Below are 57,671 nucleotides of genomic sequence, written 5' to 3'. Positions count from 1 at the left end.
AAGGCAACGTCAACGAACTCTCCGCGCCTGAAGTCGTTCCATCAGATGCCGAGACCGATGAACCGGCATGAAACCAGCTGCAAGAAATGCACGGGAGCGGGAGACCGCTTCTGGACTTCGACAATCTGACCCCCTCAGGCGATAGGCTTGCACCATGACTGAATCTGGATTCCGCCCAACAGGTACGCCGGACCTTGCCGGCGCGAAGAATACGGCCGACTTTGCGATGATGGAACCTCGTGAGCAACTGGCCTCTTTGCTCAAAGAGCATGTGGTGGGACGCCCGTTCTCCGAACTCGCCTCGGTGACGTTTGATCATCATGCCGCCCCGATTATGGGCCATGTGCTGATCGATGCGCTGGAGGATGCCGGTTATTCGGTCGATGATTTTGACGCCGTAGGGGCGTTGACCGCTGCCGCCGTGCCGATGGTCTCCGCAATGATTCAGGCGGCCGCCTCGCGCGGCGAGGATCTGGACGGCTTCGTGATGGACTTCGTGTATCCCTCCATCAAAGGACCATCCATCGAAGGCCGCCGAGTGGTGCTGTTGGATGCGTGGCTGTCCGAAAAATCGTATGTGCAGACCAGTTCGCTGGTCACCTTGCGCAACGGTAATGAGCTCAGCCTTGACTTCGGCATCGTGGAGCAGTTAGGCGCCCAGGTGGTGGCCATCGCATCCCTCGTGGGCGGCGGGGCGAAGGATATCAACGTGGTCAACCCGGCAACGGGAGATAGCCAGGTTCTGCCATTCGTCCAGGTCTTCGACGAATCCGAGCTCCGCTAACGTTGTATTCGCTGTCCTCGTTCTGGGCGGGGACAGTTGATGTAGGCCATATTACGCAGGTCGTTTGCGAGACCCAATGGAGTCTGTCCGCGCGACGATGATGTTTGCAGAGGAGCAATTGTGCACGCACCTAACCAGGTTTCTTTAGCCGCCAAAGCTTCAGGTGAGCCAGAATTCCGTGAAATCGGTGTGGGGCCGTGGGAAGAAACCCATCCCGGAGAACCGCGACCGGATAATCCCGCCGCTGCGGACTACGATGCGCGTTTCGACACCGAATTGCTGAATGATGGTGATCGTCGCAATGTGCTTGATCGCTACCGCTACTGGTCGGTGCAGGCCATCAAAGACGATTTGGATGCGCGCGGGCGCCATGATTTCGAAGTCGCAGTGGAAAACTGGACGCATGATTTCAACATCGGTTCCATGGTGCGCACGGCAAACGCATTCCAAGCCAAGCGTGTGCACATCGTCGGGCCACATAAGTGGAACCGTAAAGGTGCCTTGATGACCGAGCTCTACCAGCATGTGGAGCATCATCCATCCATTGCCGAGCTGGTGGAATGCTGGCGCAACCGCATTGCCGGAGAAATCGCTGCCGAGCGTGCCCGCGCCGCCGCAGCCGCAATACATATACACGAATATGGTGCGAATGCTTCAGCGACTGGCGGGCAGCCGTTGATTCCCAACCCGTTCGGCACGAGCGGTACCGATGGCATTTCCCCCGTACAAAGCGCAATGGCGGAGCTCGCCGATGCGGATAATCGTATCAAAGAACTGCAGTCCGCACGCATCATCGCGCTGGACATCATCCCAGGGGCAGTGCCGATGGAAACCTACCGGTTCCCCAAGCGCTGCCTGCTGCTGTTCGGTGCAGAAGGACCGGGACTTAGCCGGAAAGCCCTCGACCTTGCCGATGACGTGGTCTATATCTCCCAGTTCGGCTCCGTACGCTCCATCAACGCCGGTGCTGCGGCGGCCGTAGCCATGCACGCCTGGATTGCCCAACATGCCACCATCGTCTAAAACCCAAGCTTGCAGGATAACCAGAGATGAACGGGGAAGTAACATTCCCCGGTAACATCCGGCATCATCAGCCTTACAGCTGGCGGTGCGTTGAAACGTCGCGTAGAGTTGAATCATGATTGAGGTTGAGGGGCTCAGCAAACGATTCAAGTCCAAACAAGCGCTGAACAATGTGACTTTTACGGCCGAGGACGGCAAGGTCACAGGTTTTCTGGGACCCAACGGGGCAGGTAAATCCACCACCATGCGTGCGATGCTCGGTCTCATCGCCCCGGACAGCGGCCAAGCGCTGATCGATGGCAAGCCCTTCACCGCCCTCCGTGCTCCCATGCGCGCAGTAGGCGCGGTACTCGATGCGAAATCCGCACATCGATCGCGGTCGGCTCGCGACCATCTGCTGGCTCTGGCCTATGCCAATAACATTCCCAAACGCCGGGTGGACGAGGTCATTGACATGACCGGCTTGACCAGTGCGGCCAAAGGCAAAACAGGGCGCTTCTCACTCGGTATGAGCCAGCGCCTGTCTATCGCCGCGGCCCTGCTGGGAGACCCCCATAATCTGGTGTTGGACGAGCCCATCAACGGGCTCGATCCGGAAGGCGTCAAATGGGTGCGCGAATTATGCCGCTACTACGCCTCGCAAGGACGCGCTGTTTTGCTGAGCTCGCATCTCATGAGCGAGGTGGCGCTCACTGCCGACGATCTCGTAATCATAGGCCAAGGCCACATTCTGGAAACCACCACGGTCGGCAGGTTCGTGGCCGAACACTCCACGCGCTCCATCCGCGTGGTCACGCCCGAACCAGACAAGCTCAAGGCGATTTTCGCCTCCGCGCAAGAGGTGCGGGTCGTATCGAATCAACGCACGCCGGCGGACCCGCCCGTCGGCGAGGTATTCCGCATCACCGGAGCCAACTTGATGGCCGCAGCACATGTATTCGCCCAAGCCGGACTCATCACCTATGAGCTCATCGAGGAACACGGATCGTTGGAAGAGGCATACATGGCATTGACCCATAGCCAAGTCGAATACCAGGCCAAGGCGGTTACGGAGGCGACGAGATGAGCGCAAATGCCGCAAATGCGAATGCCATGAATGGCCAGACTGCACAAGCCACTAAGCGGCACCCTGCCAGTCGTCGCGCCAGCCGATGGAGTCGCCGTATCCGATTGTCCTTCCCCGGCTCGCTCAAGGCCGAGCTGCTCAAGCTCAAATCATTGAGATCCACTTGGATTCTCCTGGGCCTGGCCGCCGCGCTTATGGTGGGCATGGCCGCGCTGAGCGCCTGGACCACCACGTTCATGGCCGCCATCGACATCACCACCGGCAAAACGCTCGCCCAGCCCAAACCGCTGGCCGCCGTTGACCTTTGGGCGGTACTGGCTTCATCCGGCAGTACCGCCGCACTCGTAATCGGTATCTTCGGTGTTATGGCCATCACCAGCGAATACACCACGTCCGCCATCCAATCCAGCCTGACCGCCAATCCCAGACGAGCCATGTTCTACATCAGCAAGTCAGTCGCCGTGGCGCTCTATGCGCTCGCCTCAGGCGTCGTAGGCATTCTGCTGGCTTCCGGCGTACTCTGGCTGTTCGTCCAAGGGCATGATGTCACTGCGCTCAGCGATGACCAATGGCGCATCATTCCCATCACTGTGATCGGATTCCCGGTGATTATCATGCTTATCGCGTTGATGGCGGTAGGACTGGGCGGTCTGACCCGTTCCACGGTGGGCGGGGTCAGTGCGGTGGTCGTGCTGCTTATGGTGCTCTCATCCATATTGGCCATCGTTTCCATGGCGGTTAGTCAGGTCTCCTGGCTGGGCACATTGGCCTATCTCACGCCTGATATGGCGATGAACAACTTCCTTGGCGCCAGCATCAGCAGCGATGCCGTCTCCTCGGTCACCACGCAGCAGCATTACTGGATTCCCGAATGGTGGCAGTCCGGGCTGATGCTGCTTGCCTGGGTCGCCGCGGCTTGGATCGGCGGTCTTGCCGTTACAGCAAAAGCTGATATCAAATAATAGGTGCGCATGTTACATGCGCGGTGGCGTAGTACCTGTATTAGCTTGCATCTGCTGTCGGCACCATCATTGATTTGGCATTTGGTATGCCCGCTGCTCTGAGTTTATTGATTACGGGATGTCGAGCCAACGCATCTTCATAAGTAAAACGAACTATCGTGTCGATTTTGGCTCGATATAGTCCGGTTTCCCGCTCTTTCTCCGAGTGAACCGCACCGCGAATGCCTCTCCGATTATTCATATCCGGATTTACATATTTTCCGTAACCATCGAATTCGCCTACGACAATGCGGCCTGCAGGTAGCCGCCAAAGATAATCCACCCGGTATACGGCTCCGGTCTGCGGATCGATGATTTCCTGTTGCAGTTCAGGGACCATTAATCCACCTTCGATGATGGTTCCGAGTCCCAATGATTCGCCACCGTTTTCGCACGCTGGGTTGGCATAATGCAACAAACGGAATATCGGTGTGCAATCGCGGTGCATAGAGGCGCAGATGTTGAGGATCTCTGAGACGGTGACCCCAACGCGTAATGCCGAATTGATAATCGGCAGCGCAAAACGAAACTCAGTAGATAATCCGCAATCCACTACTGTTCTGGCTTTGCCGGTGACAGGAAGACCTTTGACATATTCCGGTGCGCAATCCGGCGCGAATATACGTTTCACCTGTGAACTGCTGGCATTGGAACTTTGCGTTGTTGTAGCGATGGCGATGGAGCCGTCATGAAGATGCCACTGATGTTCAAGCTCATGAATGGCGGCTGCGGTGACGCCAGCGAATATCCAATGCGGATGTTTGAGATGGAGGGTTCGGGCCAAATGCCTCGTGCGTTCGTCGGGCGGCAGCGATTTCCAATATTCTGGCGTGACATACATATTGGGGAATACGCGTTTGAGTTCAAGCGCTTGCGCTCGTCGTGCGAGTGCTGAGCGGTGCGCTTTGGTCAATCCAAATACGCACCGCCGCTCCATTTCGGCTTGCGCGATCATGGCATCCACTTCTTTGTGATGTTTCATGATTCGACGGTAAGCCAGTGGCGGTTTTGAGGTCCAGCTGTTCGGCACAATGTGGTTCCAGCCGCGGTGGCCCATAGGATTTATGGCTGATTATGTTGAATTCCGAACGATTGCGGCCGGTTATGCAGATGAGGGGAATTATGCCGCCTATATCCGAAAATGTGGATAACTGACGAAAGACGTGTGATACTTGTCGTTCATACGTTCGATTGACTGCCGGTGACCGAACGGGGTGCTCTGAGCGAGGTGTTCCTATGACTTGGTCGAGATAGTTCTTCGCTGAGTCGTTGTAAGTGGGGCGTTTTGTTGAGTAGGCCGAGATTTCGCCTGGATGGTGCGCTTTATCGGTAATTCCGCGGATTTGTCTCGATAACAGCGGCTCATCGGGACCTTCTTTTGTGTGATTCGAGGATTTGCCTCGCTGAGAGGATATTAGTGAGGTGAATTATTGAGCGCCTCATGGTTTTGTCACGTTGAACGGTGTTTGGCAGAGTATTCCGTCGGCCGTCTCAATGGTTTGCCTCGCTGGGGAATAGGCGTGTGGAATAGATATTTGGTTTGGTGAGACTTTTGCCCTGTTGGAGGATGGGCGTGTGGGATGAATACTTGGCTGAGTCGAGGTGTTACCATGCTAGGCGGCGGTGAGTGGGGTCGGTACTCGGCTCAGTCGAGAAATTGCCCCGCCAAGAGTGGGTGGAATGAGCCGTTGCGATAACCGCGTGTCACAAACCGCTCGTATAGTAAGGCGCATGCCAACATTTTCACGCGAAGAAATCGTGCATTTGGGCGATCTTGCCCGAATCGCGCTCACCGATGAGGAAATCACCCGTCTGCAGGGCGAACTGAACGTCATCGCAGACTCCATCAACAAGGTCCAGGAAGTCGCGTCCGACGATGTCGAACCCACTGCCAACCCGGTTCCGCTCGAAGCCTACCTGCGCCCGGATGTCGCCGAAACCCCGCTCACGCAGGAAGAGGCGCTCGCCGGCGGTCCGAAGACCGAGGCGGGTATGTTCGTGGCACCGCGAATCCTGGGAAGCGAGGAGTGAACCCGATGAGCAACGAAACCGCAACTCTCGTTAAGCTGTCCGCAGCCGAGCAGGCCGCAGCCATCAAGAAGGGCGACGTCACCTCCCGCGAGCTGGTCGAAGCTCACCTGAAGGTCATCGAAGCCGCCGAGCCGTCCATCAAGGCCTTCCTGAAGGTCTCCGGCGATGTGGCTCTTGAGCAGGCCGACGCCTTCGACAAGAAGTCCGCCGAAGACAAGGCGGCCCTGCCCGAGCTCGCCGGTGTGCCGATCGCCATCAAGGACATGATTGTCACCAAGGGCATCGAAACCACTGCTGCATCCAAGATTCTCGAAGGCTGGGTGCCGCCGTACGATGCCACCGTCATCGAAAAGCTCAAGGCCGCCGGCATGCCGCTGCTCGGCAAGACCAACCTGGATGAGTTCGCGCAGGGCTCCTCCACCGAGCATTCCGCCTACCAGACCACCCATAACCCGTGGGATACCGAGCGTGTGCCCGGTGGCTCCGGCGGTGGTTCCGCTTCCGCCGTCGCCGCATTCGAGGCTCCGCTGGCCCTCGGTACCGATACCGGTGGCTCCATCCGTCAGCCGGGTGCCCTGACCGGCACCGTCGGCGTCAAGCCCACCTACGGTGGCGTCTCCCGTTTCGGCGCTATCGCCATGGCCTCCTCTCTGGACCAGATCGGCCCGGTCTCCCGCACCGTGCTCGACTCCGCCCTGCTGCAGGAAGTCATCGGTGGCCATGATCGCCGTGATTCCACCTCCATTCCTGAAGGTCCGCGACCGATGGTCGCCGCCGCACGCGAAGGCGCCAAGCGCGATCTGAAGGGTCTCAAGGTCGGCCTGATCAAGGAACTCGGCGGCGACGGTTTCCAGCCCGGCGTCGAGGCCCGCTTCAACGAGGCCGTCGACAAGCTCAAGGACATGGGTGCCGAAGTCGTTGAGGTCTCCGTGCCTCATATCGGCTACTCCCTGGGCGCCTACTACATCATCATGCCGTCCGAGGTGAGCTCCAACCTGGCCCGTTACGATGGCATGCGTTACGGCTTGCGCGTCATGCCGCCGGCCGGCGTGCCGCAGACCGCCGCCAACATGATGGCCTACACCCGTGAGGCCGGCTTCGGCGACGAGGTCAAGCGTCGTATCATCCTCGGCACCTACGCACTGTCCGCAGGCTACTACGATGCTTGGTACGGCTCGGCTCAGAAGGTCCGTACCCTGATCATCCAGGACTTCAAGAAGGCCTTCGAACAGGCCGACGTGCTGGTCTCCCCGACCTCTCCGTCCACCGCCTTCAAGTTCGGCGAGAAGATGGATGACCCGCTGGCCATGTACATGAACGACATCGCCACCATTCCGGCCAACCTCGCCGGCGTGCCGGCCATGTCCATCCCGGCCGGCCTGTCCGACGACGGCCTGCCTGTCGGCTTCCAGTTCATCGCCCCGCAGCAGCGCGACGAAGTCATGTACAAGCCGGCAGCCGCACTCGAGGCGGCGCTTGAGGAAAGCTGGGGCGGCCCGATTTGGAACAGCCTCAAGACCCCGTGGCTTGACGGCCTCGCCAAGTAAGCAGCATCGGAAGGAAAGATAGCAACATCATGGCTGAAAAACTGATGAAGTACGCCGATGCCACCAAGAAATACGATGTGGTCTTCGGTCTGGAAACCCACGTTGAGCTGAGCACGAACACCAAGCTGTTCTGCCCGGCCCATATCGAGTTCGGCGGCGAACCGAACACCCAGCTGACCCCGGTCTCCCTGGGCCTGCCCGGCAGCCTGCCGGTGGTCAACAAGGCCGCCGTCGATTACGCCATCAAGCTGGGTCTCGCCCTGCACTGCGAAATCAACGAGTGGAGCCAGTTCGCCCGTAAGAACTACTTCTACCCGGATATGCCGCGCGACTACCAGATCTCCCAGTATGACAAGCCGACCAACGGCAATGGTTACCTGGATGTGGAACTGGAAGACGGCACTGTGTTTCGCGTGCCGATCGAGCGTGCGCACATCGAGGATGACGCCGGCAAGAACACCCACGTTGGCGGTGCCGACGGCCGTATCGAAGGCGCCGACCACTCCCTCGTGGACTACAACCGTGCCGGTGTGCCGCTGATCGAGATCGTGACCAAGCCGATCGAAGGCGCGGGCGACCGCGCGCCGGAAATCGCAGGCGCTTACATGCGTGCCATCCGCGACATTGTCCGTGCGCTGAACATCAGCCACGCCCGTATGGAACAGGGCAACATGCGCGCCGACGTGAACGTCTCCCTGCGCCCGTCCGCCGACGCCCCGTACGGCACCCGTTCCGAAACCAAGAACGTGAACTCCTTCCGTGGCATCGAAAAGACCATCCAGTATGAGATTCGTCGTCAGGCCGCCCGCCTGGACGAAGGCAAGGAGATCCTGCAGGAGACCCGCCACTGGGATGAGGCCACGCAGACCACCGCAGGCGGCCGCGTGAAGTCCGATGCCGACGATTACCGTTACTTCCCGGATCCGGATTTGGTGATGCTGCACATCACCAAGGAGCACATCGAGGAGATCAAGGCCCAGATGCCGGAGATGCCGCGCGAGCGCCGCAACCGTCTCAAGGCCGAATGGGGCTTGAGCGATCTGCAGATGCGCGACATTCTCAACGCCGACGCCCTCGACCTGATCGAGGACACCGTCAAGGCCGGTGCCAAGGCCGCCGGTGCCCGCAAGTGGTGGCTGGGTGAGCTGTCCCGCGCCGCCAACGCCCAGGGCATCTCCCTTGAGGAGCTGCCGATCACCCCGGCCGATGTGGCCGAGGTCGAGAAGCTCATCGCCGACGGCAAGCTCAACGACAAGCTCGCCAAGCAGACCGTCGAAGGTGTGCTGAAGAGCGAGGGCACCCCGGATGAGGTTGTCAAGAAGCACGGCTACAAGATCGTCGAGGACAACGGCGCTATCGAAGCCGCCGTCGACGCGGCATTCGAGGCCAACCCCGACGTGGTCGAGAAGCTCAAGAGCGGCAACATGAAGCCGATGGGCGTGATCATCGGTGCTGTGATGAAGGCCACCCGCGGCCAGGCCGACGCCAAGGCCGTCACCAAGGTGGTCATGAGCAAGATCAAGGGCTGACACTACAGACAGCCCGGTGGGCTGTCTGTAGTGTCAGCCTGAGCGAGGCGGTAGCCGAGCGAAGGTCGGATTGGGTCTTGCCGGAAGCGAGTCCGAAATTGCTGGGCCGGAGGCGACCGTTAGGCAGCCAGCCCGAATGATAGGCCGTAACTGCGCGAAGCTATTGTTCCTTCGCGCAGTTACGGCCTGTTTTGTTACGTGAAGAGACTTTTTCTGCGCGAGGGCGTGGTTGATACGCGCAGTTACTGCCTATTCAAGGCATTAAAAAGGCAGTAACTGCGCTGATACCGCTGATACTTGTGTGTGTGGCTACGCGGGCGCCTGAAGAAGAGAGGACACTCGCGTTACGCCTACGCCAAGCCTTGCGAAGTGAGCGGGATGGTTCGCTCCATAGCCGCTTTCCAGCGTTCACCCAGCAGAGTAAGATATGTTCGGCACTGATCGTGAGCGAATCATGAGCCATGAGCCATTGTGAGCCAAAATAGGGGACGAACATCAAATGACCGAGACCAACGAGACGTTGAGCATGCCAGCGGACGCGCAGGTCAAGCGTGACTTGCCGCAGAGCATCGTCATTCCGCCGATTCAAGGCGAAATGGTGCATCTGCGCCCCGCTACCGTGGAGGATCTTCCTTGCCTGGACAAGCTCGACGCCTTCTATGGCGCATCGAAAATCACCGGCAAGGACGCAGCCACCGAACGCTCGATGATTCACACGTGGGTACGTCGCTCCCAAGCTTGGGAGGCCGGATTGGCGCCGGGCGAGTCCGGTGTGGGCGATCCGGAATCCCGTCGCACGATCGCATGGGCAGTGGTTACCGACGCCGACCACGACGATGACGGCAAAGCCGATGCCGCTTCCACCGGCAACGTGATCGGCATGATCTTCCTCATCGATATCGATGGATGGTCGCGCTCGGCCCGTATCCAGATTGTGCTTGGCCGGGACTACCGGGGCCGTGGCTATTCGCGTGACGCGATGCCACGCGTGATGACGTATGGTTTCGCGTCCGAACCGGCTGGCCTTGGCATGCATCGCATCTGGGTGGCGGTTCCCGAGAAGAACACGCGCTCGATTTCCGTGTACCAGTCGCTCGGTTTTGTGCCGTCCGGTACCTCCCGCGATGCCCTGTGGGACGCGGAAAACAGCAAGTATCAGGATTTGATTGTGATGGATACGTTGGTGGACGAATACGATCCGATTCGTTCGCTTGACGCGTTCGGCATGCACTTGATCGAAAACAATCCGGGCGTGCAGGAGGCTTTGGCGGCACGCGAGCACTCGGTGGCTTTGCGTCAGAAGACCACAGACGGCGATACGGATGCAGCGCAGGGATCCAAGTGGTCGGCCGCGGCCGAAACGGCTTCCGATGCCAAGCCGATGGTCGATGCACGTACTGCGCATTTGGAGGCATCGCAATCGGCCGAGAATCAGACCAAACACGAAAAGTCCCGCCTGAGCGCGGACGAAGAAAGCAACTGGCCATACGGGCAGAGCGAACGTAAGACCTCCAAGGAAGCTTGGTGGCGCACGCTGGGCCGTGGCCGCAAGCGTGATACGGAAAGCGAGAAGTGAACTAAGCATGAGCGCCGAGGACCTCGACAATTACGAAACCGATGCCGAGCTCGCCCTGTACAAGGAATATCGTGACGTTATCAAGCTGTTCACCTACGTTGTGGAAACCGAACGACGTTTCTACTTGGCGAACAAGGTTGATTTCAACGTTCGTTCTGCGGGACAGGACGTATATTTCGATGTGCAGTTGACTGACGCATGGGTATGGGATGTGTACCGTTCCAGCCGATTCGTCAAGTCCGTGCGCATCGTGACCTTCAAGGATGTCAACGTTGAGGAAGTGCAGAAAACCGACATCGACATCCCCGATGACATTCATTAAGCGCTTTAGGCACTCTGGAGTGCGGGCGATTGCCGAAGAGAAATCGTGATGAAATGCACAATCAAAGCGTGCGTTTCCAAGGCTTAGGGTAAGCTATCGCTGATTTTGTTGTAAGGAGATGCAAGTGAGCGAAAAGCAATCTGTGGTGATTATCGGCGGTGGCCCCGCTGGTTTGACTGCCGCATGGGAGCTCGTCAAGGATGGCGGCTCTGATAAGTACGACGTGACCGTGCTCGAGGAAACCCGCGAATTCGGCGGTATCTCGCGCACTGTAAGGCACAACGGCAACCGCATGGACATCGGCGGCCACCGTTTCTTCTCCAAGGACGACCGCATCATGGAATGGTGGAAGACCGTTCTGCCGTTGCAGGGCGCTCCTTCCTACGACGACAAGAAGCTCGGCCGTGAACACGATATGGAGCCGGGCGGCCCGGACCCCGAGGTCGAAGACAAGGTCATGCTCAAGCGTCACCGCGTCTCCCGCATCTACTGGAACCGTCGCTTCTTCGATTACCCGATTTCGCTGAGTCCCAACACCTTCAAGGCCATGGGCTTCAAGCTCACCCTGGTGGCCGGCTTCAGCTACCTGAAGTCCATGTTCCACAAGCTGCCGGAAGACAACTTGGAGAACTTCTACATCAACCGTTTCGGCCGCAAGCTGTACTCGATGTTCTTCGAGGGCTACACCGAGAAGCTGTGGGGCCGTCATCCCTCCCAGATCTCCGCCGATTGGGGCGCCCAGCGCGTCAAGGGTCTGAGCATCATGGGCGTGCTGAAGAACGCCTTCCAGAAGCTGCTGCCGAAGAAGCGCTCCAACGCCGAAGTCGAGACCTCCCTGATCGAGGAGTTCTGGTACCCGAAGTATGGTCCGGGCCAGCTGTGGGAGACCATGGAATCCAATTGCGAGGCCGCCGGCGTCAAGGTTCTGACTGACGCCAAGGTGGTCGAGGTGCGCCAGACCAACGGTGCCATCTCCTCCGTGGTCTATGAGGATTCCGAAGGCAACCGTACCGAGCTTGCCGGCGACCAGTTCATCTCCTCCATGCCGGTCAAGGACCTGGTCAACGCCATCGACGCTGCCGGTGCCGATCCTGAGGCCACCGGTTCCAAGGCCGCCCCGGATGATATGACCGCCGTGGCCAATGGCCTGCCATACCGCGACTTCGTGACCGTGGGCCTCCTGGTCAAGCACCTGAAGCTCAAGAACACCACCGACATCCCGACCCTCGGCAATCCGCCGATTGTGCCGGACTGCTGGATTTACGTACAGGATCCGGGCTACAAGGTCGGCCGCCTCCAGATCTTCAACAACTGGAGCCCGTACCTGGTCAAGGACGTCGACAACACCGTTTGGATTGGTCTCGAATACTTCTGCGAGGAAGGCGACTCCTTCTGGAACATGTCCGAAGAGGACGTGACCAAGTTCGCCATCTCCGAGCTCACTCGTATGCGCGTGATCAACGGTCCGGAAGAGGTTCTCGACTCCCATCGTGAGCGCGTCAAGAAGGCCTACCCCGCCTACTTCGACACCTACGAGCACATGGACGAGCTCATCGAATACCTCGATGGTTTCGGCAACCTTTACTGCGTTGGCCGCAACGGCCAGCACCGTTACAACAACATGGACCACTCCATGGCCACCGCCATGGAAGCCGTCAGCAACATCAAGACCGGCAAGACCTCCAAGAAGAACGTGTGGTCTGTCAATACCGAAAAGTCCTACCACGAAGCAAAGTAAATAATGGGGTGTCAGCGGCTTTGCTTCAGCTTGCTTCAGCATTCGCCGTCGTGCCTGCCTCTTTTCCGGCTTCCTCTGATGAAGGAACCGGCAGCGGCAGCTGACTGAGGGAGGGAAGCGCAGCTTGCTGCGTAGCAAAGATGTTGGCTGAAGCCGACTTCGCATTACCTGCAAACGGCCTATCGCATTGTGCGGTAGGCCGTTTTGCGTTGGTCGGTGATGCGTTGTAGAGTATTCGAAGTTCGCAAGGGCGCTTAAGACGCAGCGAGCATTCATGAGCGGGTGAACCCGCAAATCACTCTTAACTCCGTAAGTAGGCATGCGCCTGTTCGGTATGGAAAGGGCAACCAGTGGCAAATAGCCAGAATCTAGAAGATATGAAGCTTCCTGAGCTCAAGGAACTCGCCAAGCAGATGGGATTGCGTGGCACTTCGACCATGCGTAAGCCTGAGCTCCTTGCCACTTTGCAGGCCGCACGCAACGGTGGCGAAGCCCCCGCAGGCGTCACCGTGCGTGTGCCCAAGACCGCTAAAGTTGCCAACACCGTGACCGATACGGCACCTGCCGCCTCCGATGAACAAAAGCCGGCGGAACAGCCTGCGAATGATGCGCAGCCTGTTGCTGCGGAGCAGACCGCTTCCGAGCCAAAGATTGATTTCCCCGAGCCGGTTGCCGGCGAATCCGAACATGCCGGCGGTCGTCATTCTCGCCGCAAGAAGATTGATAACGAGATTGATGCCGAACCTCGCGCCCGCCGCAAGCCGCGCAAGCATGCGGAAGCGGCAGCTGCGCCTGCAGCCGATGACCTGCTGGCCAGCCTTGACCTCGACGGTGCGGCTCCGGCGCAAAATGAACGACGTCGCCGTCACGATGATGAGGAAGCACCGCTGATTCGCCGTGTGCGCGACGATGAAGACAATCAGCCGCGTCGCCGTCGTCGTGCCGAGCAGGATGAGGAGAACGTGCGCGATCTCGATGACATTCTCGCCACGTTGCCTACGCAGAAGCATGACGAGCCGCTCGACGAAGACGAGCAGGACGAGGATCGCGGTGAATTCACCCGCCGCAATCGAAGCCGTGGAGATCGCTCCGAACGCGGTGAACGTGGCAATGAGCGCGCGGATCGCGGCGAACGGCAGGATCGCAACGATCGCCGTAGCCGCCGCATGCGCGGCCGCGATCGCGACACTGTGACCGATGACGACAGCCGCCGCGAAGAGCCGCAGGAAGACCTGGTCCCGGTGGCCGGCATCATCGACGTGCTCGATTCCTATGCGTTCGTACGCACCTCCGGCTATCTGCCTGGCCCGAACGACGTCTACGTCTCCATGGGCCAGGTCAAGAAGTACGGCCTGAGGAAGGGCGACGCCGTGCATGGTTCCATCCGTGCCCCGCGCGAGGGCGACCGCCGCAACCAGCGCCAGAAGTTCGTACCGCTGCAGTCCATCGATTCCATCAACGGCCAGAGCGTCGAGGAATCGCTGAACCGCCCGCAGTTCTCCAAGCTGACCCCGCTGTACCCGCAGGAGCGTCTGAAGCAGGAGACCACGCCGAACAAGCTCACCGGCCGCATCATGGATATCGTGGCCCCGATCGGCAAGGGCCAGCGTGGTCTGATCGTCTCCCCGCCGAAGGCCGGCAAGACCATCACGCTGCAGAACATCGCCAACGCCATCACCACCAATAATCCTGAGGTGCATCTGATGGTGGTGCTCGTGGATGAGCGACCGGAAGAGGTCACCGACATGGAGCGCACGGTGCAGGGCGAGGTCATCTCCTCCACCTTCGACCGCCCGGCTTCCGACCACACCACGGTTGCCGAGCTCGCCATCGAACGCGCCAAGCGCCTCGTGGAGCTCGGTCAGGACGTGGTCGTGCTGCTCGATTCCATGACCCGACTGGCCCGCGCCTACAACATCGCGGCTCCGGCTTCCGGCCGAATCCTCTCCGGTGGTGTGGATGCCCAGGCGCTCTACCCGCCGAAGAAGTTCTTCGGTGCCGCCCGCAACATCGAAAACGGTGGCTCCCTGACCATCATCTCCTCGGCTCTGGTGGGAACCGGCTCCAAGATGGACGAGGTGATCTTCGAAGAGTTCAAGGGCACCGGCAACATGGAACTGCGCCTGTCCCGCGAGCTTGCGGACAAGCGCCTGTTCCCGGCCATCGACATCAACGCCTCCGGCACCCGCCGTGAGGAGCTCATCACCGAGCCCAAGGAACTGCCGATCATCTACCGTCTGCGTCGTCTGCTGGGCGGCATGGAGCCTGAGCAGGCCTACCAGACGCTGGTGCCCCGCTTGAAGAAGACCGCAACCAACCGCGACTTCCTTGCCGCCATCGTGCAGCAGGCCAACAACGGCAATGCCGTAAACGGCAATGCCGTAAACGGCAACTGATCGAGCTGCATTGCCGCAGATTTGATGTTGAGGGGTGAATACCGGCTTCGGTATTCACCCCTTTGCGTAACGTGGAATGAAGCGGTTCTGGTGGAAATACAGGCACAGAAAAGAGGTTCCACGATGGGCTCAATCGTATTGGGAATGGTCAATGGTGCATTGATGTTCGGGAATGAGGATGTCAGCAATGTGCCGGATAGTGACCTCATTGCACTGGTTGATCCCGAGTCCGCCAACATTAACGCCTTCGATTTGAGCGTATTGCGCGGTGACGGCATTTTCGAAGCCACAACAGTGTGGAAGGGCTTCCCCGTCTCTTTGGAGAACCATCTGCGCAGGTTGGCGCATTCCGCGGCACTGATGGATTTGCCAAAGCCGAACATCACGGCGCTCACGCGCGCCGTCAAACAGCTGATAGCCGCCTATGATGATCCGGAACCTGGTCCGTTGCTGCGTATTATCGTGTCGCGCGGACTTGACCAGGAAACGGGCATAGGCAGAGCTGCCGCCGCCGCGGGCGATAACCAGCCGACGGTGTTCATGTTTATTGACGCCAAAGGCGCATTGCATGAGACAGACCCTATTTCGATGGCATCGATGACCCGCGGATATCCTTCTGATATCACCGCTCGTGCACCGTGGCTGCTCAATGGGGCGAAAACATTGAGCTATGCGTTCAACTGCGCCGTGCATCGCGAATGCGCCCGCCGTGGCGTCGGCGATGCGGTGCTGTATACGGAAGACGGATACACATTGGAATGCCCGAATTCCTCGATTGTGGCACGCTATGGAGATAGGCTGATCACTCCTGATCCGCGTATCGGCATCCTTCACGGCACTTCGCAGCGCGAGCTGTTCGCATGGGCCTTGCAGGAAGGGCAGCATGCGCACTATAAGAAGTTGCCAATTGCCGAACTGCGTGAAGCTGACCGGCTTTACATGGTGCACGGTGGCTGGGTGATTCCGGTGAATGCGCTGGATGGTAAGGCTTACGACTATGATTCGGCGGAAATACAGACAATCAATGCCGCGATTCATGATGGCCGTACGCACGATGACGCTCTCGCCATCGGCCCTCGCGGGGATTATGAGTGATTGCTGAGGAGAAGTGCGATTCGTTTGGACATGAAATCTGTGGTATCTGCTTTGTAAGGGGTACATTTGCACGTTTGCAGAAGCCTATCTGCTTTGCAAGGGGGTACCTATCCGAGTATCAAGGGCCATACATTGGCGAAATGCTGGTACGCGTGGGCGGTTAAATCTCACAGGGTGCCCCTTGCAAAGCAGATAGATGTTTTCACTGTGTTCAATGTACCCCTTGCAAAGCAGATAGTTTCGATTTGACATTGGCGGACCATGGAGAATGGCGCTTCGGGGGAGTATCCTCGGGACTATGAGCGAAACGAGCAGTGACTGGCAGCGAACGACCATCGATTCCGCCCAGGCGGCGGCCCATCCGGAAACCGCGCAGGCGGTGGCGCGTATCAAGGCGCTTCGTCAATCCATTGACAATATCGATTCCGCGGTGATCTCCCTGCTTGCCGAGCGGTTCAAGACCACCTCACAGGTGGGCGTGCTCAAAGCCAATGCCGGGTTCGCTCCCGAGGATATGAAGCGCGAGGATTACCAGATCGAGCGTCTTCACCGCATTGCCATCGATGCCGGCTTGGATCCGGAAATCGCCGAAAAATATCGTGAATTCGTGGTGACCGAGGCCAAGAAGCGTCATCAGCGCATCGCCGATGCCGGTGGCGATCCGGGCGTTCTGGATGTGTTCGCTTAGACAGGCGTCGGCTCGCTGATTGCCGGTCGCATTGCGAAATTCCGTTGCGGCAACTTCCATGCGGAAGGGTTTGGCCGCAGGCTCCTATTATTTACTGGTTATTCGCAAACGGATTGCCTATATGGTGATGCGATGATGTCGGCTAGATTGGTATGCGGCCTGATTAATGGCGCATGATGGTTCACGCGAAAGAATTGGAATACGGATATGAAGCTCACCGCTGCAGTGCTCAGCTGCGCCTTGTGCGTGGCGGGTTCCGCAGGCGGTGCGTGGCTTTCCCGGCCTGAAGAGCCCGATTATGCTGCCGTGCTGAATGCGGCTGCCGATGTGTATGCGGTGGCCGATTCCAAGGGCGAGCCCACACGGCTGTATGTGTCAACGGCTTCCACGCAGGGTTCATCCGCCGCCGTGCAGCGCGTTCCCGCGTCTGCCGCGCAATTGCCGTGGAATATCAGCGTCAGTTATTCGTTGGATGGTCCTAACGTTTCCGCCGCTAAGATCGCCAACGCATCCGGACTCGTGGGCGTGCACGTCACGGTTCGGCCGGCGCATGGAGATGCTGGAAAAAGCGCGAACCGCACCGTGCCTGTTGCGGCGTTCACCATTCCGGCCCAAGTCGCCGGCGATGTTTCCGCAGACAGCAACGTATCCGTCAGCGCGCAAGGCTCCAATACGCTGGTTGCGGCGATTGGTGGTCAGCCCGGTTCATCCCTGGAATTCAGCTGTTACATGAATGCCAAGCATTTCACGATGAGTTCCATCGCGCTGGCGGCATTACCGGCTGATGCCGATGGCGATGTCACTCGGTTGACATCCACCGCATCCACTTTGGTCGATTCGCTGACCGACGCTGGTTCCGGCGAGCACCAGCAGTTGGTCGACCAGCTCAAGGCCTTGCGCGCCAACGAGCAACAACTGGCGCAAACGGTGACCTCTGAACGTGCAGCCGCGCACAAGCAAACGTTCCAGAACTACATGGCCGCGTATGTGGGCTCGTACACCACGCATCTCTCCGGTTCCATCGGCACCTCCACGCAGCTGCCCGCGCTGGTGGGCACTGCTGGTGAGCTGTCCGGCGATACGCCGCTTGCCCAGGCGGTGCTCGATCTGGCCGACGCGGTGAACAATGTCAGCGCCGCGCATATGCATGACGGTGCCGTGGACGCGTTGGATGAGGTGATTCGTCGCATCCAACAGCAGGGCACCACGGGTCTGGTCGATGACCTGACCAAGGAGGCCGCCGAGGAGGCCACCAAGGGTTCCAAACAGTATTCGGTGGGCCAGAGCCAGCTTTCCGCCGCGATGATTCCCTATTCGATGAAGTACACGGATGTGTACACGGCCAGGCTCAGTGCGCTGACCGGCGGGTCCTCCGCGAATGCCGTGGCTTATGCGCGGCAGGCCATCGACGAGACCAACAGCAGCGATGAGCTTAAGGATTCGCAGACCAAAGTGGATGCCGCAATGGCTGCGCTCGCCACCGCATGTGAGCACACGGGCAAGGCTCAGGCACTGAAGCAGATTCTGCTGCGATTCTCTGATCAGTTCGAGGGCGGAAGCACGCCTGCGGAGACAACACAGGATACTGCGTCCGATTCCGCTGTGCGCTTGCTTTCCCAAGGTTTGGCGGACATGCAATCCCAATCGTTCTATGGGAAAACCAAGGCGGCTCAAGCCAGGCGCAAGGCCGCCACCGCACGTAGGCAAGCACAAGCCGCTAGGCAGCAGCAATCCCAGGATTCCAATGCTTCATTGGTGGATGACACGATGTCGATGTCCGCCAGCGATGTGATGAGCTATGCCAGTGGTTTGACTTCCGCGCTCGGTGGCGGCAAAACGAACAGCTCTGCCGGCGCAGGCGCTGAAAGTTCTGAAAACTCCACCGACGCGAATGCAGAGGATGGTTCCGCGGCAACGCAGGCTAAGGAGAAGGATACGGCGGACGCGGCTCCGATTCTCTTCGGTTTCAGCCAAAACGGTACCGGCGGCACATTGCTGACCCATGATATGAGCACGCTGATTGCCGAGACGGTGGAGATCGGTGACGCGGGGCAGCTCATCGCCCAGGCGGTACTTCAGCTAGGCCCAGCTGCGGCTCTGCAGCAGTCGCCATCGACCCAGGCCCCCGCCTATCTTCTGGTCATCCCCACCGTGTGAATACGATTATTTCGTATGCGCCCAATCGTCGGAGCGCCGGTTCAGATATGGCTGCAGCCCGTTGATTGCCCACAATGGCAGGTTCGCTAGCCGTGACTGCCTCAATTACCCCCGCCAAAATGTGTGTGGCTCCCACATATTAGGGTCCAAAAATGTATGCGGGTATTTGTGAGGGAGTGTGGGAAAGCATCCGTTGCTGGGGCCTGTATCTCGTTCTCTGCGACGAAGTGAGCACATTACGTATCATATATTGGACTCAATAGCACCCCTTGATCTTGACAACGGGGGTATCTGTAGTAATTAACGGGGCGTTGTCCTAAACTGCCAAGCAGAGTGCCGATAGGGTTGCAAGGGTTGTGAGCGGCTCTGTCAGCGTACTGTTTGAGAGATTGAGGAGGACGCTATGCGAAAGAGTGGAAAACTCGTGGGGGGGGGTAGCCTCCAAGCTGTTTTCTAGGGTTGCCGGAGCCTTGGTGGCTGTTGCGACGATGGTGTCGTGTGCGGCTGTGGCATACGGAGAATCCAATGATGCCAATGGTGGCGCGACGGTCAAGTCTACGGATTCCGAATCATGTTTTGCGGATGGCTGCTCATGGGACCAGACGGGTTTGACGGATTCCAATGTGGCCACGTATGTGGGTGGCGATTTATGGGTGGGCGTGCCAGCTCCGAATACATATAATCACTCTGATTTCAAGTTGAATGGTACGGGCATGCCCACAAACTCTTACTCTAAATCCGGATATCCTGGTCGTCCGGGCATGACGGTCGAGCTTGAAGGGCGTACCGTCGTTCAGGGTAATGTCATGGGCAACTTGGGCCGTTGGATGAGCCTGGGTGGTAAGGCATGGGGCGCTGGCTTTCCCGCGAAAGGCACCGTTTTGGCTGTGGGTGGTGATGTAGGTGCCTTTAACGCAGATGAGTATAAATATGACTATAACCAGCGTTTCTTCCTGAATTCCACCGATGAAAACGACAACGCGAAAATTGGTGGAAGTAATCAGTCGCTATATGGCGAGTTGGACGAAAAGAATCCCCATAGCGAACTCAAAAAATTCCTACGGTCGCTTGCCCTCAATAACGGTTACGGCGTCAATGACAATCTGGGTAAGAGCGTTGCCTTGAGCAAGGTCACGGATCAAAATGGTGCGCTCGTGGACTACAGTAACTATACGTCCACGTTGAAAGGCATGTCGGATTCGTTTGATTCGACGACCCCTCATGAGGGTGTGGTGTACGCCAATGTGAACTTCGGCGATACGTCCATTGCTCCGTACAAACAGGCGTATCAGTTCTGGCTCAAAGGTAACGATTCTGCGTTGGATGGCGCCATTGAGGTGAAAGACGTTACCGGCAATGGGACGGAGAATGCTCAGGCGACCGCTCAAAATGGCAACCAGACGGCGCAATTGAACGAATCCGGCAACGGCAAATACTGGGACTCGTTGTTTAATGGTCAGCCGGCCACCTGGTTGCGGTATACGAAAATTTCCGTGCGTGCGGCGAGCGACGACCCCAATGTCAAGGGTGGCGAGGGATTGGTCACGTTCACCGGAGACGGCGACGCGGACCATACGCTGCAGGTGTTCACTCTGAATTACGCCGATGTCGAAAAGGCGTATCAGGAGCATGGGTGGACCGGTGTCAGCTTTGACTTCGAGAAGATCCCGAAGGGGGCTTCCGTGCTGGTCAATGTGGTGAACAAGGACGCATCCGGCAACGACATCCAAGGCGACATCAACTTCCGTACGGGTTGGCGGTTCAAGTGGAACGGCCAGGAGATAGCGCATGAGTATCGCGGTACGGAAGAACAGCAAAAGCTGTTGACGACGGCGGCGAGCTCCGTCATGTGGAACTTCTCCAGTGTGGGCGCGAACAACACGCTGAAGATCGCGAACTTCGATGGATGGACAAACCAGACGGCAGCTGTGAAGCCAACTGGTGACACTTTGAAGCATTCCCAAACTCCCGAAAATGAAAAAGCGGGTGTGACAGGTGCTGATGCGGAGGCCGGTGTGATTGGAAGCATCATGGCGGCGAACGCCGGTCGCACGGAGGTGTGGACCTCCACGAACGGCAAGCTTCTCGTAGGTGGTGACTTGTGGCTGTCTCAGGCATATACAGGGATGGCATCGACAGTTAGTGCGGCGTTCGCCAAGGCATACGGCACTGGCTTCTCCATAGAACGTCACAACTTCCCCTGGCGCGGCAACGCACAAACCTCGTACCCGACCAGCGGCGGTGTGGAGTGGTCGAAGGTCGACTCCGCCGATTCCACGAAGCTGCCTGGTTCCGAGTGGACCATCAAGAAGAGCGATGGGGCCGTTGTGGGCGTCGTGGCGGATAACGGCGATGCTGACGATTCCGCCAACCCGAAGAAATTGAAGGACATGAACAGTGTGCCTGGCGCTCTGCAGGTGACCGGTTTGGATGTCGGTGCGACATACACACTTGAAGAGACGAAGGCTCCGAACGGCTACCAGTCGTCGACTGCGACGTACACGTTCACGGTACCCAAGACGGGTGGAATCGTCACGTTGTCCGGTAACGGTGTTGGCGCAGGCGGTACGGTGTCGAATACGGCGTATGCGGGTTCGGTGAAGTGGCGGAAGATCGATGCCGAGAATACTTCAGGCGACCCGTTGTCCGGTTCGGAGTGGCAGCTCACCTGTGCATATGGCGATTGTCTTAAGGCGGATGGTGGAAGTCCGTTCAAACGCAAGATCGTCGATAAGGTCTCGAAGGATGATTTGCGCAACGAGGCCCAGTACGACGCGAATAGTGATCCGGGTGTGATTCAGGTGAACAACTTGCCGTCCGGTCATTACGATCTTGTGGAGACGAAGGCCCCGGATGGGTACGAGATCACAAAGTACGAGAACGGCAACCCGGTCACATACAAGTTCACAATCGACGATACGACCACGGTGGACAACCCCGCCAAGGTGTTGGTGGACGGTACGTCGAAGGATTCTATCGGCAACAAGCCGATAGGCATTGATATCACGTGGACGAAGGTCGACGCGAACGACAAGTCCAAGAAGCTGCCCGGTTCTGAGTGGGATATCATCAAGGGTTCGGACGGCAAGGGCAATACGCTCAAGACCGTAAAGGACCGGTATACAACGGATGACAACCAGCTGGTCCAAGGCGAGAACGATGAGGATGACGCTCCGGGTGCCTTCAAGACGTCGTTCACACTCAACGAGCTCAAGGATGCTGGTCTGACACAGCCCTCGAACTGTATGACCCATCTGGGCCAGCAGGCAGGTGTAACCCAGTTCAGTCTCAAGGAGACGAAGGCCCCGGACCATTACGCAGGTAGTGCGGTGGTGAACTTCTCGATTACGTGGTCGTGCTCGAACGAGTTGAAGGTGGTTTGGAACAATCTGAACTTTGACGGCACGGTGACGAACTTGCCGGAGCCGGGCTTGCTGAAATGGTCGAAGGTCGATGCGAACACATCGAAGCCGATTGGCGGCTCCCAGTGGACTCTCAAGCCGAAGGCTGGTGAAGTCTCACAGCAGGTGTCCGGCACGGTGTCCGATTGCTCCAAAGAATCTGGGTGCACGGTGTCCGATCGCTACACGCCTGATGGCAGCACGACGGAGATTGCCGGCAAGAATGACTCGGATAAAGATGCCGGCAAGTTTAAGGTGGAGAATCTCGCTCCAGGCACGTATGAGTTGACCGAGACGAATCCACCGGCCGGTTACGTCCTACCCTCCGACGTAAGCCGGCGCACGTTCACCGTCACCATCACCCCTGGCGGCGAGGCGACCGTGAATGGCGGCAAGCCCGTGACGAACGCGAAATCCATATCCACATTGCCTCTGACAGGTGGTATCGGAACCGCGCGTGGATTGCTTGCCATTGGCGGCGGACTGGCGTTGCTCATCGTTGCTGCCGGTGCCATCTGGCACGAGTGGCGCAAGCGCAAGGGTTTCATAACCGAATAGCAATTTAGGACTTCCCGCTGCAAGAGGTGTGCTTTGCGGCGGGGCGCATGAGGACCGGGCGTCGGCGTGGTTCACGCCAATGATTCGACGCCGTCGCCCGGGGTGATTGCAGTTGGTATTAACCACAATCAGCCTCCAGTCTACCGGTGTAGGAAGCCGGCCAAGGGGGCGGAGAAAGGAATGATCTCTGATGAAGGGTTCATTGTTGAAGAAGGGGTTCGCCGCCCTTGCCGCCTTCGCGGTCGGCATCAGCGGCCTGGCCCTGGGCGTCACCACCGCCAATGCGGCGGCGGTAATGCCGACGACCAAGACCATCACGTTGAACGCCGAGGACGCGGCCCAGTTCACGGGTCATACGTTCAAGGCCGTGAAGATTGCAGCTTACAGCGTTGACAACGGTGTCGCCGGCGTGAAGACCGTGGATGCGTACAAGAGCGAAGTGACCGCCGCTTTGAAGGACGCTGGCGCGACCGTGCCGGACGGCAAGGATCCGCTGCAGTGGGCTTTGGAGACGCCCGGCACCCTGGACCAGTCCGGTAACAGCGCCTCGAAGTACACGGGCAAGACCCGTCTATTCGCGGATTACCTGGCCAAGGACCCCACGGTTGTCGCTGGCTTGGAGGCCGTGACTCTTCAGGACGTGCAGGGCAACGACAAGCAGAAGACCATCACCCTGCCTGACGTGGGCCTGTATCTGATCGTGGATGACGCTGCCGTGGATTCCACCACGACGGTCAAGGGCTCCACCCGTTCACTGGCCATCGTCGTGGGCACCCCGTGGACCACCACCGAGGATACAACCCAGACGGTCCTGTCCGATGGTGTAGTTGACATGAAGAACACGTTGCCCACCATCGGCAAGGTGATCGTGAAAGACGGTCAGGAGACCGATACCGACAAGGTTTCTGTGGGCGATAAGGTCCCCTATCGACTCAAGGGCAACGTGCCGAACTACACGGGCTACACCACCTACACGTACAAGATGATTGATACCTTGTCCAAGGGTTTGACCTTCATTAATGAGACTGATGACAAGCCCGTCGTGAAGATCGGTACGAAGATCCTCACGGAGAACAAGGACTACACCGTAACTGTGAAGGACCGTGACGCCGCTACAGGCAAGCAGGTCGTTGAGATTGACTTCACTGACTTCGTCAACACCAAGCCGACCATCGGCGATTCCATCACCGTCGAATACCACGCGCTGCTTAACGACGACGCCGTGATCCGCAACAACGGCAACCCGAACGACGTGAAGCTCGAGTACTCCAATAACCCGTACGACGACAGCAAGCACGACACTACCCCGCCGTATGATCCGGTCGTCTACACCTACGACTTCAACTTCAAGAAGGTCGACAAGGAAGGCAACGGCATCAACAACGCCAGCTTCAAGGTGTACGAGGGCGCCAACGCTGATCCGAACAAGGCCACCGCGCTGAAGTTCACCGGCTCCAACGGTGTATGGACGAAGGCCACTGCCTCCGCCGCGAACATCAAGGAAGAGCTGGCCTCCGACGCTTCGGGCTACTTCACCCTGAAGGGCTTCGGCCCCGGTAAGTACACCGTGTACGAGTATGGCATCCCGACCGGCTACGCCCAGGTGCGTGCGAAGTTCACCGTCACCATCGATGAGAACGGTGATGCCTCCTTCGCCGATAACAGCGGTCTCGGCCTGGTCAAGGCGAACGACACCGTCAAGGACAACGGCGTAACGTACCAGAAGGTTCTCAACGTGAAGAACCTGACCGAGCTGCCGTTGACCGGTGCCGCGGGCACTGCGCTGTTCACTGTGATTGCTGTGCTCCTCGCGGGTGCAGCCGCCACGGTGTTCGCCAAGAGCCGCCGCACCAGCAAGGCCCTCCAGGCCTGAGCTGACCGCTGAAAGCGAGTTGGGTTCCAGTTCGCTTCCAACTAGCTAATCAGGAGGCTCGTGGCAAACACCGCGAGCCTCCTTTTCATATCTAATTACTACCTTCTTTCGGCCAGGCTTCCAGCTGACAGTTCCTCTCACAAAGGGGAGCCAGAGGTTTTCTAGGAGTAAGTTGTATGACTCACGGGAAAGTATTGTTTGATGAGGGACAGGTGCGGTATCTGAATACGTTGCCGGCAGTGAGGCACGCAACGCATAACCGCATCACCTATGAGCAGGAGTTCAAAGTGGAATGCCTGCGTCGCGACCGTGTTGGGGAATCTCCCACGGAAATGTTCAAACAGGCTGGCTTGCCGCCCGCATTAGTGGGTTCCAAGCGCATAGAGCGCAGCTTCTCGCGTTGGCGCAGCGATCCGAACTTGAACAAAATCGTGGACGCCACCATGGGCGAGCATCGCGATTTCACGCCCGTTGCGGCCGACGCCGACCCACGGGACGCGCTCATCCGGGAGCAAGCATTACGCATCATGAATCTTGAGCAGGAGCTGCGTCATCTGCGCATTCGCACTGGTCAGTCTGCAGAGTAGAGCGGCCGATTAGGTGGGAACGGTTCCGTCGAACGGTATGATTTCGAAAAAATAAGCCGCTGAACTGACATCACATCAGTTCAGCGGCTTGGAACCTCTCAGTCAGCTAGTGCTGATGGCTCCCCTACAGAGAGTTGAGATGAATCACTTCTTCTTAACAGGCCGAGCCGTGTAGCGGGAAGCCCAGTGGGGTTCCCGCAGGCGAGGTGAGCGGCTGCACTATAAGCAGCCGCGAAGGCCTCCTGTTAAGAAGAGTGGAATCACTTCTTCTTAACAGGAGGCTCGCCGAGCTCGCTGGAGGCCACGGACACCTCGGTCTCGGAAGCGCCTTCGGCAGCGTCTTCAGCGGCGGATTCCTCCGCGTGCTTGGCGACCAGGTCGAACTTGCCCACCACGCGGCCGGCCTGGGCGATATCACCCAGAGCGGCATGAATGGCGTCCACACCCTCCTGTGCGGCGGTCAGCGCCACGGAGAGGATCGGGGTCTTCATGGAGACCTTGGCCTCGGACTTGATCTTGCGCAGCTGCTCCACAGCCTTGCCGGCCCAGGTCAGCAGCTCCGGGGAGGCACCGGTTGCAGCCTCAACGTACGGTTCCGGAGTCGGCCATGCGGCGCGGTGCACGGAGCCGGAGCCGGCGTGCATCCAGCTCCACACCTCTTCGGTGGCGTACGGCAGGTATGGGGCCAACAGACGAGCGAAGGCGTCAAGGCCCAGGCCCAGAGCGGTGCGGGCGGAGAGCACAGCCTTCTCGGAAGGAGCAATGCCCTTCTCGTCCGGAGTGCCATAGGCGCGGTTCTTCACGAGCTCGATGTAGTCGTCGCAGAACTGCCAGAAGTAGCTTTCGATGACTTCCAGAGCCTTGGAATGCTCGTAGGCCTCCAGTGCATCGGTGGCCTGACGGACCACCAGGGCCAGCTTGGCCATGGCGGCGCGGTCCAGCGGCTCGGTCACGTCTGCTGGGTTCCAGGCAGCCACAGCGGCATCGCCCACGTGATGGTTCTCGTCCTCGCGGCCGATGGCCAGCGCGAACTTGGTGGCGTTCAGCAGCTTGATGGCCAGGCGACGGCCGATCTTCATCTGGCCGACGTCGTAGGTGGCGTCGAGGCCCAGACGGGCGGCGGCGGCCCAGTAGCGCACGGCATCGGCGCCGAACTTCTCGATCGGCTCGTTCGGCACCACGACGTTGCCCTTGGACTTCGACATCTTCTTGTGGTCCGGATCGAGGATCCAGCCGGACAGCGTGGCATGAGCCCACGGCAGGCACTTGTTCTCGAGATGGGCGCGGTCCACGGTGGAGAACAGCCAGGTGCGGATGATGTCCTGGCCCTGCGGGCGCAGATCCATCGGGAAGGTGGCCTTGAACAGCGCCTGGGAGGCCTCATCCGGCTCGGCCCAGTGGGTCACGATCTGCGGGGTGAGCGAAGAGGTGGCCCAGGTGTCCATGATGTCCTTCTCGGCGGTGAAGCCACCGGGCACATCGCGCTGGGACTCGTCGTAGCCTTCCGGCACGTCGATGGTCGGATCGATCGGCAGACGGTCCTCGGACGGGGTCAGCGGGTGATCGTAATCGGCGGAACCGTCGGCCTTCACCGGGTACCACAGCGGGAACGGCACACCGAAGAAGCGCTGGCGGGAGATCAGCCAGTCGCCGTTCAGGCCGTGCACCCAGTTCTCATAACGCACGCGCATGAAGTCCGGGTGGAAGTTCAGCTCCTTGCCGCGCTCGATGAGCTGTGCGTTCAAAGCTGGATCGGTGCCGCCGTTCTTCAGGTACCACTGGCGGGAGGTGACGATTTCGAGCGGCTTGTCGCCCTTCTCGTAGAAGTTCGTCATACGCTTGGTCGGCGTCGGCTCGCCATCCATATCGCCGGATTCGCGCAGCTCGTCGACGATGATCTTGCGGGCGGAGAACGTGGTCTTGCCGGCGGTTTCGGCGAAGATCTCACGGCCGGCCGGATCGGTGATCCAATCCGGGGTATCCATCACGATGCGGCCATTGCGCTGGATGATGGAACGGGTCGGCAGCTTCAGATCACGCCACCACTGCACATCGGTCACATCACCGAACGTACAGCACATGGCGATGCCGGCACCCTTGTCCATTTCGGCGGCCGGGTGAGCCAGAATCGGCACCTTGACCTTGAACAGCGGGGAGTAGACCTCCTGGCCGAAGTACTTCTTGTAACGGTCATCATCCGGGTTGGCGATCAGCGAGGTGCAGGCGGCCAGCAGTTCCGGACGGGTGGTCTCGATGTAGATCGGGGTGCCATCCTCGAAGCGGAAGGCAATCTTGTGGTAGAAGCCCGGGTATTCGCGGGATTCCAGCTCGGCCTGGGCCACTGCGGTCTGGAAGGTCACGTCCCACAGGCCGGGGGCATCCTGCTGGTAGGCCTCGCCGCGGGCGAGGTTGCGCAGGAAGGCCTTCTGGGCCACGCGCTGCGGGTGCTCGCCGATGGTGTGGTAGGTCTGGGACCAGTCGATGGAAAGGCCCAGCTTACGCCACAGCGCCTCGAACAGCTTCTCGTCCTGGGCGGTCAGCTTCTCGCACAGCTCGATGAAGTTCTTACGGGAAATCGGCACCTGGTCCTTGGCCTGGATCTTCTTGCCGTCGGTGCCCTCGTACGGCGGCTTGAAGTTCGGATCGTACGGCAGGGAGACGTCCACGCGCACGCCGTAGTAGTTCTGCACACGGCGTTCGGTCGGCAGGCCGTTATCATCCCAACCCATCGGGTAGAACACGTCAAAGCCGCGCATACGCTTGTAACGCGCGATCACGTCGGTGTGCGTGTAGGAGAACACATGACCCACGTGCAGGGAGCCGGAGACGGTGGGCGGCGGGGTATCGATGGAATACACGGCCTTGCGGTCACGAGTGTTGTTGAACTTGTAGGTGCCGTTCTCATCCCAAACGGCGCGCCACTTGTCCTCAAGACCGTCCACACCGACCTTGTCGGGCAGCGGGGTGAGGTTGGCGTTGATGATGGAATTGCCTTCAGTCATAAGGCCAAAGTTTATGCATGTTGCATGACAAGGAATAGCCAGCGGAATAACGGGTGGAAGCGCTATTGTTTATCCAATGCTCCCAGCGGCATGCGCGTATCGATCAGCGAAGTCGGGTAGCCGGACACCTTGATGCTGGCCACGGTGAAGCATTTGCGCGTATACAGCCAATCGCTGGCCGCATCCTCGCTGACGATCTTCGCATAGGCCTTCATCCGTTCGGCATAGTCCTGATCGTTGGTGGCTGCTCGCGCGGAGGCATACGCCTGTTCGGCCTCCGAATGGTCGTAATGGAACAGGGAACCAGGGTCGGCGAACGCGCCCGCGTCGTCGGTGCCGTTCATGCTCATGATGGTGAGCTCCCAGGAACCATCCTGAATACGCTTGGCATAATCCTCGGCGGAAACCACCTCAAGATTGACTTTCGGCAGCGATACCTGGCCGATCTGCTGAGCTATGGTCTCCGCTATCGGACGATACTGTTCGGTGACCACGATATCGACCGAGGGAATGAACTGCGGGGCGAAATAGCCCAACATCGTTTGGGCCTGATTCAAGTCATACGGGAACAGCCCGGTGAGATCCTCATATCCCGGCTCCAGCGGGCTGATTGGCCCGCCCAATGCGCCTGCGGAATCCGGCTGGGAAGACGCGATCGAAGACGCGTCGACGAGATGGCGCATGGCTTTTCTGATTTGTTCGTCCGACATCAACGAATCGGTACTGTTATTGAATGCCAGCAGTACTTTGTCTGTGGTGGCGCCCTCGCTCACCTTGAGATCGTGCTGCTTGTTCGATGCGGCGGCCACGGTTGCGGTGGCGGGCATGGCCAAGTCCACATCGCCGTCGGCCAGGGCCTTGGCAAGCGCGTTCTCATCGGAATACTGCTTGAAGGCAATGGACCCGACCTTGGCTTTGGTGCCATGGTACGAACCGTTGTATTGCAGTGTGAGCGATTGCGCGGCATTGAACGCGCCGACGGTGAACGGTCCGGAGCCTACGGCACTGTTCGCGTAATCCGTATTGCCGGCTTCGGAGTCATACACAATGCCCAATCTGCCGGAAAGCGCACGCAGCAGCGTGGGATTCGGCTTCGTCAAAGCGATGACCACGGTGGTGGAATCCGGATTGGTGATGGACTGCATATCCCCGAGCGCATCCACGCCGGCGTACTTCTGGGTGACCGCTTGCTGCAGCGACCACACCACATCCGCGGAGTCCAGCGCATGCCTATTGGAGAACGTGACGTTTGAGGCAATGGTGAACGTGTACTTCAGCGCATCGCCGGATACTTTCCAGCTGGTGGCGAGACCAGACTTGAGCTGATTCTGCTGATCCACGGTGATCAGGGTTTCGTAGACATTGTCGATGAGCAGTCGCTCGGCGGCAGAGGAACCGTTCGAACGGATATCCAGCGATTGCGGAACATCGCCGATGCCGACAGTGACCGATGACTGCGGCGCGCCATGCATCAATGCGGAAAGTGAAATCGAACGATGCTGAACGAGCACTGACCAGCCGGCCCAAACCAGGGCGCTGAGCGCCAGCGCCACCCCTAGAAAGACTCCCCAGCTGATAAGTCCGTTATATTGCTTTCGCTGTTGCTCGCTGCGCATGCCCATCAGTCTAACGATGCCGCACTACCGCTTGGCGGTGGGCTCGAAACTCGGGCAGGATTCGGCCAGCGGGCAGTGCTCGCAGTCGGGTCTGCGGGCGTGGCATGTCGAGCGGCCGAACAGGATCAGCCGGTGACTGAGATCGGTCCACTCCTCGGGAGGAAAGCAGGCGGTGATTTCCTTTTCGATTTTGACCGGGTCGGGATGTGCGGAGCGCCAATCCGTCCGCCAGCGCAGGCGGCCGGTCACGCGCATCACATGGGTGTCGACGGGGAAGCCGGGGATATCGAAGGCGTTGCCCAGCACCACGTTCGCGGTTTTGCGGCCCACGCCGGGTAGAGAAGTCAGCTCTTCCATCGTGCTGGGCACAACGCCGGCGAATCGTTCGTCCAAGGCTGTGGCCAGGCCGATAAGATGCTGGGTCTTCGAGCGATAAAAACCGAGTGGATGAATGATTTCCTCAACCTGAGCTGGATTGGCTGCAGCCAATGCCGCCGCCGTCGGATAGGTGGCGAATAGTTCAGGTGTGACGGTATTGACACGCTTATCCGTGGTTTGCGCGCTCAGCACCGTGGCAATAAGCAGTTGCAGCGGGGAAGTGAAGTTCAGCGCGCACTTCGGTGCGGGAATCACCTGGCACAGTACATCGTATTCCTGATGCATGCGAGCGATGCGAGCGGATTTACTTTCGCGCATACGAACGGCCTTATGAATGCTGGATTGGAGGATTTACTCAGTGGCGTTCAACGGCGGTCAGTTCGCGAGGCCGTCGGCTTCGTCGGCGCTGTGCGCGCTGGCTTTGGCGGCTTCCTGGGCGGCGGCGTCGCCCTTGTCGCTTTCAGGCGGGTCGAAGCGGTAGCCCACGTTGCGCACCGTGCCGATGAGATGTTCGTATTCGCCGCCGAGCTTGGCGCGCAGGCGACGGATATGCACATCCACGGTTCGTGTGCCGCCGTAGTAGTCGTAGCCCCACACCTCCTGCAGCAACTGGGCGCGCGTGAACACGCGGCCAGGATGCTGGACCAGATATTTGAGCAGCTCGAATTCCTTATAAGCCAAGTCGATCGGGCGACCATGCAGGGAAGCAGTGTATCCGTTGGTGTCCACGATGAGGTCGCCGGAACGAATCTGGCCGTCCTCCACCGTGGTGGTCGGTTCGGCGGCCGATCCGGTGGCGGAGGCTGCGGGAGCGTTGCCACGCTCGGAAACCAAGCGGAGTCGGCCTTCGACCTCGGCGGGGGAGGCGGTGGTCACCACGACGTCGGCGATGCCCCATTGGGAGTTCACTACGGTGAAGCCGCCTTCGGTCAATACCAATACGATCGGGGTGGAAAGGCCGGAGGCGTGAATCAGGCGGCACAGGGTTTTGGCCGTGGCCAAATCATCGCGGGCGTCAAGGAACAGAATGGTGTTTTCCGGCATCTTGACCAGGCTGGCCGCATCCATGGGCAGCACGCGCACGCGATGGGAGAGCAGGGCGAGGGATGGCAACACGGTGGCGGGGTCGCTGGCGAATGTCATCAACGTAAGATCCGTCACGCTAATTCCCCCTCATTCATGGACTCGCAGCATGTGTGCGAATCGTTGCATGTGATTCGTGAGCCGAACGTTCACACCGCTGCCGTCACGTTGCCCTTTATTGTACGCGCGTGCATGGGACACATCGGTGTTACATGCACGGAATATGAACGTGCACCGCCTGCGACATAACTCACAGACCCAGGCGGGACAAAATCAGCACCGCTGCGGCAATGGTGACGCCCATGAACATTACCGGCAGCAGACCGGTGCCAATCCACGGATGGCGAATTGCCGGATCGGGATCGGCGTCACGCACCCACAATGTGGAAGCGGCGGCGAGGGCCAGCGCCAGAATCACCAGCACGATAACGGTGATGGTGCCCTCGGTGGTGCCTTTGAGCAGCATGGAGCCCAGTGCCGGCAGGAAGCACCAGCCGGCCACGGCGATGGCGGCCACGCCGGAGGTCACGGCATGGGAGAGCGCGCGGATGAGATGAGAGCGGTTCTCGCGAGCCATTTGACGGCCGAACGAGAAGATGATGAGTACCACGAGCAGCAGGCCGGCGGCAACGGCCCAGGAATACCACGGATATGCGTCTCCGTTTTTGGAGATCTGCTCAGGGGGGATTTCGTCGGAAGGGAATGGCACTGCTACGAAAATCAGTGATACCACGCCAAAGGCAATGGTGACCGCACGATCCAACGTAGAGCCGCGGAATGGCCAGAACAGCACGAACTCGCCCAGGACCAGCGCCGCGATGATCAGAGGAATCGCTGGAAACATGCTGCGGGTGGGTATGGCCGTAGCGGCAATCAGCAGCACATAAGCAGTCAGCTGAGTCAACAGCATGCTCAGTGCCTTGTGCTTCCAATTCTTCTGAGTGATTTCGGTCATGTGAACCTCTTGTGCGGACGCGTCAATTTCTGCATCAATCCTACGCTGCGCGGTGGAATGCCGGCGCTATGTATGCGCGCTGACCATGGGCCCGCATACATAGTGAGGATTGGAGTTGCTGAACCGGCGCTATGTATGCGACTGGTTGGTTGTGCCGCATACATAGTGAGGGTTTGGCGTGTGATGCGGTCAGAAAGTGATGATGCCGAGATGTTCGAGCAGCACTTTCAGACCGATGAGAATCAGCACCACGCCGCCTGCGATCTGCGAGGGCTGCTGCCAGCGGGATCCGAATGCCCGGCCGATATACAGGCCCGCCGCGGAGAAGAGGCCGGTGACCACGCCGATGCAGGTGACGGCGAAAATGACGTTGATTTTCATGAACGCCAGGCTCACACCGACAGCGAATGCGTCGATGCTGCAGGCCACGGCAAGAGGCAGCATGTGCTTCCAGTCGAATTGCGGGGTTTCCTTGGCGTTCTCCTCAGGTTCCTCGAATGCCTCATGCACCATATTGCCGCCGATGAATACCAGCAGGCCGAAGATGATCCAATGATCGAATTCAGCGACATACGAACTGAATGCGGATGCGGCGAAATAGCCGAGCAGCGGGAAAAGCGCCTGGAATCCGCCGAACCAGAGGGCGGTTTTGATGGCATCCAGGGTGCGGACTTTATGAACGGTGAGGCCTTTGCCAATGGATACCGCGAACGCATCCATGGAGACGGAAAGGGAAATCAACAAGGTTTGAATGATGATTGCAATCATGAATATGCAGAAGGTTCATCGCCGCTGTGCCGCGCGATGGGCCTCGACCAGCGCTCCCACACGCCGCCTACGCCTAGTTGAAAAGACAAAACACCACTATACAACAAAAGGCTCCCGAAGGAGCCTTTTGTCATGCTGCATTACGCTGCAGCCCAGCTGAAATCACTTCTGAGAAGCGGCGAGGCGCTCGCGTGCCTCCTTGATTTCCTTCTCGGCTACGTCAGCGCCGGTCCAGTAGTCGCCGGGCTTGACTTCCTTGCCGGGCTCCAGGGCCTTGTACTGCTCGAAGAAGTGCTTGATCTCGGCGAGGTGGTACTCGTTGACGTCCTTGACGTCCTTGACGCCGTCGTAGCGAACATCGGCCGGCACGCACAGCACCTTGTCGTCGCCGCCCTCTTCGTCTTCCATGTGGTACAGGCCAACGGCGCGGCACTCGATGACGCAGCCCGGGAACACGGAGTTGGTGACCATCACGAGGGCGTCCAGCGGATCGCCGTCCTCGCCCAGGGTGCCCTCGATGTAGCCGTAGTCATCCGGGTAGCCCATGGCGGTGAAGAGCTCACGGTCCAGGAACACGCGACCGGTCTCCTGGTCGACTTCGTACTTGTTCTTGGAGCCGCGCGGGATTTCGACCACAACGTTGAAGGTTTCTGCCATTGTTTATCTCCTTGTTTGGAAACTATTCGTTACACACACTACTACCGACTGTGCGAGCAGTCATCACTGCACGGACAGAATATGAGCCACATCGGCCCACGGCGCGAGCGAGACGTAGTTGTCCCAGCCCCACTGGAATTCGCGGCCGGTCAGCTCATCGCGCACGGCAAGCGGACGGTCGGTGGGCAGCCCCAGCTTATCGAGGTCCACGTGCACCATCGACTGATGCGCGTTGTGGCCGTCGAGGTTGACCACCACAATCAGCGTATCCGCCTGGCCGGTTCCGGTTAGTTCGGCCGGCGTATGGCGGGCGAACGCCAGGATGTTCGGGTCGGATGTGGGCAGCACGGTGAGGTTGTGGTAGCTCAGTGCGGCCGGATGGGTGCGGCGGATCTTGTTGAGTGCCGTCAGCATCTTGGCCACGCCATAGCGCTTGGCCTTGGACCAATCGCGGACCTTGACCTCGTATTTCTCGTTGTCGATCTGCTCCTCGAAACCGGGGCGCTGCTTGTTCTCGATGAGCTCGAAGCCGTTGTAGATGCCCCAGCTCGGCGAACCCATGGCGGCGAGCACCGCGCGCACGCAATGGCCGGCGATGCCGTTGTCACGCACGTAGGCGGTGAGGATGTCCGGGGTGGTGGGCCAGAAGGTGTTGTGCTGGTAGTAGCCGTCGTCGCCGTTGGTGACCGGCAGGTACTCCTCCAGCTCCTCCTTGGTGTTACGCCACGGGAAGTAGCAGTGGGACTGGGTGAAGCCCACGTAGCTCAGCGCGCGCATCATGCCCGGGCGGGTGAACGCCTCGGCCAGGAACAGGATCTCCGGATGCTTCTTGGTGATGGCCGCGATCACATCCTGCCAGAAGCGGACCGGCTTGGTGTGCGGGTTGTCGATGCGGAAGATCGTGACGCCCGCGTCGATCCACAGGTTCAGTACACGCTCGACCTCCTTCTCGATGCCGGGCATATCGGCGTTGAAGTCGATCGGGTAGATGTCCTGATACTTCTTCGGCGGGTTCTCGGCGAAGGCGATGGTGCCGTCCGGCTTGTGGCGGAACCAATCCGGGTGCTGCTTGACCCAAGGATGGTCGGGGGAGCACTGCAGGGCGAAATCAAGGGCGATTTCGAGACCCAGCTCGTGGGCGCGGGCGGTCAGGGCCTTGAAATCGTCCATCGTGCCAAGCAGCGGGTCGACGGTGTCGTGGCCACCGAGCTCGGAGCCGATGCCGAACGGGGAGCCCGGATCGTCGGGGCCCGCCACCAGCGAGTTGTTGCGGCCCTTGCGGTTGGTCACGCCAATCGGGAAGATCGGCGGCAGATAGACGATGTCGAAGCCTTCCTCCTTGGCGCGCTCGAGGCCGGCGATGGAGGTCTTCAGCGTGCCCTGGATAATTTTGCCGGTGTTCGGGTCGATCGTGGCGCCTTCGGAACGCGGGAAGAACTGGTACCAGGCGGCGAAGCTGGACTTCGGGCGCTCCACCTTGAAGCGCTGCGGCTGGCTGGGGGAGATGCCGTCGCGCAGCGGGTTGGTCTCATGCAGGGCGGCGATATGCGGGTTGTCGCCTGCGGCCAGACGCTCCTCGGCGTTCAGGGATTCGTCGGCCATCGTCTCGGCGGCCTGCTGCAAGGCCTTGCGCTCGCGGGCGGGAAGCCCGGCGTCCGGGGTCACGGCCCAACGGGCCAGAAGTTCGGCGCCGGAGTTCAGCGCGTTGTCCACATCGTCCTGAACCTTCACCTTGATGCGGGCGTCGTGCAGCCAGGACTTATAGGTGTCTTCCCAGCCTTCGATGGTCACTGTCCACTCGCCAAGCTGACGCTTGACGGCGGCGTAGCCATCTTCCCAAGGCTTTAGATCGCTGTGCTCGCCGCACTTCAGGGTTACTTCCCAGCGGTCGAGGCCGGGGTTGGTGCAGGTCATGGCGCGACGCAGCGTTTCCTTGCCGCGCGCATTGCGCACGATGGCCGTGGCGCCCACCTTGGTGCGGCCTTCGATGAATACCTGGGCGGTCACCTTGAACGGTTCGCCAAGCTCCACGCGGGCCGGATAGATGCCGCGTTCCTCGTTCGGCGTGATGTCCATGACGTTGATGCGGCCGAACTGGCCGGGCTCGTCAGCGGGAATGGACGGGGCCGGAGCTTCGCCGGTCAGGCTCTTGAGCGCTGCATTGGCGCGGGCGGTTTCAGCGTCGACGCGCTTGCGTGTGGTCTTGGTGGTTTTGGATCGGGTGGTCGCCTTTGACTTCGCCGACTTGGAGGACTTGGAAACCTTAGTGGTTTGGGCGGCCTTGACGGCCTCGAGGGAATCTGTTTCAGATGTGCGCGAATCCGCGCTATGTTGTACTGCCATACGGCCCATTCTAAGGGGAATCCGACATTTGGCGTGCATTGTGGACAACTTTTGGATGAACGTTCGATAAATGGCTTGAAGTGGATAACTTCAGCGTCAAGTTGTCCACAACTCGCCGGTACACGGCAAGCTCGGACCACATTGCCTGGAAAGCCGTCGATGCAGGCCGCAAATCTGCCATGCTCAAGGTCTATACGCTCGCAATGACGCGGGTGAATCCATACCACGGAAAGGATTGGAACATGGCGGCATCATGGTGGAGGAAACGCGTGATCGCTCTTGGGGCCATGCTGACAGGTTTGGCGATGATGCTGGGCGTGCTTATGGGAACGCCCACGGATGCGCACGCGGCATCATTGTCTCCCTCGCAGATCGACCAGAGAATCGTCTATATGTTTGAAGGGGAAGAACTGGAGCTCGGCGTGGCGGCCAATAGCTCGGACGGCACCAAGTACTACTGTATCGAGGCCTCCAATCTTACGGATTACGTGATCGGGCCCACGAGTCTGGTTACCGATAGTCCCCAAGCGCGACTTATGGCTTGGATTTTGGAGAAGTATCAGACGGCGTCCACCCAGGATTATGTGGCGATTGCCTCATTGGTGCAAGACAAGTTCGGCAATCAGGACCAATGGCGGCCGCAGAGAGCCTATTTGGTGGGAAGATACCCCGAGATATTCGGTCGTGCCGAGGAGATCTGGGCCGAGGCCGAGTCGAAGGCGCCCAAGGAAGCCGTCATCGAGAGCACATATGCGCAGGGATTGCGCCGCGGCGAAATCACCGTATCGGTGAAGAGCGTGTCAGGGCGGTTTGTGGCTGGTGTGCCGTTCACCGTTACCTTGAAGGGGCCGGCGGTATTTACTTCGAACGGCGGGAAAACCGTGACCGATACATCCGGCGGCAAACCGAAGACCTATGCGTGGAAGGCCACGGGGCTGGGCGAGGTGACGGCCGAAACCACCTATCAGATTCCTCAGATGAACCATATGGATGCCCGGCAGGATATGCGTGCGTTCGATTCCATGACGTACATTCCGGGTGGAGCGGTGACGTTCAAAGTGCGCAAGGATTTCACGCCGTCGGTGACCACCAAGGTTTCGGACAAGGTGCTGGATGCCGGCTCTGCGATCTTCGATGAAGTGACCAGCGGGGTGGCGGATCCGGAAAGCCGTTGGGTGCCGGACCTGCTGCTTGAAGCGCAAGGCTATTATTTCGATGGCCTTGGCGCAGAGGATCTGGGCGACATGATGGCTCCGGGAGCCGATGCGAACGCCGATGCGTATTTGGCCAGTCTGGAGAAAGAAGGGTATAAGCCGGCTGCATACGGGAGCGCTTCGTTCACGAAGCCCGGCCAAACCGTTCGGGTGCAGGCCATGACCACGCCTGATGGCGGCAAACCGTATTTGACTCATGCGTCGGGCGGATTCGGAACATGGGTGTGGGCGTTCCGCAGATCGCAGCAAAGCGATAAGGCTCAGGAATACCTGAGCGGCGATTGGATCAGCGCTTTTCTGGAACCTGAGGAGAGCAGTTCGAATCGCAGCAAGGTGAATGTGGAATCAACGGTTACCGAGCACTCCGCTGAAGTGGGCGCTGAATTGAGCGACACCATCACGGTCTCCGGTTTCCCTGATGATCATGGTGATTTCGCCGGTGATGGTGATTATGGTTTCGAGGCTGATAGGCCTTATGCGCAGGTCAGCGTGTGGTGGTCGGGCGATCCCGGCGACCCCTCCAATGATGATGCATATAAGCCGAGTGGTGCCCAGGTGCCCCAAGCGGATGAACATCATCGGAAGTTGATTACTTGGAACATCCCTGCACGCAACGGAACATTCAAAATCGGTGCAGGAATTCCCAGTGCTGATGGCGAGCCGATGACCATCACGGCCGAGCGGCATGGCTGGTACGTGTTCGTGTGGGAATTCAAAGGCGATGACCGTGTGATGCCGGCGGCAAGCCGTTATGACGATGCACGGGAGCGTACGCGAGTGACCGAGTGCGATGAGCCCTGCGAGCCAGAGGAGCCTTGCGAACCCGAAGAGCCATGTGCGCCTGAGGAACCGCAGGAGCCGGAAGAGCCGCTGCCGACCACAGGCGTCAATATGGTCCCTCCTCTTGGGCTGGTCGCTGCGGCTGTAACGCTCGGTGTGATTGTGTTGTTCATCGCCAACAGACGCCGGATTTAGCATTGCGGTAAACGAAAAGCCGGAACCCATTCGGATTCCGGCTTTCATTGGTAGCGGGGCATGGATTTGAACCATGTTCCTCTGGCAACATGGTGTGCCAGAGGAACATGGTTCAAATCCATGACACCCGATTATCGGCGTTTATTCTAGCGGCGTAAGCGGTTCGGTGGTGCGATGGTGTGCCATGAGCATGAAACAAACGCCACCGCCGGCGTCATGGGCGGACGATATCAATGATTGGCTCGAATCCCTGAAGGCGGCCGGTCTCAGCGACGAGACGGTGCGCTGCCGTAGATGCAAGATGACCAAGGCTGCGAGGGACCTGGCAAAGACGCCGAAAGAGGTCACCGGCGACGATCTGGTGCACTGGATGGCCTCGCAGAATTGGAAGCCCGAGAGCCGCAAGGCATACCGCAACACAGTTCACGGCTTCTTCTCATGGATGCGCGCCACCGGGCGCCGTTCGGACGACCCCAGCGACGAACTGCCGAAAATCAGACGGCCGAAGCCGAAGCCACGGCCGTGCCCCGACCGGTACATCATCGCGGCACTGCGGAAGGCCACGACGGTGGAGCGCATCATGCTGCGGCTGGCGGCCGAATGCGGCTTGCGCCGCGCCGAGATTGCCCGAGTCCACAGCCGCGACGTGATGGACGACCTCGTGGGCAAGTCCCTGATAATCACCGGCAAGGGCGACAAGCAGCGCATAGTTCCATTGCCTGACGATCTGGCCGAATATATCGAACGTTGCGGCGGTTGGCTGCTGCCCGGCCGGTGGAACGGCCACGTCGAACAGTCCTACGTGAACCGTCATATATCACGGCTGCTGCCTGACGGTTGGGGCTGCCACTCATTGCGTCACCGGTACGCCACGAAGACGTACGAGCAGACGCACGACCTGTTCCTGGTCGCGCGTCTGCTCGGCCACTCGTCGGTGGAGACCACGCAAATCTACGTGGCCATGCCCGACAGCAGACTTCGCAGCGCGATGAATGCCGTCAGGCTGGCCGTATAATTCGGGGTCTGTGGTTCAGCGCTTCAGATAGCTGGTGGTGCCGGCAGGTCCCAGGGCGATGTAGCGGTGCTTGCCGCTGCTGGACCCGATGTAGCGGCCCCAGTCGTATCCGTCCGCGCGCGTGGTCCAGCCGTCAAGGATGACGGTCTGGCCGGCCTTGTACTGGGCCACGACGTTGCCGCGTGTGGTGGGCTGGTCACGCACGTTGAGCGCCTGCACGTTGATGCGCCATGTGCCGGCGATGCCGGATGGCATCGAGGCCGTGGCGGTCTTGGGTCGCAGATAGCCCAGCAGTCCGTTCTTGGTGATGCTTCCCTGGTGCGTGGCGCCGGGGTTCTGCGTCAGGCACAAGAGGCTGCCGCCCTGGTCTGCGAGGACGATGGCCACGTGCGTGGACGGGGTGGCGGGGGCGTTGCCCCAGAAGGCCACGTCGCCCTTGCGCGGCGTTGCGCTGGCCGGGAGACGGTCGAATTTGGCGCGTAGCGCGGGCTGACGGTCGTAGGTGGTCGTGTAGACGCTTCCCGCCCAGCCGTTGCTGGTGTTGGTGGCTGACTGGGGCACTCCGGCCACGTCCTGCGCGTACCGGCTCCATAAATCCCAGCACTGGCCGCCATAGGCCCTGTCCACGTCCACGGTCTTGCCGTTGTACGTGCTGACGAACTGGTCGATGTTCATGATGGTTCCTTTCCTTTGAGGGGTTTATCGTCTGGGGTCGCTGCCGTGCACGAACAGGAGCACGACGGCGACGCCGATGATCCATAGCAGGGCCGGCACGAGGCAGCTCATGACATGGCTCCCGGGTCCTGTTTGCTGCGGAACAATTGCAATAGGGGCGATGCCTTGATTTCGGGGTTGATCTCGCCCAGGTTCTCAAGGATGCTGCTGATCTCGGTGATGCTGATGTACACGGCGGCGGGCACGATCAACGGCAATGTGAAGCCGAGGTCGATATAGGCCTGGGCGCGCTCCACGACCTCGGCCAAGACCATGACGAGGATCAGGCCGCTTTTATGCCAGAGCCCCAGTCGCATCTTCTCGCTGCTGATGTCGTGCTGCATGGCGGCCTTCATCAGGCCGGTCGCGTAGTCCAATACGATCAATACGCCGACGACGCAGAGCGCGGCGATTTCGGTCTGCTGCATTGCTACGTCCTTTCCTTATTTCTTCATCTCGATGTCGATATATCCGTCAAGTTGGAATTCGTGGGTATTTCCGGGGATGAGGTAGACGCCTCCGGGGTTGATGGCGATTCTGATCTGTATCCACCCGTTCTCCTGCACCTCGCATTGCACGCTGCGCTGATAGCCTCGTTCGGGCATGGTCAAGGTCGCCGGACTGGCCAAGCCCACGCGGTACTCGTCCGACCATCCGACCACGCCCGTGTTGACCATGTCGATTGCACTGAGCCCGCGAACACTCTGGGTCAAACCGTTCCACCAACGGTTATGAAGACGCGGCAGATAGAACGCCGCCAATGATTCCTTGGCCATGCTGGAATCGATGGTCTTGTCGTCAAGTGGGATCGCGACGGTCACTGGCATCTGATTGATGTGCAGGCGTAACAAATGGTCGGAGGCCCAGTGGAACGAAAGCCGGTCGGCTACGTCTACGGATTCGGGCTCGCTCAGATTATGCCCGTTGATGCGACTGATGTACTTGGACAACGGGTAGAGGCTGATGGTGCCGCTGGTAACATGCGCGATCCCGTCCTCAAGCATCTGGGTGTCGTTTTTGTCCTGCAAGTAGGCGAGATAGAGGTCGGGTTGCGGCGAACCGTGCCATGCGGCCAGGAACTGGCTGGCCATGATCCTGTGGCCGCCGTATCCGGGGTGAATGTTGTCGGCCGTGTCGCTGACCGCCGCAGGAAGACCCCACATGCGCCACATGGGTATCGTCTCCACGCGCGGGTCGGCTGCGGCCGCCATCTGCAACTGACGTAAAACGTTGCTGTTCGTGTACACGCCCGTGGCCATGCTGCCATAGGCGTTGATCACTCCGGCCGTCGGCATGATTCCGCACAGGATACGCGCGTTCGGATATTCCGCAGCCAACGATTCAAACAGCTGCGTCGCGGCCGAGCGGATCATGCCGGCGTTCTCCTCTTGGTCGTTGATGCCGGCCGCCACGCACACCAACGATACCTTGGCGTGATCATACGTTAAATCCGTTTTCGCGGTCGCTAGCTGAGCGGACAACAGTTTGCCGTCCACGGCGAATCCGGCCCCTCGCACCGCGTAATTGTGCCGTTCCAAACCGAGTTCGGCGCACACAAGCGACGCCCAGCCCCGTTCGCTGTCGTCCAGCTTAAAGTTCGCCGTGATGCTATCGCCGAAAAACACCGCATGTATACGATCTTTTCCCGTATACGTTGCGAGGGATGCCACCGTAGCTGATTTGGAATCCCCGATGAGGGAGGAAACCGCGGAATCCTGCAAGGCCTGCGCCTGGCCTCCGAATTTTTCGGACTGAGCCGCCGCGTTCTCCGCCGCCTGCTGCGCGGCGGTCACCTTCGCCGTGATGGTGTCCGGCAGGTCGTCGATGTTGTCGTCGATGCTCTGGGCCATGGCCTCGAACTGCGCCGACGCGTTACGTACCAGGTCGGTGCCCTCCGGGTACTTGATTTTGTGTTTGACTGTCTGTTTCATGCCTCCAGCTCCTGTTCGGTGGTGATGATGTCTATCTGGCCCCATTCGGCCCACGTCATTTCCGGCAGCCGCTCCCACTTGCACGTCAACGGCCGCAAATCCCTCCAACGCAACGCCGCCAGGGTCGGGTCACGCGCCAGCGGGTGCAAATCCAGTTCGTTCGACCACGTGGCCTCACCGGCACGATGCCGGTAGGTAAGCGTGCCGCCGACCGGCAGCCACGCGCCGGCCGTGGCCGGTGTGCCATCACGCGCCACCAACGGCGTGTAACGGTTATGGATGAACGTCAACGGCAGACCGGGCCACGCATGGAATTGGTCGGCGTGCTCCACATCGTCCACCTTCCGTGACTCCACGCGCAACGACTGCGGACGAAGACGGGTGCTGTTCGCCAATATGACGGCAGCGCGCCGCAGCCGGTCGGAATCCGACGGCGAGTAGATGCCGGCCGTCCAATGGCCGCCGGTGTCGTCCTTCAGCACGGCGTCGGAATCCACCGAAACGCTTTTCTGCGATTCCGTGAGATTGTCCGGCACGAGACCACGATCCGAGAACGTGAGTTCGGAATCCTCGAAGCCGAACACGGACTTTTCCCCGTCCCATGTGACACGCTTGCCCTTGAGCGTGACCTGGGTAATCGGATCGGGCAACCCCAGCGTGGTCTCGTCCACCATGACCAGTTCGGCCGGAATCGTGGGCGTGACATGGCCCTGCCACGCGGTGGCAATCGTACCGTCAGGCAGCATGGCGATGATGGCCGGCGCGCCAGGCAAGCCCACCGTCATGCTTCCGGGCGTCGCGCGCCCGCGTTCGCATGTTTCGTATACCAGCGGCCAGTCGGGAGAACCGGAAGCGAGATTGCGCACGAGCGTGATCAGATCGGGATGAGAGTCGTCCCCATAGGGCGCCAATGACGGCGGTAGGTGACGGCGAAGCCACTCTAGCGCGTCGGCCGTGAACGGCACGCCCAGCATGGTCAACCGTGATTGCAGCACGTCCAGACGCTCCACAGGGTCCACCGGCCAGTGATGGCCAGCGAGAGTCCCCGACTGTTCCGGTCCCTGCGTGGCCTGACGCTGCGTGAGCACACTCATGCCAGACGCGTACAGGCTCACGAGCCAATCGCCGCGCTTGCGCTGCGTGACCTCGCCACCCACGGTGACACGCCCATAGAATACGGATTCAAGACCAGTATCAGGCACGGACGGAATCGTGGATGGCTTCAGGTCCTCCAGCTCCGCCCATGAAACACTCGCGGCCACCTGCTGCCACTGGCCGGCGATATCGAACCGTTGCCAGGCTACGGCATCCGTCTTCTGCACCCACACCTTGGCGCCGGCCAGATACAGCACGTCGCCGGCCAGCGAACCGGTGCGGTCTCGGATGGTGAACCTCAGCACCGGAGCGTCGGGCTGCGAGTCGATGGAATCCGTGCCCCAATCGATAGACAAAGACTCAAGCGCGGCCTGGTCCTTATCATGCGGGGTCAGGCACTCCCAGCCATTGCCACGGTCGAGGTAGAGCAATGCTAGGCGGCCGCTCATGAGAGTGTCCCCTTATATGTTTTGATGTATTTGACTATTTCCTTGCCTATCTCGTATTTGTCGCCCACGCCGGTCTGCACCGTGATGTTGTAAGTGTCGCCTACCGTCTGTGTCCCGGTTGCGGTCGGTGTTTCGAAGGCGAGCCGTCCCATGCCGGTGTTGATGCGTTTGACGGCGCGGCGAACGTCGGTGTCGAAGCCCGAGTCCATGCCTGCGGCGAGGCCCTTCATGATGAGCCGGCCGTTTTTCACGAGCAGTTTCTTGTCGTAGCTGGCCGGGCCTTTGTGCTCCGCGATCCAGTCGGCGATGCCTCCCACGAAGTCGGTCACGCCGTTCCAGGCGCTTTTCAGGCCGTTCAGGAAACCGTTGATTATGGACGAGCCGGCGTTCCATAAAAGGCTTCCGACGTTGCCGATGGCTCCAAGGATGCGGCCAGGCAGACCGGAGAACCAGCTGACCACGTTGTTCCATGTGTCCGTGGCCCCCTGTGCCGCGTTGCTGAAGAACTCGCGTATGCGGCCGGGCAGCGCCTGGAAGAAGCCGATGATGTTGTTTACGCAGGTGCCGAGCCAGTTGGTGAAGCTCGACCATATCCGCCGGCCGGTCTCGGTCTGGGTGAAGAAGTAGACAAGCGCGGCCACCAATGCGGCTATGGCGGTGATGACGAGCATGATGGGATTGGCGTTCATCACGAGGTTGAACGCGGTCTGTACTCCGGTGGCGATCCGGGTCGCGGTCTGCCATACGGCTATCGCGGTCTGCCATGCCTGATAGGCGGCCACGGCTCCGCCGATGCCGACCACGAGAGCGCCGAGCCATTGGCTGTTCTGCTGCAACCATGTGCCGGCCGTCTGGAGCGTGTCGGAGATGAAGCCGAGCATATCCCCGAACGTCTGCGAGGCCGTGGCCCCGGCGTCCAGATTGTTGGTCAATCCGAGCGAGTCGGTGGCGAACTGGATCACGGGGCCCAATACCGCACCGATGCCCTGCGTGAGGGAGTCGAACCCCGTCTTGAGCGAATCGGCCCGTGACTTTACCGCGTCGAACACTCCCACGGCGGTGTCCCTTAGCGTGAAGAGGAAATCCACCACCGGCGAGTCCTCGGTGACGTTGAACGCCTGCGCGAACTCGCTGGTGAAGTCCCCGTCCCGGACGAACGAGATAACGCCCTTGATGGCCGTGGTGGCCTTGCCGGAGAACTCGGTGACCTTTTCGGCGGCCGTGCCCATCGCCGATGTGATGGTGGGCTTCAGCAGGTCGAAGGCATCCGTGAGACCGCCGGTCACGGCGGCCTCCAGATTGCCCATCGCGCCTTCCATGGTCTGCGTGCTGGTGGCGGCCTGTCTGGCCACGTCGGTCATGCCGAGCTGGAGCAGCGCCTGGTTGAACTCTTCGGCGGTTATCTCGCCGTTCGCCATGGCGTCGCGGAAGTTGCCGGTATAGGCTCCTGCCTTGCGCATGGCTTCCTGGAGCTTGCCGCTGGCGCCCGGTATCGCGTCGGTGAGCTGGTTCCAGTTCTCCGTGGTGAGTTTGCCCGCGCCGGCGGTCTGGGTGAGCATCATGGCCACGCTCTTGAACGTCTCCGCATTACCGCCCGCCACCGCGTTGAGGTTGCCGGCGGCCTGGGTCAGGCCGGTATAGTCGCCGATGCCGTTGGCCGCGAGCTGGGCGGTGGTGTTCTGTACGGTGGAAAGGTCGTAAACGGTTTCGTCGGCGTATTTGCGCGCCGCCTTGGACGCCTTGTCGATTGCGGTGGTGTCGAAGCCGGCGAAGCTCATCGTGTTCTTGAACTTGTCGGTCGAATCGCTCATGGCCATCACGTCCGACGTGAAGCCCTTGAGCGTGTCCCAGAGAGCGCTCACGCCCTTGAGGGCCGCGCCGCCCATGAACGAGCCGAACGCGGCGGCCTTGCCCGTCACCCTGGAGAGCGCCTTCACGGCGTCGTCCGAGTTGCCGGTGATGCGTACCGACATGATCGCGCTCTTAGCCATGGTCCACCTCCTCCATGCGTTCCATTTCCTCCATGAGCAGTTCGATGCCCGTTCCCCAGTCGAGTTCGCTGGCCTTCTGCCGCCATTCCCACGGGGTGCCGCCGAACCGGGCGGCGAGGATCAGCGAGAGACGGCCCAGCGAACCGTCGTCCCACGCCTCTATTCGGTAGGGTTTCCCGGCGTCTCCACCTCGATTTCATCCACGGCGTCGAGCCATTTCTCATAGGGAATCTGCGTGTTGCCCGCGTACCGCTGCGCGAGATACGCCATGTAGTAGGACTGCCGAAGCTTGCTGCCTTCGCCCGGCGTCCAGCCTTCCTTCTGCGCGTGCTCCTCCATGCCGGTGACGACTCGGGGAGAGATCGGCGCCTCTTCCGTATGGCCGTCCGTATAGGTGACCTTCGCGGTCGGTCGTTTGCTCATGTCATGCTCCTTGCACTTGGTTCAATGTCTTCCTGATGAATTGCTCGTAAAGCCGTGTCCATTCGGGTTCGGTGGCGGCCACTGCGTCGTTCACGAACGTTCTCGGTCTGATGTGCCGTTTGGGCCACCCGTAATTGATAACGCCCGCGTAAGGCACGGACTTGCGGCCGGCGCGCACAACGCCGGCCTTCTGCGTGGCTCCCGCGCGGATGCTGGCGGCGAGTTTCCCGCTCTTGCCGTGCGGCGCACGGCTCCGGACGGCCGGGGCCGCGAGGTCGGCGGCCTGACGGTTCACCGATTTGAGTTCCTTCATGTCGGCGCCGGCCTTGCGCATCGTGGCCACGAATCGTTTCTGCCCGACCACGTACAGGGCCCGGTCGGCCATCAGGCTCCCTCGGCGGCCGTCGTGTATGCGGAGGCCTTCACGTTGGTGGCGGCAAACTCGAAGTCCTTCTTGTTGCGGGTCTTCACATCGCCGCCGAACGCGATGGGCGCGATGGTCACGTCCAGGTCCAATTGGAGCGAGCCCTTGGTGTTCGGGATGAACTTGGCGTGCTTCAGTTCGCCGGCGTGGTCCAGGCAATACACCTGGGCGCCGGTCATGGAATAGTCTTCGCCGATGCTGCCGGAAAGCTTCCATGATGTGGTCAGCGCGCCGCCTTCCTCGTGTCCGTCGAGGAAGTTGTCAGGATCCTCGCTGGAGTTGTCCGGCGCAAGCTCCACGCTCGTGCAGTCCACATCGAGCTTGTATGCGTCCGCGTCGGCCCCGATGACGAGGCTTCCGGGGCCAAGGGTGCGAATCTTGTCGGCCATTCTTGTTCCTTTCTATAGGTCCGATGGGTTGATGGTCAGCTGGTAGGCGGAGAGGTCCCCCACGCCGGAGAGCGTGAAGGTGACGGCCCTCGCCTGGATGACGCACAGGTCGGTTCCTGCGATGAGGTCGAGCGCCTTGCCGATGGTTTCGAGGCTTCTGGCCTGGGTGGCCATGGTTCCGGCGATGAGGTCCACACGCCATGTGGTCTCGGGGTCGTTGCCCCATGTCGGATAGTCGATGTCCGGCCATTCGATGAGCACGGCGATGCGGTCGGCCTGAGGCCTGGCCTTCTGCGCGTCGTCGGTGACGACGGCCGCCATGCCGCCCAGGGTCTCCCGCAGTCTCATTGCGAGACGGTCGCGTTGTTCCACGATCAGGCTGCTCATGCGATCACCATTCCCCCGGTGGGCACGCCGGCGGCGTTGAGTTTCTGCCAGACGCTGCGCAGCGGGTCGCTGGATATCCTGAACGGTTCCAGGGTGCCGTCCGCCACGTTCATCACGCCCAGGCGCGCGTCCCTCATGTTGTACAGGTCGGCGGCGCACGCGGCCACGCAATCCGCACGCACCGTATCCGACACCGTGTAGCCGCCTATCGCTCCCGTCACGTAAGCCATGGCGGATGCGATGGCGCGTCTGATGCGCTCTTCGTCACCGGCTGGCACGCCGATTTCATCGCGGACCGCCGCCTCGTAGTCGGACCAATCGGGTTCGGCCATGATCACGCACCCGCGTTGGCCGCGAACTTGACGGGGATCAGGCCCAGAGGCTGCGTGGCGGCCACGGCGAGATAGCCATAGACCGAATAGTTCTCGGTGAGTTTGGTCGGGTCGCCGTCGCTCAGCTGGGTGGGGCCACCCGACTCCCATACGGTGACGGCTTCGGGGTCGATGAAGCAGGCGGTTCCGGTCGGGGCCTTCGGCAGCATCTGCACGGGGACTCGCAGGAAGCGGCCGGCGATGCCGGTAAGGTCGAAGCTGCCGATGGTGTCGCTGCCGTCGCCGGAAAGGTCGAAGAAGCGGCTGCCGGTGTCCTTCAGTTTGATGAGAGCGGCCATCACGTCCTTGCTGACGCCCAAGCGGGTGAGGTTGACGTTGCGATCGTCGGCGAGTTCGGCGGCGTCCATGATGAGCGCGGCCCACTGGTCGATGGTCATAGCGGCCAGGGCGGCGGGCGCGTCGATCTTGTTCGCTCCGGTGGTGGCGTCGCGCTGGGTGGCGATGGTGTCGTACAGGTAGGTGCGCACGGCGGTTTCGGTTGCCTTCGCATACGCGTTGCGCAGCGCGGCCAGGGCGGTGTTGAGCATTGGCGTGGTGCTGCGTTCGATGGTCTGACGGCTCAGCGTGGTGTAGCCGCCGTAAGTGTCGATGCCGACGCTCTTGGTGCCGAACGTGACCTTGCCGAACGGCAGCGCGTCACCTTCCTTCGCCTGCTTGCCGGTGGTCGTGGTGTCGGTGGCCACCACGTTGTACTCCATGGTCATGCCCTTGGCCGGCAGCGTGTCATGGGTCAGGAGGTTCGTGACCTTGCGGCGCATCTGGATCAGTCGCAGGTCGTCCGCGATCCAGGTGGACGTGTTGCCGGTGTCGCCGGTGACGATCAGGTCGCGGCATTCGTGCATGAGGTTCACGGCGGCTTCCTCACCTCGGTAGAGGGCCTGGAGGTAATCGCCGGCTGTACGGTATTCCGCGCCCAGCGGCTTCGGTTTCTCCGGCGCGCCGGCGTGGGCCAGCGCGGCCTTCATGCTGCGCTGCTCGTCCTTGATGCCGTTCAGCAGTTCTTCCAGTTCCTTGTCCATTCGGGTTTCCTCGCTTTCCTTCGATGGATCGTGTTTTTCGATTTCCGGGGTGTTCGTTTCGGCGGCGCTGCGTTGGCCGGTGATTTTCGCCGCCTCATAGGCGGGCCAGCTGACCACGCTTGTTTCCAACAGGCGGACACGCTTGCGGTGGGTGATGCCCTGCTTGTCGGTTTCGTCCTGCACTGGGATGAAGCCGACAGACAGGGAGTCGAGAGCGCCGTCTCGAAGGAGGGCCACCACGTCGCGGCCTCGCTGCGTGTCCGAGATTCTGGCGGTGATGTGCAGACCGTCGTCGCGGCTTTCCGCTCCCGTGATGCGGCCGATGAGTTCGCCGTGCTGGTAGCAGAGCTTGGCGTTGTCCACGTCATCGAAACGGCAGTCGGGGTCGAAGGTCTCGGCTCCCTCCCAGGTGTCGATGATGCTGCCGAAGGGCACGGCGATGCCTTCCAATGTGCGGCCGTCGCCTTCCTCAGCAGCACGTAGGCATATGCCTTTGAATCCGATTTCATGACGGTTCACTGGTTCACCTCTTCCGGTTGCGGCGCGTTGATGAGCGGGGGCAGGGCCTCGCGTGCGCGCACCTCGTTGATTTCCATCCACCCTGATTCGAGGGCGGTCTTGTATGCGTTGAAACGGTCGCTCATGTCGGCGCGGCGACTTGAATCCCAGTCGAACGCGGCCGTTCTCCCGCGCGGCAGCAGCCGGTTGAACAGTTCCTCTATCTCGCCCGCGTAGGCGGCCAGCGTGTAGTCGGCGAACTCAATCCAGCTTTGCTCGATGTTCGAATAGGTGAGATTGCTGCCATCGACTGCGGCGAGCATGATGGACGCGGGAATGCCCAACAGTCGCGCGATCTGCGTGGTGTCGAACTTCTGGGTTTCCAAAAACTGCAAGTCGGCCGGCTTCATGTCCAGCGGCACGTATTTCAGCTTGCTGCCCAGCACCTTGATGTCGCCCGCGGTTCCGGTGGCCTTCCATGCCTCTTTCGCGTTCCTGGCGATGTTGGGCGTCACCTTGTCCTCGGTGGACAGGTAGCCCTTGAGGTTGCTGGAATCGGTGTAGAAGCGGGCCTTGTAGTCCCGCGCCTGCTGCGCGCTTTCGACTTCCTCGCGTGCCGCGCTGATGGGGCCGAGGCCTCGCAGTCGACCGGGCACGTTTAAAAACTTGCAGTGCACGATCTGGTCGGCCGTGTAGTCCACACCGAGATACGAGTAACGGAGCTTCGGCGCTGCTGGGTCCTTGCCGTCGTCCGAGACGGTCACGAGCGAGGGCGGCAGCACCTCGCAGGTCACGACTTCGCCGGTGTATCGCACGAGTCGAACGAAAGCGTTGCCGTCCAATACCATGCTGGCCACCATGTCGGCGAGGAAGTCGCGGCGGCTTCGGTTCACGTCGGGTTGGAGGATCAGCGAGCTCACGGTGTCGAGCTTCAACCCGCCGCGCATCTCGTGGATCGGCAGACCGGTTATCGCGGTCTGCAACACCTGCACTCCGCGGAACACGGTGGACAGGCTCAACGGGTCGCACACCGGCTCACGACTGGGCGGCCTGACTCCATCGGGCATATCATCCGCATCACTGCGGGTCAGGATACGCCCGGCGAGCTTCATACGATCCCAGAGACTCAGACGGTTGTTCATGCCGCCGATTATGCGAGTCTGATTCGGTTTCCGTCCACCACCGTGCCGCCAAGTACCGCCAAGTACCGCCAAGTACCGCCAAGTACCGCCAAGTACCGCCAAACGGTCAGTAGATTTGCAGGGGTCCGGAGTCTTCGGGACGGTGCACGGCGCCCCACGCGGCCAACATGCATGATTCAAGCGGCGAGGTCAGGCCCGTGCTTCCGCGTCTGGTTATGCGCCATGCGTCGCCCGACCATGTGCGTGCGCTCATGGCCACGCTCATGTCAAGTTCCCCGTCGATGGCATGGAGCACGGTATGATTCTGCAATCCGCTCACATAGGACTGGCCTACGGTCAGGTAGTCGCCGGCGCTCATCTCCACGAAACGGATGAGTGGATCGCCGTAACTGTCGGTGAGTTGGGTGAGTCGGTCGTACAGGTCGCCGTTGGGCCCCTTCGAGTCCATGACCAGCGGGGCCGCGTAGTCGGTGCACAGTCTGGTGATTTCCTCCGGGGCGTCGCCGGTGCCTGGCATGGTCTTCAGCAATTGCGTGGTTATGGTGCCGTCAGGGTTGACGATGCCGACGCTGACGCTGGTGGTGGTGGCGTCCACGTCCACGGCGGCGGCGAACACGAGCGGCCGGCCGTTGATGTCCTCCACCCTCACCGGTGCGGTCGCGCTCGACTCCCACAGGTCTGGGTCTATCACCCTGTCGGAAACACCCATGTCGCGCCGGTTGCCGAACGCTCGCGCCCAGCCGGCCGTGTTGTCGCCGAAGCTTTCCCGGAAGTCCCGCAACTGGGGCTTGTACCACAGATAACCGGCCGCAGGATGATAGCGCATGACCACATCGAGGTCCTCGGGGTCCGCGTCGGAGGGAATGCCGAAATCGAACCAGCAGGTGCGTTGCGGTACGTCACCGGAGCGCAGCCCGTCCAGCAGCGGGTTGAAATACGTAGATTCTGAATTGCCCTCGGTCGAGGTTATCCACCGTTGCGCCGTGATGCCGGTGTGTTTCAGCCGGGTGTTCATGGTCGGAATGATGGCGTCCATGATGGTGTCGCCGGCCTCCTTCGTCAAGGAGAAGGCCTCATCGATGGTCACCTTGTCCATCTGCTTGCCGTGACCGGCCACCTTCGTCATGGCCATGGGCGTTATCGTGCTGCCGTTCGTGAAGGTCACGTTCATGCCGCCGTTGCTGAACCTGAACTTGTCTATCTTCTGGTTCAGACGCGTGCCCTGGATAAGTTCGGCGTATTCCTTGAAGTGATCCTCCGCATCCTTGCCTGTCTGCGCCGCGTAGGCAATGCGCCGGCGTCGGCCAAGTGAAGCGTTGAACGTGTCGGACGCGTCCACGAGAGCGGATTTGCCGCACTGGCGGGGAGTGGATATCACCACGGTGTCGTAGAAGAACGTTCCGGTCTCCGGGTCGATTTCACAGGCCACGTCGGCCACGTGCCGCTGCCATGGAATCAGCGGCGTGCCCATCATCCTGGCGATGCCGGCCAGACGCCAGCCCAGGGTCTCCCGTTCCTGGTTCCGTTCCGTGCCACCCCTAATCAGCATCGGACGGCTCCCCGCTCCACGCCGCCTCCACGTCCTCGTCGGCCATCTGCTCGGTTGGGAACATATCGCGTATCTTCCACAAGGCATCGATGTACTGCGCCATGTTCCTTGAAATCTCGCGGCCTCGGGAGTTCTGCCGGTCGATGTTCTCGCCCAGGGAAAGCAGCGACTGGCACAGGCCGTCAAGCACCGGGTCATATTCCGGGTGCGATGCCCCTAGATAATCGACTATGCGGCGCGCGGCCTTTTCCTGGCGTCCGATATCACGACCGGTGTCCTCATCGAATCCTTCCAGCATCATCATTATTTGCCCCTCATCGCAATAAAGTGATATATTCTCATTCCGAAGGTGAATGGTCGGGAATCCTTGGTTTTCCAAGGTTTTCCGACTTTTTTATTCCGAACTGGGGGGAGAAAAAACTGGGCGCGGGGTATCGGTCGGGCCGTATCGCTTAAAAAAGCGGCTACCACACCGGCCGGCTCGGCGACTCGTCCGCCACCGCACGCAATCCAAGGGCCGCGAGCCTCGCACGCCGCGCCTGCTGCCTCGCATCGATGAGCGCCTGCGAGAGATGCAGCCCATACCATTGACGTACCAGCTTGCGTTCCTCGATGTTCGCGGCCCTGCCGAACGCTTCCGCGAAGCCGGGGTCCACCACACGAACGTCATAGTCCAACGCCAGCCATTCATCCAACATGCGTGGATGTCGCCTGCTGCTGGGCATGACACGCACCAGCCATACATCGATGGGCGCGCCGCACGTGGCGAACTGTCTGTAAGCGCCGCTCCACGCCATGCCCACGGCCTTGCCCACCGCGCTGCTACGTCGCTCCACGCCCATCGACTCGGCCAGGCGGGAAGCGCACACCACCGGGTCGTCCTGGCTTCGACGAGCCTCGATGTACTCCAAAGCATCGGACTCGCAGCAGGGCGGCACGAGCACCACATGCAGCCTGGCGCCGTACCCGTACAGCACGCGATCCTGACGGCTTGAGTTGCAGTGCTTGCACGCACGGCGGATATTCGCCACGGTATCCCTGCCGCCATGCGAATACGGCACGATATGGTCGTCCTCCGCCCCAACCTGCGTGCATCCCGGCAATCCAAGCCAACAGGTATTGCCATACGTCTCAATGACCTCGGTACGCACACGAGGATCAATGACATGCCTTCTTGCCACCTACCTCACCTTCCCCTTCCGCGTCCTCACCCACAGGTCAAGATCGGCTAGCTCGTACATGCACGGACTATTGACCGCATCGCCGGCCTTGAACCAAGTGGGACCAGTGCCATCGCACCTCATGCGCTCCAACTGCCGCTTGCTCATGCCCACATACATCGCCGCCTGAGCGGTGGTCAGCTTCGCACGTGGATTCATGCCCTTCCCACCCATGCCTTCAACGACGCCAGCAGGTCCGCACGGTCGAACACCTGTTCGCCAGCTCTGCGGGTCGGACGATTCAAAACTCCCTCGCTGATCAGCTGCTGCAACAAATGGTCCCCGGTAGGATCGGCGGCCGGCGCCACCTTGCCCAACCTCAACAGCAAGCACACCATGGAACGACTGACCGAATCCGTGCCAGTGGTATCGTGCTCCAACCTCCCCAGATTCCACTTCACCGCGTTCCTGATGTCCCTTTTCCGCTGTTCCCTGTTCTGCGGCACCTGACGTTTCGCACGCTTGCGAGTCGGCCTGTAATCAACTGCGTAACCCATCCTGCTTGACCTCGATTCCGTGATTGACTGAATAATTGAAATTGATGTTTCATGAACCTTCGGGTGGAGAGGGCTCAGAGCGGGGAACCCAAGCACGCGAAACAAGAAAGCGCAAGGCTCCATCGTTTCGCATGGGGGTTCGCCAATGCTTCGTAACGGAGCCGGGACGTCGCATCAGGTCAGCGGCACGAAGGCCGCGCGGAAGGTCTCGAAGCAAGCCCCCGACAAGGGTCAAAGACGCCAGTTCCGCCCGAACACGCCGACCTGCAACGATCTGTAAACCCGCATACGACCCCCGCCGCGTGGTAACCACGCCCCCACAGGGCGTGTGTTTGTAACGCGCTGGGCAAGGCGCGGCCGGGTACTTTCGACGCGCTAGGGCCCACCGACTGTCGCAACCCATCACAGCGCATGAAATTATCGAAAAAGCAGAAACGAACTCACTCGCGCAACCGCTTGCGCACCATCGCGTCGTTCGCCAAAGCATCATTGATCGACGCACGCAACAACTCGACCTGCGTCGAAGTCAGCACCATACGCGCGCTCACATCGCCCGAATCACACCGAAGCGAGAAAATGCCCGGATACTGCGGCATGTTCTCCACCCACACACGACTCGTCACCATTCCACCTTCAACCTCACAGGACCCCTACCATCCCACGCGATCCACGACGCCAGTTTCGCCAGCAACGTCGCAACGAACATCAACCCGAACGCCAACAAGCCGAACGGAGCAGCCAGCACGACCCTAAGAATCCTCACGGCTTCGTCTCCCGCCTGCTCGAATCCGGCGTGTGGAAACCGAGCTGGCGCTGGGCAAGACGCAACTCGTCAATCCACTGCTGTAGATCCTCGGCCGAGACCAGTCGCGAATACGCGCTGCCGTCATCACCGACGACGCACACCACGACCTCGTCCTTATGTCGGTCATGCACGATCACACTGATCTGAGCACTCATAACACCACCTCCATTAGCGCATCTGCTTTGCAAGCAGAGGGATTATTACGGTTAAGGTCCTTCCTCCATCGGCGTAGGCTGTCAATCGCAACAAAACCAACCAACGACAACAAGGGAAGGAAGAATCAATGGGCGTGGACCTTACGCAAATAACGTTTCTCGGACTCACTGCGCAAACATGGATAACCGTCGGCATAGCCGTCTTCGGGCTCATGGTTTCGCTGTTGACGTTCGCGCGCGGTTGGAGATGGAGAGCCGAAGCCGCGCCGCTCTTCGCCATGCTCGACGGCGACAAGCTCCTGTGGCCGGATTTCAGCAAGGCCGGCATCGACCCGCCGGTCATCGGATACCTTGCGAACTGCGGCGACGGCAGAGCCTTCAACGTCAAAGTGATCGGCGTGAACTGCGATGCCGGACTATGGGACTGCCGGCAAATCGGCGAAACAGTTCTAGGCAAGCAGAGCGAGTGGATCATGAACGACTGCGGCAGATTGCCGGAGCTGACCGGCGAGACCATGCGGTTCTTCATCACGATCACACCCCCGAGGAATCCCCGCCCGGAACAGTCGGGCGATCTGACGAAGCTAGAAATTGGAGTGCATTGGGTATCTTCTCCAACGCGTCTCCGCCGGTGTCGATATACGCAGTTCCCGATCTGGGGCATAGAACCAATGAAGTGCGGACCCTTTGAACGCCTGCGTAGGCGGTATAGGGACATGATGGGTCATCGCAGGTTCCATGCTCTCGACAGAAAACGGGCTTCAGAACAGAAAAAGCTCCTGAGTTAGGAACGATCCGATACGTCCCGTCCGAGAACATCTCAAAAGCGTCATCGGAATCGACCACGCCGTCGGAATCCTTGCGACGGTTCCAATCATCCTTGATCTGCGGATTAAAGCCGAACCGTGTGCAGGTCTCCCACTTGTCAACGATCCCGTGGTCGTAGGGGAGCCCCACATGCTTGCGTGAGGACTCCAAAGCGTAACGGCTACGCTCCACGGCCCCGTCGGCCTCGTTCCCTGCCACACGGGACCGGTGAAGCGCGATGCAGGAAACGACCAAGGACGAAAAAGAAACACCCAACGAAACGAAGCCAAACATCACGCCACCTCCAATGGCTTGAGGCCAAGAAGACCGTCACTGGGGACGCCAAGCCAATAGGCGAGACTGGCAATTTCCTCAGCTCTGAACTTGATCTTGCCGGTTATCTTGTTTGACAAGGTTGCTTCAGAGATGCCAAGAACTCCGGCTGCGTCCTTCTGTGTATAGCCGTGCGCCACAAGTTGGGTTTTGATTCTCAACCCAAGATTAGGCATTTGCAAATCTGTTTCGCACATAGCCAACGTTTATACACGATTACTCTTGAATTTGCAAATTCCTAATTGTAAAGTTGAAACCAAATTTATATATTGCTAATCTAGTTCACATGACTACAGTAATGGCCTCGCCGGCGTTAAAGGCTCGGGAACAAGGCGTAAGCCTTCAGGATCGTGTCACGTATAACGTGAAAGTTCTCATTGCTATTCGGCAGACTTCACAAAAGGATTTAGCGCAGGCTATGGGGATTGCTGCCCCGACTTTGTCGCAGAAGTTCAGCGGTCGCACCCGTTGGAACATGGATGATATAGAAAAAGCCTCAGGTTTCTTCAATGTGAAACCTGAGGCGTTGGTAGCGGGGCATGGATTTGAACCATGGACCTCTGGGTTATGAGCCCAGCGAGCTACCGAGCTGCTCCACCCCGCGTCGGCTTGTCTTTCAGACAGCTCTATCTACAATACTGTGGAATCGAATAATGTCAACATGGCTGTCTTGGTCGGCGTGTCGTGCTGGGGCCGAACGATGTGGGCATAACCGGTCATAAGCGGAATCTATGTGGCCTGCAGTGCAAATCGACGCATGCAAGGTGCGACATATCCGCTTCGCGGCCATAATGAGAACATGCCTATCAAGATTCCCAGTGGCCTGCCGGCCCGTGACATCCTCGATTCGGAGCGTATTTTCGCCCTCGAGAAGCCTGAAGCTGAGCGTCAGCGTGTGCGCCCGCTCAAACTGGTGATTCTGAACCTGATGCCCAAGAAGATCGAGACCGAAACGCAGTTGCTTCGCCTCATCTCCAAAAGCCCGCTGCAGGTCGAGGTGGATTTCATGAAGACCTCCACCCATGAGGCCACGCATGTCTCCGCTGACCATCTGGTGAAGTTCTATGAGACGCTGGATGCATTCAAAGACAATTATTACGACGGCTTCGTGGTGACCGGTGCCCCGGTGGAGCATCTGCCGTTCGAGGAAGTGGACTACTGGGAGGAATTCAAGACCATTCTCGACTGGGCCTCCACCCATGTGTTCTCCACCATGTATCTGTGCTGGGGTGCGATGGGCGCACTGTATTACCGCTACGGTGTGCGCAAAGTGGATTATCCGCAGAAGATCTTCGGCGTCTTCCCGCAATATCTGCAGGATGAGTATTGCTTCCTGACCAACGGCTTCGATGAGATCGCCCTGCAGCCGCATTCGCGTCTGGCCGGTGTGAACGAGGCTGATCTGGAGTTGAAGAAGCAGGAGCTGCAGGTGCTGACCTGGGGCCCTCAGTCCGGCCCGGGGCTGGTGGCCACGCGCGACTTCTCCGAAGTGTTCGCGCTGGGACATTGGGAGTATGGCAAGTACACGCTTGCTGAGGAATATGAGCGCGATATGGCCAAGGGGCTTACCAACGTGCCGTTCCCGAAGAACTACTTCCCTCATGATGACCCGTCGCTGGAGCCGTTGTTCAGCTGGCGCGCCCACGGCAATCTGTTGTGGCGCAACTGGCTGAACTGGGTGTATCAGACCACGCCATATGATTTGACCGAGGTGCCGGAGCTGCGCAAGGAGAAGAAGCTCGGCACCGATCGTTCGATTCGCCATCTGCCGGGAGGTCCGCGCAAGGATGACTTTGAGCCGTTCCTGCATGACGGCTATGGCGTGATTCATCAAAACTGATTTGCCGCTTCCGTTGCTCTATGGCAATGCAACGGTGCGCCATGTGCTGCTGTCCGCACATCGGACAGCAGCATTTTCATTATGTGGACGTTGTAATGAGCAAAATGCACCACATTCGATGTGTCCGTCTAATAGATAAGACATATTGATAAACAAACGATAACAATGCGATAAACCTACAGCGCAGTAGGGGTTGCACAAGACACGCCAAGGATTTTCAGCCATGTTGACAT

Annotated in this window: 50 protein-coding genes, 1 tRNA gene and 2 pseudogenes (1 of these 53 running past the window's edge); 24 read left to right on the top strand and 29 right to left on the bottom strand. The window is 59.9% G+C overall.

The features are described from left to right. The 6 genes and pseudogenes from rmuC to F7D08_RS02265 form a co-directional block, all read left to right on the top strand. Positions 1-71 carry the end of a DNA recombination protein RmuC gene (gene rmuC, locus F7D08_RS02285; RefSeq protein WP_152209070.1) on the top strand. It extends 1,330 nt beyond the left edge of the window, so only the last 71 of its 1,401 coding nucleotides appear in the window; its start codon lies off the left edge, out of view; it ends in the stop codon at positions 69-71. Between the two features lie 83 nt (positions 72-154). Beyond that, entirely contained in the window at positions 155-784 is a 630-nt protein-coding gene (locus F7D08_RS02280) for a type I phosphoribosyltransferase (protein WP_193316147.1), read from the top strand. Positions 785-904: 120 nt separating this feature from the next. Next, positions 905-1,415: pseudogene (locus F7D08_RS09930) on the top strand (TrmH family RNA methyltransferase); the annotation flags it as partial. A gap of 92 nt (positions 1,416-1,507) precedes the next feature. After that, a pseudogene (locus tag F7D08_RS09925) lies at positions 1,508-1,807 on the top strand (TrmH family RNA methyltransferase); the annotation flags it as partial. A gap of 115 nt (positions 1,808-1,922) precedes the next feature. Next, a complete protein-coding gene (locus tag F7D08_RS02270) occupies positions 1,923-2,873 on the top strand; it encodes an ATP-binding cassette domain-containing protein (protein ID WP_152209068.1) in 951 nt (316 codons plus the stop codon). Beyond that, a complete protein-coding gene (locus F7D08_RS02265; RefSeq protein ID WP_152209067.1) occupies positions 2,870-3,835 on the top strand; it encodes a permease of ABC transporter system in 966 nt (321 codons plus the stop codon). The genes F7D08_RS02270 and F7D08_RS02265 overlap by 4 nt, the downstream gene beginning before the upstream one ends. Before the next feature lie 40 nt (positions 3,836-3,875). Here the strand turns inward: F7D08_RS02265 and F7D08_RS02260 are convergent, their stop codons facing one another. Continuing rightward, positions 3,876-4,856: a hypothetical protein gene (locus F7D08_RS02260; RefSeq protein ID WP_152209066.1), complete on the bottom strand. Its 981-nt coding sequence runs from the start codon at positions 4,854-4,856 to the stop codon at positions 3,876-3,878. Positions 4,857-5,605: 749 nt separating this feature from the next. Here F7D08_RS02260 and gatC point away from each other — a divergent pair. The 13 genes from gatC to F7D08_RS02195 all read left to right on the top strand — a co-directional run bounded on the left by gatC (position 5,606) and on the right by F7D08_RS02195 (position 25,372). Continuing rightward, positions 5,606-5,905, top strand: coding sequence for an Asp-tRNA(Asn)/Glu-tRNA(Gln) amidotransferase subunit GatC (gatC, locus tag F7D08_RS02255; RefSeq protein ID WP_044089358.1), 300 nt, complete (start codon positions 5,606-5,608; stop codon positions 5,903-5,905). Between the two features lie 5 nt (positions 5,906-5,910). Further along, complete coding sequence (gene gatA, locus F7D08_RS02250) at positions 5,911-7,452, top strand: Asp-tRNA(Asn)/Glu-tRNA(Gln) amidotransferase subunit GatA (protein ID WP_152209065.1); 1,542 nt, start codon at positions 5,911-5,913, stop codon at positions 7,450-7,452. 29 nt (positions 7,453-7,481) lie between these two features. Then, entirely contained in the window at positions 7,482-8,981 is a 1,500-nt protein-coding gene (gatB, locus tag F7D08_RS02245) for an Asp-tRNA(Asn)/Glu-tRNA(Gln) amidotransferase subunit GatB (RefSeq protein ID WP_152209064.1), read from the top strand. Positions 8,982-9,480: 499 nt separating this feature from the next. Continuing rightward, entirely contained in the window at positions 9,481-10,557 is a 1,077-nt protein-coding gene (locus F7D08_RS02240) for a GNAT family N-acetyltransferase (RefSeq protein WP_193316146.1), read from the top strand. Positions 10,558-10,564: 7 nt separating this feature from the next. After that, entirely contained in the window at positions 10,565-10,879 is a 315-nt protein-coding gene (locus F7D08_RS02235; RefSeq protein WP_033890645.1) for a DUF2469 domain-containing protein, read from the top strand. 124 nt (positions 10,880-11,003) lie between these two features. Beyond that, positions 11,004-12,617: an NAD(P)/FAD-dependent oxidoreductase gene (locus F7D08_RS02230; RefSeq protein ID WP_152209063.1), complete on the top strand. Its 1,614-nt coding sequence runs from the start codon at positions 11,004-11,006 to the stop codon at positions 12,615-12,617. Positions 12,618-12,967: 350 nt separating this feature from the next. After that, a complete protein-coding gene (rho, locus tag F7D08_RS02225; RefSeq protein WP_152209062.1) occupies positions 12,968-15,013 on the top strand; it encodes a transcription termination factor Rho in 2,046 nt (681 codons plus the stop codon). Between the two features lie 123 nt (positions 15,014-15,136). Next, the gene (locus F7D08_RS02220; protein WP_152209061.1) at positions 15,137-16,108 is read left to right on the top strand and encodes an aminodeoxychorismate lyase; all 972 of its coding nucleotides are present in this window, start codon (positions 15,137-15,139) and stop codon (positions 16,106-16,108) included. A 298-nt stretch (positions 16,109-16,406) separates the two neighbouring features. Further along, positions 16,407-16,796: a chorismate mutase gene (locus F7D08_RS02215; protein ID WP_152209060.1), complete on the top strand. Its 390-nt coding sequence runs from the start codon at positions 16,407-16,409 to the stop codon at positions 16,794-16,796. A gap of 207 nt (positions 16,797-17,003) precedes the next feature. Continuing rightward, positions 17,004-18,953, top strand: coding sequence for a hypothetical protein (locus F7D08_RS02210; protein WP_152209059.1), 1,950 nt, complete (start codon positions 17,004-17,006; stop codon positions 18,951-18,953). A gap of 761 nt (positions 18,954-19,714) precedes the next feature. Continuing rightward, positions 19,715-22,912 carry a SpaA isopeptide-forming pilin-related protein gene (locus F7D08_RS02205; RefSeq protein ID WP_152209058.1) on the top strand — a complete coding sequence of 1,066 codons (3,198 nt, stop codon included), beginning with the start codon at positions 19,715-19,717 and terminating at the stop codon, positions 22,910-22,912. Between the two features lie 190 nt (positions 22,913-23,102). Next, positions 23,103-24,785 carry a SpaH/EbpB family LPXTG-anchored major pilin gene (locus tag F7D08_RS02200; RefSeq protein WP_152209057.1) on the top strand — a complete coding sequence of 561 codons (1,683 nt, stop codon included), beginning with the start codon at positions 23,103-23,105 and terminating at the stop codon, positions 24,783-24,785. A gap of 176 nt (positions 24,786-24,961) precedes the next feature. After that, a complete protein-coding gene (locus F7D08_RS02195; RefSeq protein WP_152209056.1) occupies positions 24,962-25,372 on the top strand; it encodes a transposase in 411 nt (136 codons plus the stop codon). Between the two features lie 260 nt (positions 25,373-25,632). On the opposite strand, the gene valS is transcribed toward F7D08_RS02195, so the two are convergent. The 8 genes from valS to F7D08_RS02155 form a co-directional block, all read right to left on the bottom strand. Further along, positions 25,633-28,374 (bottom strand): valine--tRNA ligase, encoded by a 2,742-nt coding sequence (valS, locus tag F7D08_RS02190; RefSeq protein ID WP_152209055.1) that lies wholly within the window; start codon positions 28,372-28,374, stop codon positions 25,633-25,635. 62 nt (positions 28,375-28,436) lie between these two features. Beyond that, a complete protein-coding gene (locus F7D08_RS02185; protein ID WP_152209054.1) occupies positions 28,437-29,990 on the bottom strand; it encodes an ABC transporter substrate-binding protein in 1,554 nt (517 codons plus the stop codon). A 24-nt stretch (positions 29,991-30,014) separates the two neighbouring features. Then, positions 30,015-30,686: an endonuclease III gene (nth, locus tag F7D08_RS02180; protein ID WP_152209053.1), complete on the bottom strand. Its 672-nt coding sequence runs from the start codon at positions 30,684-30,686 to the stop codon at positions 30,015-30,017. 57 nt (positions 30,687-30,743) lie between these two features. Beyond that, entirely contained in the window at positions 30,744-31,511 is a 768-nt protein-coding gene (locus F7D08_RS02175) for a winged helix-turn-helix transcriptional regulator (protein WP_193316157.1), read from the bottom strand. Between the two features lie 190 nt (positions 31,512-31,701). Next, on the bottom strand, positions 31,702-32,406 hold the full coding sequence (locus F7D08_RS02170) for a hypothetical protein (RefSeq protein ID WP_152209051.1): 705 nt from the start codon (positions 32,404-32,406) through the stop codon (positions 31,702-31,704). Between the two features lie 189 nt (positions 32,407-32,595). Continuing rightward, the gene (locus F7D08_RS02165; RefSeq protein WP_152209050.1) at positions 32,596-33,174 is read right to left on the bottom strand and encodes a manganese efflux pump MntP; all 579 of its coding nucleotides are present in this window, start codon (positions 33,172-33,174) and stop codon (positions 32,596-32,598) included. Between the two features lie 162 nt (positions 33,175-33,336). After that, the gene (locus tag F7D08_RS02160; RefSeq protein ID WP_100493365.1) at positions 33,337-33,831 is read right to left on the bottom strand and encodes an inorganic diphosphatase; all 495 of its coding nucleotides are present in this window, start codon (positions 33,829-33,831) and stop codon (positions 33,337-33,339) included. Positions 33,832-33,894: 63 nt separating this feature from the next. Continuing rightward, positions 33,895-36,183, bottom strand: coding sequence for an alpha-1,4-glucan--maltose-1-phosphate maltosyltransferase (locus F7D08_RS02155; protein ID WP_193316144.1), 2,289 nt, complete (start codon positions 36,181-36,183; stop codon positions 33,895-33,897). Positions 36,184-36,416: 233 nt separating this feature from the next. On the opposite strand from F7D08_RS02155, the gene F7D08_RS02150 reads away from it, so the two are divergent. Together F7D08_RS02150 and F7D08_RS02145 are read left to right on the top strand one after the other, a co-directional pair. Continuing rightward, positions 36,417-38,363, top strand: coding sequence for a cell surface protein (locus tag F7D08_RS02150; RefSeq protein ID WP_152209048.1), 1,947 nt, complete (start codon positions 36,417-36,419; stop codon positions 38,361-38,363). A gap of 184 nt (positions 38,364-38,547) precedes the next feature. Then, entirely contained in the window at positions 38,548-39,378 is an 831-nt protein-coding gene (locus F7D08_RS02145) for a tyrosine-type recombinase/integrase (RefSeq protein ID WP_152209047.1), read from the top strand. Between the two features lie 15 nt (positions 39,379-39,393). On the opposite strand, the gene F7D08_RS02140 is transcribed toward F7D08_RS02145, so the two are convergent. The 18 genes from F7D08_RS02140 to F7D08_RS02055 form a co-directional block, all read right to left on the bottom strand. Then, positions 39,394-40,053: a CHAP domain-containing protein gene (locus tag F7D08_RS02140; RefSeq protein WP_152209046.1), complete on the bottom strand. Its 660-nt coding sequence runs from the start codon at positions 40,051-40,053 to the stop codon at positions 39,394-39,396. Positions 40,054-40,160: 107 nt separating this feature from the next. After that, a complete protein-coding gene (locus F7D08_RS02135) occupies positions 40,161-40,520 on the bottom strand; it encodes a phage holin family protein (protein WP_152209045.1) in 360 nt (119 codons plus the stop codon). A gap of 15 nt (positions 40,521-40,535) precedes the next feature. Next, positions 40,536-42,023, bottom strand: a complete 1,488-nt coding sequence (locus F7D08_RS02130; protein ID WP_193316143.1) for an SGNH/GDSL hydrolase family protein — start codon at positions 42,021-42,023, stop codon at positions 40,536-40,538. Further along, positions 42,020-43,567 carry a hypothetical protein gene (locus F7D08_RS02125; RefSeq protein ID WP_152209043.1) on the bottom strand — a complete coding sequence of 516 codons (1,548 nt, stop codon included), beginning with the start codon at positions 43,565-43,567 and terminating at the stop codon, positions 42,020-42,022. The genes F7D08_RS02130 and F7D08_RS02125 overlap by 4 nt, the downstream gene beginning before the upstream one ends. Then, entirely contained in the window at positions 43,564-45,558 is a 1,995-nt protein-coding gene (locus F7D08_RS02120; RefSeq protein ID WP_152209042.1) for a tape measure protein, read from the bottom strand. Before F7D08_RS02120 ends, F7D08_RS02125 begins: the two co-directional genes overlap by 4 nt. A 159-nt stretch (positions 45,559-45,717) precedes the next feature. Next, a complete protein-coding gene (locus tag F7D08_RS02115) occupies positions 45,718-45,981 on the bottom strand; it encodes a hypothetical protein (RefSeq protein ID WP_152209041.1) in 264 nt (87 codons plus the stop codon). Between the two features lies 1 nt (position 45,982). Then, positions 45,983-46,366: an HK97 gp10 family phage protein gene (locus F7D08_RS02110; RefSeq protein ID WP_152209040.1), complete on the bottom strand. Its 384-nt coding sequence runs from the start codon at positions 46,364-46,366 to the stop codon at positions 45,983-45,985. After that, positions 46,366-46,794, bottom strand: a complete 429-nt coding sequence (locus F7D08_RS02105) for a hypothetical protein (RefSeq protein ID WP_152209039.1) — start codon at positions 46,792-46,794, stop codon at positions 46,366-46,368. Before F7D08_RS02105 ends, F7D08_RS02110 begins: the two co-directional genes overlap by 1 nt. Positions 46,795-46,806: 12 nt before the next feature. Next, on the bottom strand, positions 46,807-47,181 hold the full coding sequence (locus F7D08_RS02100; protein WP_152209038.1) for a hypothetical protein: 375 nt from the start codon (positions 47,179-47,181) through the stop codon (positions 46,807-46,809). Further along, on the bottom strand, positions 47,178-47,513 hold the full coding sequence (locus tag F7D08_RS02095; protein WP_152209037.1) for a hypothetical protein: 336 nt from the start codon (positions 47,511-47,513) through the stop codon (positions 47,178-47,180). Before F7D08_RS02095 ends, F7D08_RS02100 begins: the two co-directional genes overlap by 4 nt. A 2-nt stretch (positions 47,514-47,515) precedes the next feature. After that, positions 47,516-49,111 carry a phage major capsid protein gene (locus F7D08_RS02090; protein WP_152209036.1) on the bottom strand — a complete coding sequence of 532 codons (1,596 nt, stop codon included), beginning with the start codon at positions 49,109-49,111 and terminating at the stop codon, positions 47,516-47,518. Next, complete coding sequence (locus F7D08_RS02085) at positions 49,108-50,232, bottom strand: phage portal protein (protein ID WP_193316142.1); 1,125 nt, start codon at positions 50,230-50,232, stop codon at positions 49,108-49,110. The genes F7D08_RS02090 and F7D08_RS02085 overlap by 4 nt, the downstream gene beginning before the upstream one ends. Before the next feature lie 106 nt (positions 50,233-50,338). Beyond that, complete coding sequence (locus tag F7D08_RS02080) at positions 50,339-51,781, bottom strand: hypothetical protein (RefSeq protein WP_193316141.1); 1,443 nt, start codon at positions 51,779-51,781, stop codon at positions 50,339-50,341. Further along, positions 51,771-52,085, bottom strand: a complete 315-nt coding sequence (locus F7D08_RS02075; RefSeq protein ID WP_226803243.1) for a hypothetical protein — start codon at positions 52,083-52,085, stop codon at positions 51,771-51,773. The genes F7D08_RS02080 and F7D08_RS02075 overlap by 11 nt, the downstream gene beginning before the upstream one ends. 160 nt (positions 52,086-52,245) lie before the next feature. After that, the gene (locus F7D08_RS02070) at positions 52,246-52,962 is read right to left on the bottom strand and encodes an HNH endonuclease (RefSeq protein ID WP_152209034.1); all 717 of its coding nucleotides are present in this window, start codon (positions 52,960-52,962) and stop codon (positions 52,246-52,248) included. A gap of 194 nt (positions 52,963-53,156) precedes the next feature. After that, complete coding sequence (locus F7D08_RS02065) at positions 53,157-53,498, bottom strand: hypothetical protein (protein WP_152209033.1); 342 nt, start codon at positions 53,496-53,498, stop codon at positions 53,157-53,159. A gap of 440 nt (positions 53,499-53,938) precedes the next feature. Further along, positions 53,939-54,124: a hypothetical protein gene (locus tag F7D08_RS02060; RefSeq protein WP_152209032.1), complete on the bottom strand. Its 186-nt coding sequence runs from the start codon at positions 54,122-54,124 to the stop codon at positions 53,939-53,941. 133 nt (positions 54,125-54,257) lie between these two features. After that, positions 54,258-54,458, bottom strand: coding sequence for a hypothetical protein (locus F7D08_RS02055; protein ID WP_152209031.1), 201 nt, complete (start codon positions 54,456-54,458; stop codon positions 54,258-54,260). Between the two features lie 128 nt (positions 54,459-54,586). Between F7D08_RS02055 and F7D08_RS02050 the strand changes: the two genes are divergently transcribed. Beyond that, positions 54,587-55,246: a hypothetical protein gene (locus F7D08_RS02050; RefSeq protein WP_152209030.1), complete on the top strand. Its 660-nt coding sequence runs from the start codon at positions 54,587-54,589 to the stop codon at positions 55,244-55,246. Between the two features lie 312 nt (positions 55,247-55,558). On the opposite strand, the gene F7D08_RS02045 is transcribed toward F7D08_RS02050, so the two are convergent. Further along, positions 55,559-55,795: a helix-turn-helix domain-containing protein gene (locus F7D08_RS02045; RefSeq protein ID WP_152209029.1), complete on the bottom strand. Its 237-nt coding sequence runs from the start codon at positions 55,793-55,795 to the stop codon at positions 55,559-55,561. An 89-nt stretch (positions 55,796-55,884) separates the two neighbouring features. Here F7D08_RS02045 and F7D08_RS02040 point away from each other — a divergent pair, with 89 nt between their 5' ends. After that, a complete protein-coding gene (locus F7D08_RS02040) occupies positions 55,885-56,169 on the top strand; it encodes a helix-turn-helix domain-containing protein (RefSeq protein ID WP_152209104.1) in 285 nt (94 codons plus the stop codon). Here the strand turns inward: F7D08_RS02040 and F7D08_RS02035 are convergent. Next, a tRNA-Met gene (locus F7D08_RS02035) sits at positions 56,126-56,202 on the bottom strand. The two genes, F7D08_RS02040 and F7D08_RS02035, sit on opposite strands and share 44 nt — an antisense overlap. 195 nt (positions 56,203-56,397) lie before the next feature. Here F7D08_RS02035 and F7D08_RS02030 point away from each other — a divergent pair. After that, positions 56,398-57,438, top strand: coding sequence for a homoserine O-succinyltransferase (locus F7D08_RS02030; protein WP_152209028.1), 1,041 nt, complete (start codon positions 56,398-56,400; stop codon positions 57,436-57,438). The last annotated feature ends 233 nt before the right edge of the window (positions 57,439-57,671 follow it).

It is taken from the genome of Bifidobacterium cebidarum (genome assembly GCF_009193305.1).
Classification (GTDB): domain Bacteria; phylum Actinomycetota; class Actinomycetes; order Actinomycetales; family Bifidobacteriaceae; genus Bifidobacterium; species Bifidobacterium cebidarum.
Note: the sequence above shows the minus strand (reverse complement) of the source record. Positions and strands in the feature narration are given on the sequence as shown.

What these genes read in the sequence shown, in the direction of transcription:
- F7D08_RS02280 (WP_193316147.1), top strand. Translation starts at nt 155, where the DNA reads ATGACTGAATCTGGATTCCGCCCAACAGGTACGCCGGACCTTGCCGGC.
- F7D08_RS02270 (WP_152209068.1), top strand. Translation starts at nt 1,923, where the DNA reads ATGATTGAGGTTGAGGGGCTCAGCAAACGATTCAAGTCCAAACAAGCG.
- F7D08_RS02265 (WP_152209067.1), top strand. Translation starts at nt 2,870, where the DNA reads ATGAGCGCAAATGCCGCAAATGCGAATGCCATGAATGGCCAGACTGCA.
- F7D08_RS02260 (WP_152209066.1), bottom strand. Translation starts at nt 4,856, where the DNA reads ATGAAACATCACAAAGAAGTGGATGCCATGATCGCGCAAGCCGAAATG.
- gatC (WP_044089358.1), top strand. Translation starts at nt 5,606, where the DNA reads ATGCCAACATTTTCACGCGAAGAAATCGTGCATTTGGGCGATCTTGCC.
- gatA (WP_152209065.1), top strand. Translation starts at nt 5,911, where the DNA reads ATGAGCAACGAAACCGCAACTCTCGTTAAGCTGTCCGCAGCCGAGCAG.
- gatB (WP_152209064.1), top strand. Translation starts at nt 7,482, where the DNA reads ATGGCTGAAAAACTGATGAAGTACGCCGATGCCACCAAGAAATACGAT.
- F7D08_RS02240 (WP_193316146.1), top strand. Translation starts at nt 9,481, where the DNA reads ATGACCGAGACCAACGAGACGTTGAGCATGCCAGCGGACGCGCAGGTC.
- F7D08_RS02235 (WP_033890645.1), top strand. Translation starts at nt 10,565, where the DNA reads ATGAGCGCCGAGGACCTCGACAATTACGAAACCGATGCCGAGCTCGCC.
- F7D08_RS02220 (WP_152209061.1), top strand. Translation starts at nt 15,137, where the DNA reads ATGGGCTCAATCGTATTGGGAATGGTCAATGGTGCATTGATGTTCGGG.
- F7D08_RS02215 (WP_152209060.1), top strand. Translation starts at nt 16,407, where the DNA reads ATGAGCGAAACGAGCAGTGACTGGCAGCGAACGACCATCGATTCCGCC.
- F7D08_RS02210 (WP_152209059.1), top strand. Translation starts at nt 17,004, where the DNA reads ATGAAGCTCACCGCTGCAGTGCTCAGCTGCGCCTTGTGCGTGGCGGGT.
- F7D08_RS02205 (WP_152209058.1), top strand. Translation starts at nt 19,715, where the DNA reads ATGACGGTCGAGCTTGAAGGGCGTACCGTCGTTCAGGGTAATGTCATG.
- F7D08_RS02200 (WP_152209057.1), top strand. Translation starts at nt 23,103, where the DNA reads ATGAAGGGTTCATTGTTGAAGAAGGGGTTCGCCGCCCTTGCCGCCTTC.
- F7D08_RS02195 (WP_152209056.1), top strand. Translation starts at nt 24,962, where the DNA reads ATGACTCACGGGAAAGTATTGTTTGATGAGGGACAGGTGCGGTATCTG.
- valS (WP_152209055.1), bottom strand. Translation starts at nt 28,374, where the DNA reads ATGACTGAAGGCAATTCCATCATCAACGCCAACCTCACCCCGCTGCCC.
- F7D08_RS02185 (WP_152209054.1), bottom strand. Translation starts at nt 29,990, where the DNA reads ATGCGCAGCGAGCAACAGCGAAAGCAATATAACGGACTTATCAGCTGG.
- nth (WP_152209053.1), bottom strand. Translation starts at nt 30,686, where the DNA reads ATGCGCGAAAGTAAATCCGCTCGCATCGCTCGCATGCATCAGGAATAC.
- F7D08_RS02175 (WP_193316157.1), bottom strand. Translation starts at nt 31,511, where the DNA reads ATGACATTCGCCAGCGACCCCGCCACCGTGTTGCCATCCCTCGCCCTG.
- F7D08_RS02170 (WP_152209051.1), bottom strand. Translation starts at nt 32,406, where the DNA reads ATGACCGAAATCACTCAGAAGAATTGGAAGCACAAGGCACTGAGCATG.
- F7D08_RS02165 (WP_152209050.1), bottom strand. Translation starts at nt 33,174, where the DNA reads ATGATTGCAATCATCATTCAAACCTTGTTGATTTCCCTTTCCGTCTCC.
- F7D08_RS02160 (WP_100493365.1), bottom strand. Translation starts at nt 33,831, where the DNA reads ATGGCAGAAACCTTCAACGTTGTGGTCGAAATCCCGCGCGGCTCCAAG.
- F7D08_RS02155 (WP_193316144.1), bottom strand. Translation starts at nt 36,183, where the DNA reads ATGGGCCGTATGGCAGTACAACATAGCGCGGATTCGCGCACATCTGAA.
- F7D08_RS02150 (WP_152209048.1), top strand. Translation starts at nt 36,417, where the DNA reads ATGGCGGCATCATGGTGGAGGAAACGCGTGATCGCTCTTGGGGCCATG.
- F7D08_RS02145 (WP_152209047.1), top strand. Translation starts at nt 38,548, where the DNA reads ATGAGCATGAAACAAACGCCACCGCCGGCGTCATGGGCGGACGATATC.
- F7D08_RS02140 (WP_152209046.1), bottom strand. Translation starts at nt 40,053, where the DNA reads ATGAACATCGACCAGTTCGTCAGCACGTACAACGGCAAGACCGTGGAC.
- F7D08_RS02135 (WP_152209045.1), bottom strand. Translation starts at nt 40,520, where the DNA reads ATGCAGCAGACCGAAATCGCCGCGCTCTGCGTCGTCGGCGTATTGATC.
- F7D08_RS02130 (WP_193316143.1), bottom strand. Translation starts at nt 42,023, where the DNA reads ATGAAACAGACAGTCAAACACAAAATCAAGTACCCGGAGGGCACCGAC.
- F7D08_RS02125 (WP_152209043.1), bottom strand. Translation starts at nt 43,567, where the DNA reads ATGAGCGGCCGCCTAGCATTGCTCTACCTCGACCGTGGCAATGGCTGG.
- F7D08_RS02120 (WP_152209042.1), bottom strand. Translation starts at nt 45,558, where the DNA reads ATGGCTAAGAGCGCGATCATGTCGGTACGCATCACCGGCAACTCGGAC.
- F7D08_RS02115 (WP_152209041.1), bottom strand. Translation starts at nt 45,981, where the DNA reads ATGAGCAAACGACCGACCGCGAAGGTCACCTATACGGACGGCCATACG.
- F7D08_RS02110 (WP_152209040.1), bottom strand. Translation starts at nt 46,366, where the DNA reads ATGGCCGACCGGGCCCTGTACGTGGTCGGGCAGAAACGATTCGTGGCC.
- F7D08_RS02105 (WP_152209039.1), bottom strand. Translation starts at nt 46,794, where the DNA reads ATGGCCGACAAGATTCGCACCCTTGGCCCCGGAAGCCTCGTCATCGGG.
- F7D08_RS02100 (WP_152209038.1), bottom strand. Translation starts at nt 47,181, where the DNA reads ATGAGCAGCCTGATCGTGGAACAACGCGACCGTCTCGCAATGAGACTG.
- F7D08_RS02095 (WP_152209037.1), bottom strand. Translation starts at nt 47,513, where the DNA reads ATGGCCGAACCCGATTGGTCCGACTACGAGGCGGCGGTCCGCGATGAA.
- F7D08_RS02085 (WP_193316142.1), bottom strand. Translation starts at nt 50,232, where the DNA reads ATGAACAACCGTCTGAGTCTCTGGGATCGTATGAAGCTCGCCGGGCGT.
- F7D08_RS02080 (WP_193316141.1), bottom strand. Translation starts at nt 51,781, where the DNA reads ATGCTGATTAGGGGTGGCACGGAACGGAACCAGGAACGGGAGACCCTG.
- F7D08_RS02075 (WP_226803243.1), bottom strand. Translation starts at nt 52,085, where the DNA reads ATGATGATGCTGGAAGGATTCGATGAGGACACCGGTCGTGATATCGGA.
- F7D08_RS02065 (WP_152209033.1), bottom strand. Translation starts at nt 53,498, where the DNA reads ATGGGTTACGCAGTTGATTACAGGCCGACTCGCAAGCGTGCGAAACGT.
- F7D08_RS02060 (WP_152209032.1), bottom strand. Translation starts at nt 54,124, where the DNA reads ATGGTGACGAGTCGTGTGTGGGTGGAGAACATGCCGCAGTATCCGGGC.
- F7D08_RS02055 (WP_152209031.1), bottom strand. Translation starts at nt 54,458, where the DNA reads ATGAGTGCTCAGATCAGTGTGATCGTGCATGACCGACATAAGGACGAG.
- F7D08_RS02050 (WP_152209030.1), top strand. Translation starts at nt 54,587, where the DNA reads ATGGGCGTGGACCTTACGCAAATAACGTTTCTCGGACTCACTGCGCAA.
- F7D08_RS02045 (WP_152209029.1), bottom strand. Translation starts at nt 55,795, where the DNA reads ATGTGCGAAACAGATTTGCAAATGCCTAATCTTGGGTTGAGAATCAAA.
- F7D08_RS02040 (WP_152209104.1), top strand. Translation starts at nt 55,885, where the DNA reads ATGACTACAGTAATGGCCTCGCCGGCGTTAAAGGCTCGGGAACAAGGC.
- F7D08_RS02030 (WP_152209028.1), top strand. Translation starts at nt 56,398, where the DNA reads ATGCCTATCAAGATTCCCAGTGGCCTGCCGGCCCGTGACATCCTCGAT.